The sequence below is a fragment of the Streptomyces sp. NPDC031418 genome (assembly GCF_055581605.1).
This window is the reverse complement of the sequence record NZ_JBVIJC010000026.1, coordinates 1-56,931: the sequence shown is the minus strand read 5'-3', so window position 1 is coordinate 56,931 and position 56,931 is coordinate 1. Positions and strand designations below refer to the sequence as shown.

Here is a 56,931-nt window from a genome sequence, read left to right as displayed (position 1 = left end):
TGGCCGCGACCGGCCGCGGCGCACAACTGGGCGTCCTGGTCGGCGGAGCCCAGGCGCTGGAGGGGCTCCAGCACATCGACACGGTCGTCCTGGACAAGACCGGCACACTCACCTCCGGCCACATGACCGTCGCCCATGTCACCGTCGTACCCGGCGGACTGGGCAAGGAGGCGGTGCTGCGGCTGGCCGGTGCCGTCGAGCGCGGCTCGGAGCATCCCCTGGGCCGGGCGATCGTCTCCCACGCCCGGCGGCACCTCCCCGAGGGGCCGCTGCCGGACGTGAGCGAGTTCGCCGCCGCGCCGGGGCGGGGCGTGCGCGGCCTGGTCGAGGGCCGGCGGGTGGAAGTCCTCCCCCCGGACGGTGAGTTGCCCACCGCCCTGGCAGACGCGCTGGCGGTGGCCGAGGACGCCGCCCACACCCCCGTCCTGGTCCGGGTGGACGGTACCGCCGAAGCCCTGATCGAGGTCGGAGACGTCGTACGGCCCGGAAGCTACCGGGCCGTGGACCGGCTGCGGCGCCTCGGCGTGCGCCCGGTGCTCGCCACCGGTGACCGCGAGGCACCCGCTCGGGCGGTGGCCGCGGCCCTGGGCGTCGACGAGGTGCACGCCGGCTGCACCCCCGAGGCCAAGGCCGAACTCGTCCGCGACCTGCGGGAGCAGGGCCGCCGCGTCGCGGTCGTCGGCGACGGGGTGAACGACGCCGCGGCCCTGGCCGGCGCCGACCTGGGCATCGCCATGGGCAGTGGCGCGGACGTGGCCATCGGGGCCGCCGACGTGACGTTGGTACGCGGGGACATCGAGGCGCTGGCGGACGCGGTCCGGCTCGCCCGGCGCACGCTGGGCACGATCCGGGCCAACCTCGTCTGGGCCTTCGGCTACAACGTCGTGACCGTGCCGCTCGCCATGGTCGGCCTGCTCAACCCGATGCTCGCCGCGGCGGCGATGTCGGTGAGTTCGCTGCTGGTCGTGGGCAACAGCCTGCGGCTGCGCGCCTGGCAGCCCAAGCCCGCACCCGCCCGGAGGCGTACCCGATGACGGAGAATCCCTGGCGACCCACGCGCCGTCGGCTGACCGACGCCCTTCTCGCCGCTCTCGCGCCCGTGGCCGCGTGCAGCCTCGCCCTGGGCGGGCTGGCGACCTGGGCCGGGGCCGGGAAGGCGGGCAGCCCGGCTCGGATCACCGTCTCGAACGGGCGGGTCCTGCTGCCGTACGGGGACAGCACGGACACCGCGGCGTTCTTCGACATCGCCAACGTCGGTGGCGCGGACGACCGGTTGGTGAGCGTGACGTCCTCCGCCGTGCACGGCCGGATCGCCCTCAGCGGGCATCGCATGCTGGGCGGCCGGGCCGCCTCCGCGGCGGACGTGACCTCGGCCGGCGTGCCCGCGGGCGGCGTGCTGTCGATGTCGCCGCGCGGTGTGGACGTGACGCTGCGGGCCGGGGCGGGCCGGCGGGTGGGTGACCTCGTGCCGTTCACGCTGCACTTCGAGCGCAGCGCGCCGGTCGAGACGGTCGCGGTGGTGGTCCGCCCGGGCGGCAGCAGTCTGTGATCGCCTTGAGTACGGTCCCCCTGGATGTCCGTACCCAGGCATGACGACCGAAGCCCGGATGCGAGGATGAGGCGCCATGACAGCAGGGTGGTGTGCTCGCGCGACACGGGCCGCGGTGTTCGCGGCCGTGTGCGTGCTGCTCGCTGCCCTGGGCCACGTCCTGATGTCCGGCAGCGACGTGCCCGCGTGGGCGCTGGCCGCCGGCGGGGCCGTGACCGGTTCCGTGGGCTGGTGTCTGGCAGGGCGTGAGCGCGGGCTGCCGTTGATCGTGACGGTCGTGGTCGCCGCTCAGACGGCGCTCCACGAGGCGTTCTCCTGCGCCCAGTCGACGTACGGCCCGTCCGGTGCCACCGCCGCCATGGACATGGGCGCGATGCGTATGGGCTCCATGGACATGGGCGCCATGCACATGGACCACACGGGCATGAGCCCCATGGGTCACATGGGGCACGCCATGGACAGCGGTTCGTCGTCGTCCGGCATGCTCGCCGCCCACCTGCTCGCCGCGGTGCTCAGTGGCCTGTGGCTGGCCTACGGCGAGAAGGCCGCATTCCGGATCCTGCGGGCGGCGGCCGGATGGCTGGCGGCGCCGCTGCGGTTGCTGCTGGCCCTGCCCCCTACCCCCGACCGTCCGGGCGTCCGTCTGCGGCGCCGCCGCTCGGCCCGGGCACCGCGTCTTCTGCTCCTCGTCCACGCGATCACTTCTCGAGGTCCGCCCGTGGGAACGGCTGTCGTCTGAAGACAGCTGCTTTCCCGAGGCCGCCCGGCTCCCCGTGTGCGCCTCGGGCCACGGCCGTACGACCGCACAGGCGCTGTACGCCTGCACAGGCGCGGTAGCGCCACTGCGACGCCGTAGGGCCGTCTCTTCCCCTTTTGCCGGACCGCGCGCTGCGGCGTGCCCTGGTCCGGATCACGGTTGACCCGAGAAGGACACCAGGTGATGACCTCTGCCCTGCCCACCTCGCGCGCCAGTAGCGACCGGAGCGACGAATCGATCACCGCGTGGGCACTGGCCGCACGCGGCGGTGACGCGGACGCGGTCGAGCAGTTCGTGGGCGCCCTGCACCGGGACGTCCAGCGCTACGTCGCCCATCTCTGCGGGGATCCCCAGGCCGTCGACGACCTGGCACAGGACACGTTCCTGCGCGCGCTCGGCAGCCTGCACCGGTTCGAGGGTCGTTCCTCGGCCCGGGCGTGGCTGCTGTCCATCGCCCGCCGAGCGGTGATCGACAGCTACCGGTACGCCGCCGCCCGCCCGCGCCTCGCGGACGTACCGGACTGGCAGTTGGTCGCCGAACTGGCCCAGCCGCGCGACCTGCCCGGTTTCGACGACGGCATCGCCCTGCTGGATCTGCTGGCCTCGCTGCCCGACGACCGTCGCGACGCGTTCACCCTCACGCAGTTGCTCGGCCTGCCCTATGCGGAGGCCGCCGCGATCAGCGACTGCCCGGTCGGCACCGTCCGTTCCCGCGTGGCCCGGGCCCGCGCAACGCTGATCGACCTGCTGGACGAGGCCGACCAGCCCGCCGCGCTGGCGGCCTGACGCTCCAGGAGGGTGCCGGTGCCGGCTGGAAGAACGGCACCGGCACCCTCGCCACCGGAGCAGCCGGACCACGTCCACCCGAACCGGATCGCCAACTCCCGGGAACTCGCAGCGCCTTCGGCCCGACTACTGGAGCGGGTGGCGAAGGCTCGCCCGTGTACCGAGTGGATCCGGGAGTTGTTCGATGCGTTCTCGTGTGTGGGGCGGTACCGCCGCCGTCGTCCTCGGCGGCCTGCTGCTGGCGGGCTGCGGCGGCGGGGGGAATGACCCGGCGGACGGGAATGCGGGGCAGGCCGGGAAGGCGGATTCCGGGGGCTACCCGGTGTCCGTCACCGACTGCACGGGCGCCAGGACCACCTTCTCCGGCGCCCCGAAGAGGATCGTCACCAGCAACGCCTCCAGCCTGGAACTGCTGCTCCGCCTCGGCGCCGGCGACCGGGTGATCGGCACCGGCTTCCCGCCCGGCAAGGGCACGCTGCCCGGCGCCCTCGACGCACAGGCGCAGAAGGTGAAGGTGCTCGGCCGGACCGTGATCCCCAAGGAGAAGCTGCTCGGCTCCGGCGCCGACCTGTACATCGACACCTTCGCCGCCATGGGGAGCATGGGCGGCGGAGGGATGGGGGACGCCCCGAGGGAGGAGGAGTTCCAGGCCGCCGGGATCAAGCACATCTACCTGAAGTCCACCGCCTGCGCCGCCCGGAGCAAGACCCCGGTGACCGACCTGTCCGCCGTCGAGGCCGACATCACCTCCCTCGGCGCGGTCACCGGCACGAGTGCCCAGGCGCAGAAACTCGTCGCCGGGATGAAGGGGAAGGTGGCCGCCGTCCAGAAGGCGGTCGGTGGAAGGGCGGAGAGCGACCGGCCGACGTACTTCTTCTTCGACTACGACGCCGGTACGAAACAGCCCTCCGTCACCTGCAACCGCCAGATCGCCAACGCCGTGATCACCCTGGCCGGAGCCCGCAACGTCTTCGCCGACTGCGACGGCGACTTCCAGCAGGTCGGCTGGGAGGACGTCATCGCCAAGAACCCCGACTGGATCCAGCTCGGCGTCCGCAACCGCGGCAGCGAGGCAGCGAACAGGAAGGCGTTCGGCGAGGCCGAGCAGTGGCTCAGGTCGAACCCCGCCACCAAGGGGCTGAAGGCGGTCAAGGAGGGTCACTTCCTGCGCATCGGCTCCGAGCAGACCACCATCGCGGGAGTCGAGAACGCCGACACGGTCGAGGCCATCGCCAAGACCCTCTACCCGGGCAAGGTCGGCTGATCGTGGCCTTCACCCTGGTGCGCCGGAAAGCCGCGGCCACGGAGGAGCGCGGCAGCCTGCCCGCCGGACCGACGGCGGCGGTTCTGGCCGTGGCACTGCTGGCCGCGCTGACGGCCGCCGTGGCCTGGGGCTCGACGTCGATCCCGCCCGGCGAGGTGGGGAGCGTGATCTGGCGGCGGCTGTCCGGCGAGGCTGCGCGCCCCGGCACAAACGACCTCATCGTCTGGCAGCTGCGGTTGCCGCGTGCCCTGCTCGCCGCCCTCGTCGGCGCCGGCCTCGGTCTCGTCGGTACGGCCGTCCAGGCACTGGTGTGCAACCCGCTGGCCGACCCCTACCTGCTGGGCGTCTCCAACGGCGCCTCCCTCGGCGCGGTCGCCGCGATCGTCCTCGGCCTCGGCGCCGGCGGGGCACTGGGACTGGGCTTGTCCGGGGCGGCCTTCGCCGGTGCGCTGGCGACGTTCGCGCTGGTGTGGGCGGTGGCCCGGCGCGGGGGCGGGTTCGCGCCGCTGCGGCTGGTGCTGGCCGGGGTCGCGATCGGCCAGTTCCTGTCCGGCTTCACCAGCTACCTGGTGTTGCAGGCCGGGGACGAGCAGCAGACCCACAGCGTCCTGTTCTGGCTCATGGGCAGCCTCGGCGGAGCGACATGGGAACTGCTCGCGGTGCCCGCCGTCGCCGTACCCGCCGCGCTGCTGTGGCTCCAGGCCCGCGCCCGGGGCCTGAACGCCCTGCTGATGGGCGACGAGACGGCCGCCGGACTCGGCATCGACGTCACCCGGCTGCGCCGCGAGCTGTTCACCGTCACCAGTGTGCTGACCGGTGTCCTGGTGGCGGTCTCCGGCGCGATCGCGTTCGTCGCGTTGATGGTGCCGCATGTCTGCCGCCTGGTCGTGGGGGGTGACCACCGACGTCTCCTGCCGCTCTCCGCGTTGTTCGGAGCCCTGCTGCTGGTCGTGGTCGACATCGTGTGCCGTACGGCGATGGACACGCAGGAGCTGCCGGTCGGCGTGGTCACCTCGCTGCTCGGGGCTCCGGCCCTGCTGTATCTGCTGGACCGGCGCCTGGGGAGCGGCAGTTGAGGATCGACATCGAGGACCTGCACCTCGCCTACGCCGGCCGGACGGTGGTCGCGGGCGCCCGTCTCGTCGCCGCCGAGGGCGAGATCACCGGGTTGGTCGGCCCGAACGGCAGCGGCAAGTCCACGCTGCTGCGCACCGTCTACCGGCACCTGAAGCCCACCGCCGGGCGGGTCCTGCTGGCCGGCACCGACCTGCGGGAGATGACCCCGCTCCGGTCGGCGCGGCACGTGGCGGCCCTGCCGCAGGAGCGGGGGAGCGACTTCGAGCTGACCGTGCGCGAGGTCGTCGCGATGGGCCGTACGCCCTACAAACGGGCCTTCGCCGGGGAGGACGCCGCCGACCGGGACATCGTCGCCCAGGCGCTCCTCGACGTCGGCATGGCGGAACAGGCCGGACGCCGCTTCACGGCCCTGTCCGGTGGTGAGCGCCAACGTGTCCTGCTGGCAAGGGCGTTCGCACAGAACCCCGACGTCCTGGTGCTGGACGAGCCGACCAACCACCTCGACATCCGCCACCAGGTCGAGCTGCTCACCCTCCTGCGCGCCCAGCGCCGTACGACCCTGGTGTCGCTGCACGACCTGAATGCCGCGGCCTCCGTCTGTGACCGCCTCCATGTCCTGCACGAGGGAGCGGTCGTCGCCTCCGGCCCGCCGCGGGACGTGCTCACCCCCGCGCTGATGGCGGAGGTGTTCGGGGTGCGGGCGGCGGTTGTCGACCATCCCCTGACCGGTGACCCGCTCATCGCCTTCGACCACCGGACGCCGGCGGACGGGGCAGCGACGGCTGTGCCGCCGGAGACGTCGGTTTCAGCCCGCCAGTCATGATTTCTGGACGCGCCCGGGAACTCGCGTGCGGTCCCTCCCGACTTGTGGGACGAGGCTGCCGTCCGGCAGCCCACCCACGACCGTGAGGGGCGGCAACGGTGACAGGCCACAGTCCCGGTTCGGAACAACCCGGCCGGATACCCGCCGGCGGCCACGACCGCTGGCTGCTGGTCGCGGTGGCCGGCCTGCTGGCGTTCATGGCGATGCTCGACATGAACATCGTCAACGTGGCCCTGGCGGACATCGCCGACGGTCTGCACGTCTCCGCCGCGACCGCCCAGTGGGCAGTCCTGGCCTATCAACTACCCGTGGTGGCCTTGCTGTTGCCGGCCGGTCGGTGGCTGGACGGGGTCGGGATGCGCTCCGCGCTGCTGGTCGCGACCGCGGGCTTCGGTCTGTGCAGCACGCTGGCGGCCGCCGCGCCCTGGGCGTCCTGGCTGATCGCCGCCCGCCTCGCGCAGGGCGCCTTCGGGGCCGTGCTCTTCGTCCTGATGCCGGTTCTCGCCCTGCGTTCGGTACGGCCAAAACGGCGTGGGCGGGCCATGAGCGTGCCCGCGACGCTGGGCCCGCTGGGGGCGGTGACCGGCCCGGCTGTGGGCGGACTGCTGCTGGACCACCTGGGCTGGCGCGCCGTCTTCCTGGTCAAGCTCCCTTTCTGCCTGCTCGCCCTGATCGTGGCGATGGGGGTCCCCCCGCTCGAGCGAAGCCGAGAGTGGGGGAGGGCGATGCCGAAGGACGGCGGCCTGCGCCTGCCCGACCGGCGGTCGGCGGTGGATGCCCTGCTGGTGGGGTCCGGCGTGGCCGCCGTGCTGCTGGCACTGACCCTGGCGCCGCGCAGCCCGGGGTGGCTGGTGCTCGCGCTCACCGCCGTACCGCCGTTGTGGTGGTGGCTGCGGGGACCGGGCGGCAGGCCGGTGCTCGGCGTACTGCGGGCGACGGGGCTGTTCCGGGCGCACACGGCGGTGCTGGCGCTCGCGGCCGGGTTCGCGGCGATGCACTACGTCGTCGCCCTGCACCTCCAACGCGACGACGGGGTCAGCGCCACCACGACCGGTCTGACCGTGCTCGCCTTCCCGCTCGGCATGGGGCTGGCCGGACCGGTCGGCGGACGCCTCGCCGACAGGTGCGGGGCTCGCCCAGCGGCGGTCACCGGCGCCGCCCTCACCGCCGCCGGTCTGCTCCTCCTCGTGCCGCTGGGAAGTGACTGGTCGCCGGCGGACGTGGCCTGGCGACTGACGCTGGCCGGTCTCGGCATGGGCCTGAACGGCGGCCCCACCCAAGCCCTCGTCATGGGCGCCGCCCCGCCGGAGCGCACGGCGACCGTGGGCTCGTCCATCCAGCTGGCCCGCAGCCTCGGCTTCACCCTCGGCCCGGCCCTGGCCACCGCCGCCTGGGGCCTGGCCGGAGGTGACGACGGCGTGACCGCCGGTCTGGCCCTGGCGGCAGCCGCCGCCTGTATCGCCGTACCCCTGCTCGCGCTGCGCGGACGCAGGCCGGCGCTCGCGCACGAGACGTCCACCGACGCGGCTCCCGCCGCCCACCACCCCTGACCGAGGAACCGTCCCCATGTGCGGAATCACCGGCTGGGCGTCCTTCCACAGCGACGCCCGCACCCAGGCCCCCGTCATCGAGGCCATGACCGCCACCCTCACCCCGCGCGGCCCCGACGCCGGGGGTGTCTGGACCGGCGAGCGGGCCGCGATCGGGCACCGCCGTCTCGCCGTCATCGACCTCCAGGGCGGCGTCCAGCCGATGACCGACCGCCCCGACCAGCCGACCGCCGTGCTCACCTACAGCGGCGAGGTCTACAACCACCACGCACTGCGCGCGGAACTGCGGAGCCGGGGCCATGTGTTCCGTACCCGCAGCGACACCGAGGTGGTGCTGCGGGCGTACGCCGAGTGGGGCGAGGCGGCGGCCGAGCATCTGGAGGGCATGTTCGCCTTCGCCGTCTGGGACGAGCGCGCCCAGCGACTGCTCCTGGTCCGCGACCGGCTCGGGGTGAAGCCCCTGTTCTGGGCCGCTGTCGACGGCGGCCTCGCCTTCGCCTCCGAACCCAAGGCCCTCTTCGCCCACCCCGAGATCCGGCCCCGGGTGGACGCGGACGGTCTGCGGGAGGCGTACAGCCTGCTGTTCAACACCGGCCCGACCGTGTGGTCCGGAGTCAGGGAGGTCGAGCCGGGCGGCGTGCTCGTCCTGGACCGGGGCGGCATCCGGGAACGCCGCTACTGGCAGCTGGAGGCCGCCGACCACACCGACGACCAGGACACGTCCGTCGAGCGGATCAACGCCCTGGTCGGTGCCGCGGCCCGCAGCCAGCTCGAAGCGGACGTCCCGCTGTGCAGCCTGCTGTCCGGCGGCATCGACTCCACCGTCCTGACCGCCCTGCTCGCCGACGAACTCCGGCTGCGCGAAGGCCCGGACGCCCGCATCCGGTCCTACGCCGTCGACTACAGCGACCAGGCGGAGCAGTTCACCGGCGACGTCCTGCGCACCGGCCACGACACCCCGTACGCCACCGAGGCCGGCGCCTTCATCGGCACCGACCACAGCACGGTCGTCCTCGACCCGCGCGCCCTGCTCGACCCGGAGCACCGCAAAGCCGTCGTCGTGGCCCGCGACTCACCCATCGGCGTCGGCGACATGGACACGTCGCTGTACCTGCTGTTCGGCAGGATCCGCGAGCACTCGACCGTCGCCCTCTCCGGCGAGGCGGCCGACGAGGTCTTCGGCGGATACCCCTGGTTCCACAACCCCAAGGCGCTGGCAGCGGAAACCTTTCCGTGGCTGCTGGTCACGGGCGACGAGGCGGCCATGCCCCTGAACCCGGAACTCGGCCTGCGCATCGCCGAGTTCCGCGACGACACCTACCGCGCCGCCCTGGCCGCCGTACCGCACACGGACGGCGAGAGCCCCACCGAACACCGCCAACGCGAGATGCAGCACCTGTCCCTGACCCGCTGGCTGCGCCAGCTCCTGCACCGCAAGGACCGGCTCAGCATGGCCCAGGGACTGGAGGTACGCGTCCCGTACTGCGACCACCGGCTCGTCGAGTACGCCTTCACCACCCCCTGGGCGCTGAAGAGCTTCGACGGACGGGAGAAGAGCCTCCTGCGCGCCATCGGCGCCGGCCTCGCTCCGGACTCGGTGCTGCACCGCCCCAAGAACCACTACCCGGCCACCCACCACCCCGACTACAACCGCGGACTACAGGACCTGGCCCGCGACGCGCTCGCCACCGAACAGGTCCGCGCCCTCGCCGACGAGGCCCGCGTCAAGCCCTGCCTCGACACCCCGCCCGACCGGCTGGAGTGGGGCCACCGCCTGCGCCTCGAACGCGTCGTCGACCTCGCCCTCTGGCTGGACCACCACCAGCCCGAACTCGCCCTCTGAGGAGCCCGAACATGACCCTCCAGGACCAGCGGCCGGCTGCGGATCCGGACACCCTGCCCGACCCCGTACCGCTGATGGGCTGCCCCTACAAGAGCAACCCCTACCCCCTGTACGAGCAGATGCGCGAGGCGGGCCCCGTCCACCGCGTCCTCTTCCCCAGCGGTGTCCACGCCTGGCTCGTCACCGGCTACGACGCCGCCCACGCCGCCCTGAACGACGACCGCCTCGGCAAGAACCACGACCGCGGCAACGACCGCTGGCGCGCCCGCGCCTCGATCATGCCCGAGCCGCAGCACTCCCAGCTCCAGGTGCACCTCCTCCACCAGGACCCGCCCCAGCACACCCGGATGCGCCGCTTCGTGACGGACGCCTTCACCCCGCGCCGCATCGAGCAGCTCCGCCCGCGCTTCGAGGAACTGGCCGACGCCCTCGTCGACGCACTGCCGGAGCACGGCCCCGCGGACCTCGTCACCGGCTTCGCCGCCCCCTTCCCCTTCCAGGTCCTCGCCGACGTCATCGGCCTCCCGCGGGACCTCGCGGCCCGCTTCGACCGCGACTGGGGCAAGGTCGTCCAGCCGGTCGGCCCCACCGACCCCGGCCGCCCCCGCTACGAAGCCCGCCTGCACGGCCTCCAGAGCTATATCGCCGACGTCGTCGCCCACAAGCGCGACCACGGGGACGACGACCTGCTCAGCCGCCTGGTCCTGGCCCGCGACCGCGGCGAACTGTCCCCGCAGGAACTGGACTCGATGATCTTCCAGCTCCTCGTCGCGGGCCAGGAGCCGGTCACCAACCAGATCACCACCGCCCTGATCGCCCTGTTCCGCCACCCGGACCAGCTCGCCCGCCTGCGCGACAACCCGGACCTGCTGCCCCGCGCCGTCGAGGAACTCCTCCGCTACGACAGCGCCTTCGAGCTCACCACCTGGCGCTTCTTCGCCAAGGACAGCGACCTGCACGGCACGCGGATCCCGGCCGGCGACTCGGTGATCGTCTCCCTCTGCGCGGCCAACCGCGACCCGCGCCGCTTCCCCGACCCGGACACCCTGGACTTCGACCGCTCGCCCAACCCGCACCTCGCCTTCGGCCACGGCATCCACTTCTGCCCCGGCGCCGCCCTGGCCCGCGCCGAACTCCGGATCGCCCTCGGCGCCCTCCTCGCCCGCCTGCCCGGCCTCCGCCCGGCCATCGCGGACGAGGACATCGAGTGGACCCCGGCCGTCCTCGGCCGCGGCACCCCCCACCTGCCCGTCGGCTACGACCGCCGCCTCTGACACCGACGCACCGCTGACCGGGCCCGGCCACACCAGTCGACCGGGCCCCGGCACGCCCGCTGCCTCCAGGCGCCTGGCTTCCCCTCCCGCCACGGCGCCATGTCGACATGCCCTTGTCCGCCCCCGTACCCCAGGAGGAACGACATGCCCCTGACGACCGCCCGGGACACCCACCCCGCGCGCACCGCCACCGAGATCCTGAAGCTGCTCCTGCCCCACCACCGCACGACCGCTCCCGCCCCCGCTCCGGCCGAAGCGTTCCCGCATCAGCTGCGCCGCATCGCCGCCTTCGTACGTGAAGCCGCCCCCATCGTCTTCACCCTGCCCGGCTTCCCCTGCAAGTCCCCCAACCCCGCCAAAGTCCTCAGCCACCTCCCCGACCAGGGCGAACGCCTCTCCCTGACCTTCTTGAACACCCTGTGCACCGCGATCGAGCGGATCCACCCACCCGGCGCCCGCGTGATCATCTGCTCCGACGGCCACATCTTCGGCGACCTCATCGGCGTCCCCGACGACCACATCGACGCCTACGCCGACGACCTGCGCACACAGATAGGTCGGATGGGCCTGCACAGACTGTCCGTCTTCGACCTCCGCGACATCCTCGGCGACCTCCCGTACGACACGAAGCGCACGCACATCCACGAGCGCTACGCCCCCACCCTGGAGGCCCTCCGCGCCGAGATCCGCACCGACCACCATGCCCTCGCCCTCTACCGGGGCATCACCCGCTTCCTCGTCGAGGACACCGCCGACCGGACCGGCACGCGCTCCGCCCGCCAACGCGCATGCCGGCAACGGGCCTACGGGGTCATCCAGCGCAGCCGCGCCTGGGGCACCCTGATCGCGGAACACCACCCCCACGCCGTACGCCTCTCCATCCACCCCCAGCCCATCGGCGCCCCGAAATTCGGCATCCGCCTCCTCGATGCCCCGGACGCCTGGACCACTCCCTGGCACTCCGCCGCCCTGCGCCGCACCGACGGCAGCTGGACCCTCATGCCACGGGCCCGAGCCGCCGAGATGGGGCGACTGGTACAGCGAGACGGCAGGAACAGCCACTTCGACCAGAGAGCCGGAATCGGGGAGTGCCCGGCTGAAGGCTGATCCATTGGCCTCCCAGTGGCCGACAGCGAGACGGTTCAGCTGCGCCATTGGCTCAGTCGACCGGGCGACAGTTGAGCCAATGGGTAGGGCGGTGGGTATCCTTGTCCCATCCATGTACTTGTTGCGCCGCGTAGCGCCGGACGGCGACGAAGCCGGTTCCGGACCGCGGTGCCTTCGTCGTGTCTGCTCGTCGTCCGCCACCCTGGACGACCGCCGGCAGGACGCGTACCACCAGGAGGGGGGCGGCGTACCGCCGTGAAAAGGATGTTCGTGGCTCCGGACCCGGGGCGCTCGAGGTTGCGGAACGCGACCCGCGCCGTCGTCGGTGTCGCCGCCGCCGTCGCCGTTTCCGAACTGTGCGGGCTGTCGCTCCCGGCATCGATCACCGGAGGGCTCGCGGCACTGCTCGCCCTCTTCACCGTCACCGACGCGACCGTCCGTGACCAGCGGATCACCACCGCCCTGCTGCCCGTGGCCGGATTCCCCGTGCTGGCGCTCGCCACCAGCCTGCACGGCATCGCCCCGGCCCGTGACGCCGCGTTCCTGGCCGTCGTCTTCTGCGGGGTCTACGCCCGCCGCTGGGGACCACGGGGCCACGCGCTCGGGATCTTCGCGTTCATGAACTTCTTCATCACGCAGTTCCTGCACGCGGTTCCCGCTCAGCTGCCCGAGCTGTACACCACCGTGGGCCTTGCCCTGCTCGCGGCCGGCGCCACGCGTTTCGTGCTCTGGCCCATCGAGCGTCACATCCCTCCCGCTCCGGCCCCACCGGCCCTGTCCGGCAGCGGACTGGCGCGGGTCACCACCCGGCAGGCCTTCCAGGCCACGGCTGCCTCGGCTCTCGCCCTGCTGGTCGGGCAGCTGCTCTCGGAACAGCGCTGGTACTGGGCCGTCGGTACCGTCTGGTGGATCTTCGTCAACACGGCTTCCCGCGGTGAAACCCTGGTCCGTGGTTTCCGCCGGGTCCTCGGAACGGTGATCGGTATCGTCGTCGGCCTGCTGGTCGCCCTCCCGCTGCATGGCGCGCCCGTGCCGACGGCCGCCCTGGTCGCCGTCTGTGTCTTCGGCATCTTCTACACGGCCGCCGTCTCGTATTCCTGGATGATGCTGTCGGTGACGGTCATGGCCAGCTCGCTGTACGGCCTGCTGGGCGTGCTGGACCCGAGCCTCCTCGGGCTCCGACTCGCGGAGACCGGTGTGGGCGCGCTGTGCGCCGCGCTGGCCGTGGTTCTCGTGCTGCCGGTCACCACGCACGTCACCACCGACGCCTGGATCCAGCGCGCGCTGCGCTGTGTGCACGCCTGCACCGCCGAGGCCGCCGCGCGCCTCGCGGGCTCCGCCGCGGCCGACCCGGCGCCGCGCGTGGCGGAGCTGGAGCAGCTGCTCGGCCGGGTCCGGCTCTCGGTCGCCCCGCTGGTGCACCCGCTGAACCCGATGCCGGCCCGCAAGCGCCGTGCCCGCCGGGTCCTCGCGCTGCTGGACGACTGTGCCCGCGAGATCCGGGGCCTGGTCGCGGTCGCCGCCGACCCGGAGGCTTCCCACGACGCCCGTCTGGCCGCGGCCTGCTGGCGTGTCGAGGCTGCCGTCGAGGCCCTCACCACCGGCGGCTCGGAACCCCCGCACCACCCCGCCGACCCGCCCACCGAGCCCGCCCTGGCCCACCTCCACGGTCTGGAACGCGCTCTGGCCGACCTGGCCGAACCCCTCCGCACGCCGTCGGGCTCACGCCTGGTGGGTGCCATGCCGTCCCGAGCCTGAGAAACCGTCCCCGGGAGCAGCCTTGGTCTAGACCGCCCTGCCCTGCTGCTACCGTCGGCCCCGGACCAGCTCGAGCGAGAGGGGACAGCGGTGGCACAGGGCGGCAGGCCGGGCGGGGCGCGGCGGGCCTTCATCGGGTCGTTCACGGCGGCGGGCGGGCCGGGACTGGTGACCGCGGAGCGTGCGCCGCACAGCGGCGCCCTCACCCTCCGCGCCGCCGTCGACGACCTCCCCGACCCCTCCTACCTGGCCCTTTCCCCGGACGGCCGGACCCTCTACACGGTCAGTGAGACCGCCGAGGGCGCCGTGGCCGCCTACCGGGTCGACGGCGACCGGCCCGAACTCTGCGGGCCACCCGTCCCCGTACACGGCAGCGGTCCCACCCACCTGGGCCTGTACGCCGGCCATGTGCTGACCGCCAACTACGGCTCCGGCAGCATCACCGCCGTGCCCGTACGCCCGGACGGCACGCTCGCGGCCGCGCCCTCCGGGATCCTCCAGCACACCGGCTCCGGCCCGCACGACCGGCTCCAGCGCGGCCCGCACGCCCATCAGGTGCAGGCCGACCCCAGCGGCCGGTGGGCCGTCAGCGTCGACCTCGGCACGGACTCGGTCCGGGTGTGCGCCCTCGAGCGCGGTACGCCTGTGCTGCACCGCGAGTTCGCGCTGCGCCCGGGCTCGGGCCCACGCCACCTCGCCTTCCACCCCGACGGCGAGCACGCCTACGTGGTCAACGAACTCACCCCGACCGTCACCGTGTGCCGCTGGGACCCGGCCGGCGGGGCCCTGAAGCCCCTGACCGAGGTCCCGGTCCTCCCGGGCGCCCCGGCGGGCGACGCCTACCCGTCGGGCGTCGCCGTCTCCCCGGACGGCCGCTTCGTGTGGACCGCGACCCGCGGCGAGGACGTCCTGTCGGTCCTCGCCGTCACCCCGGACGGCCTCCGGCTCGTCGGCACCGTGCCCTGCGGCGGCCACTGGCCGCGCGCGCTCGTCGAGCACGACGGCTTCCTGTACGCCGCCAACGAGCGCTCCGGCGACGTGACCTGGTTCGCCGTCGACGGGCCGACGGGCCTGCCGCGCTACGACGGCTCGGTACGGGTCGCCGCGGCCTCCTGCGTCGTCTTCGGCTGAGGCGCGCGCCGGCAGCCCGGCGGCACGAGCGAAGGGCCCGCTCCGGGTGCGGAGCGGGCCCCTGGCGTACGGGTGCCGTCGGCGGTCAGCGGACCGGGGCGCCCTGCGGCTGCTGCGGGGCGATGCCCAGGGCGGTCGTGTACTTGGCCACCGCCAGCTTGCCGATCGCCGGGTACGCGCCCAGCGCCTCGGACGTGGCGCAGCCCGCCTCCTCGGCGGCCGCCGCGAGCAGCGCCGCGTCGATCTCCGGGCCGATCAGGTACGGCGCCAGCGCCAGCTGCTGCGAGCCGGCGGAGCGCAGCTGCTCGGCGACGGAGGCGATGGAACCCTCCTGGTCCAGGGCCGCCGCCATCACCGGCACCGCCAGGCGCGCGGCGAGCAGCATGCCGGTGATCCCGGCCGCCTGCACGGCCTCGTCACCGCCCACCGAGGCCAGGATGATGCCGTCCGCGGCGGTGGCCACGGTGAACAGCCGGGCACGGTCGGCGCGCGCCAGACCCGCCTCGGACAGCCGCACATGCAGCGCCTCGGCGAGCAGCGGGTGCGGGCCGAGCACATCGGTCAGGTCGGCGGCGACCCGGCTGTCCATCACGGACTGCCGGATGTGCCGCAGCTGGGCGCTGTCCGGACCGGCCAGCAGCGGTACGACGACGGCGACCGGGCCGTCGGGCTCCTTGATCCCCTCGACGCCGGCGGCGACGGCCTGCTCGTAACGGGCGGTGCGCTGCTCGGCGGCGTGCGCGAGAACGGCACGCAGCGAGGGGAACTCGGCGTCGTCCCCGTCCAGGTACCCGATCCGCGCGTCCAGGCCGGGCAGCTCGGAGCGGGCGATGCTCACGACCTCCTCGGCGAGGCTGCGCGTGCCGGCGCTGGGCGCGCCGGGCACCGCGAGGACGAGCGCGGGCGCGCCCTCGGGAGCGACCAGCGGTTCCGGTCGGCGGTGCCGTCCGGGCTGGCGGGGTCGCGGCATTCGTACTGGCAGGCCGGACTCGGGCCCAGTGGGGGAGCTCATGGCGCCGCATGTTACTGGCTTTGTCGACTCCGCCGTTCGGGGAGGGTGCAGGTGAGCGGTATCCGTCCGGTTTTGTCTGATGAGTTACGCCCGGTCTGGGCGTGTTCCGGGCATGTACCGGGCGCATGGGGCGCCAAGGGGATCAATCCGCCTTTGCGGTGACTCTTCCCTCGGCCCTCACCGTCCCGGCTCGGCGACCAGGCACAGCAGCGACGGTTCACCCGGCAGGGTGAGCCGGTCCGACGCCAGATCGGTCGCGATCCGTACCGCTCCGTGCAGCGGGTCGCCCTCGGCCGGCACCTGCCGGGCGTGCGGAAGCCGGCTCGCCAACTCCTCGCGCAGGGGTACGAGCAGCGGATCGCCCAGTTTGAACAGCCCGCCGGTGAGTGCCAGTTCGGGAGCGCCGTCCGCCGGGCAGACGGCCGCCGCCGCCTCGGCCAGGTGCCGGGCGGCCGCCCGCAGGATGCCCGCCGCCACCGGGTCGTGTCCGGCGCAGTGGGCCACCCGGGGCGCGAAGGAGGCGAGGACGGCGGGCCGGTCGGTGCGCGGGTAGAGTTGCCCGGGCAGTCCGCGCACCGGCCCGAACTGCTCCTTTGCGCACGCCAGCAGCGGTGCGGAGCCGCCGTCCCGGCCGTCGTGGGCGCGCAGCGCCGCCTCCAGTCCGGCGCGCCCGATCCAGGCCCCGCTGCCGCAGTCGCCCAGCAGATGCCCCCAGCCGTCGGCCCGCCGCCAGCCCCGCAGATCGGTGCCGACCGCGATCAGACCGGTGCCCGCGGCGAGCACCGCACCCGGACGCGGCCCCAGGGCACCGACGTACGCGGTCACGGCGTCGGCCGCCAGCGCGACCCGCCGCACCCCCAGTTCCCGGGCGAGCGCGCCCGGCAGTTCGGCCCGCAGCGCGTCACCCAGCGCGGCGAACCCGGCGGCGCCGACCACCGCGGTGGCCAGGTCGTCCAGCCCGGCCTCCGCAGCCGACGCACGGGCCAGCGGCAGGAGTTGCTCCAGCAGATGGGCGGGATCGATGCCGCGGTCTGCCGTGCGCACCGGCTCCCGGGTCTCCCGCCGGGCCGCCGGCGGCCGCCCGGGCACGCCGACCGCGATCCGGAGGCCGGAGCCCCCGGAGTCCACGGCGAGATACCCGGCCACGGTCACGGCAGACGCCACTCCACCGGCTGCCCGCCCTGCTGGATCAGCAGGTCGTTCGCCCGGCTGAACGGACGCGAGCCGAAGAACCCGCGGTCGGCCGACATCGGCGAGGGGTGCGCGGACTCCACCGCGGGCAGGTTGCCCAGCAGCGGACGCAGATTGCGGGCGTCACGGCCCCACAGGATGGACACCAGCGGCTTGCCGCGCGCCGCCAGCGCCCGTATCGCCTGCTCGGTGACCTCCTCCCAGCCCTTGCCCCGGTGGGCGCCCGGGCTGCGCGGCGCGGTGGTCAGCGCCCTGTTGAGCAGCAGCACTCCCTGCTGCGTCCACGGCGTCAGATCACCGGTGGACGGCTGGGGCAGCCCCAGGTCGGTGTTCAGCTCCCGGAAGATGTTGATCAGGCTCGGCGGCAGCGGGCGCACCTCGGGCGCGACCGAGAAGGACAGGCCCACCGCGTGGCCCGGGGTCGGATACGGGTCCTGACCGACGATCAGGACCCGTACCTCGTCGAAGGGCTGCTGGAAGGCGCGCAGGACATGCGGTCCGGCCGGCAGGTAGGTGCGTCCCGCGGCGATCTCCGCGCGCAGGAAGTCGCCCATCGCGGCGACGCGTCCGGCCACGGGTTCGAGGGCTTTCGCCCAGCCCGGTTCGACGATCTCATGCAAGGGTCGTGGTGCCACGGGCGTCACCCTACTGCCGTACACCCGTCGCCGATCAAACGATGGCCCGAGCACGACCGCCCCCCCGCCCGCGCGCCCGCGGCGGCGCCGTCAGCCGACCACCGCCGCCCGTACGCAGAGCACGTCCGGCAGGTGCGAGGCCAGTTGCTGCCAGCTGTCGCCGTCGTCGGCGGAGGCGAACACCTCGCCGTTGCGGTTGCCGAAGTACACGCCCGCCGGGTCGGCGTCGTCGGTGCACAGCGCGTCCCGCAGCACCGTGCCGTAGTGGTCCTCGGCCGGCAGCCCATGCGTCAGCGGCTCCCAGTTCAGGCCCGCGTCCGCGGTGCGGAAGACCCGGCAGCGGTGGTCGGCCGGCACCCGGTCGGCGTCGGCGTTGATCGGGAAGACGTACGCCGTGCCGCCCCGGCGCGGGTGGGCGGCCATCGCGAAGCCGAACGTGGACGGCAGCCCCGCGCCGATGTCGGTCCACTGCGCGCCCGCGTCGTCGCTGCGGTACACCCCCCAGTGGTTCTGGAGGTACAGCCGGTCCGGGTCGCCCGCGTCCCGGGCGACCTTGTGCACGCACTGGCCGAACTCCGGGTTCGGATCCGGCAGGAACACCGCCGACACACCGGAGTTGGACGGCGCCCAGCTCTGCCCGCCGTCGGTGCTGCGGAACACCCCGGCCGCCGAGACGGCCACGGTCACCGCGGCGGGATCCCGGGCATCGGTGAGCACCGTGTGCAGGCCCTCACCGCCGCCGCCCGGCACCCACTGCTTGCGGGTGGGGTGCTCCCACAACGGCCGCACCAGGTCGAAGGTCTCGCCGCGGTCCGCCGAGCGGTACAGCGCGGCCGGTTCCGTGCCCGCGTACACCACGTCCGGCTCGGCGGCCGACGGGTGCAGCTGCCAGACGCGCTCCAGGGAGGCGCCGGTGTCCTGCGGGAACCGCACGGCCGGCTGCGCCGGTTCGGTCCAGGTGCGGCCCAGGTCGTCGGAGTGGAACACCGACGGCCCCCAGTGCGCGCTGTCGCCGCCGGCCAGCAGCCGCGGCCGGGCGCCGCGGGTGTCGATCGCGACCGAGTAGATCGCCTGGGCGTTGAAATACGGACTGTCGTCGAACTCCCACTGGCTTCCGCCCCGCCGCCGCCCGATGAACAGGCCTTTTCGGGTGCCCACCGCGAGCAGTACCTCGGTCATGCCGATCACCTCCGGGACGCCGTTGTCCAGGTATGCGTCAGATATCGGCCAGTCTGCACCCCGCCACTGACACTCTCCCGTGCAGCGCGCTCCGTCGCAGGTCAGCGCGGTGCGCCCGGGGTGTCGCCGGGGTGGGGAGGGGGGTGGCCGGGAACAGCCGGTTCCGTTCCCGCATGCGCCTGCGCGAACGGGGTGTCTCGTGCGACCGTCGGGATGGACGGCTCGTCGTGAGCAACGGAGGGATCTCTCCCGTATGGAGGGGTGGTCCGCCGGCAGGTGTGCTCTGGGGAGGATGCCCTTGATGGCGTTGCGTGGTCCGAAGGTGTGGCTGTGGCGCTGGCGGCGTAACCCGCTCAAACGCCGGGCCGATGTGGTGGAGGCGTGGGTACTGCTCGGTGCCTGGCTGCTGACCGTCCTGGCCGGGCTGCTCGGCGGGCTCATGGCGGCCCGCTCGGTGGAGCAGGGGCTGGCCGGGGAACGCGCGAGCCGGCATGCCGTCGTCGCCCGCGTCGTCGGCAGGGTTCCGAAGCCGGCGGCCGAGGGCGGCCGCGCCGGCGCCGGTGACCAGGTCTGGGCGACGATGCGCTGGACCGCGCCGGACGGCTCCGGGCACACCGGCCGGATCCAGGTGGAGGCGGGCACCCGGGACGGCACCACCCTCACCGTCTGGACGGACCCGCGCGGCCGCCTCACCGACCGCCCCACGACCGCCACGGAGGCCGCCCTGCGGGCCGCCCTGGCAGGCGCGTTGGTCGGGGCGAGTGCCGCCGCGGTCCCCTTCGCCGGCGGGCTCCTCCTGCGCGGCCGCCTGGAACGCCGCCGCATGGCGGCCTGGGACACGGAATGGGCCCGCCTCGGCCCCCAGTGGGGCCGCACGGTCTGACCCCGGCCCCCGGCCCCCAGGTGTTCCGCCCGGGCCCGTTCCGGCCCTTCTCCGCGTCCGCCTCCCGGCCTGGCCGGTCCGGGACGCGGTGGCCCCTGTGGCCGATGGGACCGGTGCGATTTCCAGCTTGTCTGGTTGCTGACGCTATGGCCTGGCGTTTGGGTGGGGCTGTCGGCGGGTGCGTGTGGGCGGTGTTGGAGCGTAGGTGGCGTACGGGCGGGAGCGGTCGTACCGGCTGGCCGGGCCGGGCCGATGTGGTGGCTCACGTGGGTTGTGTTCCCGGCCGCCGGCCCCCGGCCGGCCCCCGCCCTCCCGGTTGCCGGGTTTCCGGGCTTCCCAGCCTTTGGGCCTACGGGCTTCCGGGCCCCCGGGGGCTCCCCGGTCTGCGGGCTTCCTCGCTTTCCGGCCTCTCAGCCCGCCCGGGCCGTCAGTGGGCGGAGTCGTCGTCCGGCGGGGGGCTGGAGCGGTGCCACCGTGGGCTCGTGCGGGTGGGCGGGTCGGTGCAGGGGACTGAGACCGGGCGGCGGGGTCCCCCGGCGAGCCCCCTCGCTCGGGAGCTTTACAGCGCGGCCAGTACCTCCCGGCACGCCCGTAGCAGCGCCTCGTCCTCGGGGATGGCCCGGGCGTCGTAGGCGCCGGTCCCCAGGGCCGTGTGGCGGCGGGGGCGGGACAGTTCCGCCGCCACCAGGTCGCGCAGCGGTGCGGCGGCCGGGCCCAGTGCGGTGAGGCAGCGGGCGACCGGGCCGCGGCTGCCCGGGTCCTCCGTCCAGGCGGCCCGCAGCACCGGCAGGACGGGGTCCGGATCCCCGCCGATGCGCCACAGAGCGCACGCGGCCGACACCCGCTCCCGCGGCGGCCCGGACCGGGCTGCCCGGCGCAGCTCCGGCAGGGCGGCGCGAGCGGCCGGCCCGAGTCTGCCCAGCTGCCGGACGGCGAGCCGGCGGCGCGCCGGGTCGCCCTGTGTCAACTCCCGCAGCAGCACGGGGAGTACGGCCTCGGAGTCCCCGTGCGCCGACCACAGCGCGCCCGCCGCCACGGCCGCGTGCCGCGTGGGCAGCAGCGCGCGCAGCGAGGGCACCGCCCACGCGGTCGCGCCCAGCGCCTCCAGCGTCTCGACCACCTGGCCCACGAGCGCGTCGCGCGCCCCCAGCCCGTCGGGGGCGCCCGACAGCAGCCGCAGCACCTGGGCGACCGCCGCCTCGTCGCCGATGGCCGCCACCGCCGAGAGCAGCGGAGCGGCGAGCCGGGCAGCGGTGGGGGAGGACAGGGGGATCCGGCCGAGCCGGTGCCGTACGGCCGGGGCGAGCGGGGCCGCCGCCCGGCCCAGGTGCGCGATCTCGAACCCCAGACCGACCGGCGCCGCCGGCCCGGCCAGGAGCCGGGCCAGAGGCGGAACGGCACGGGGATCGCCGCTGCGGGCCAGCGCCTTCAGCGGGCCGCCCAGCGTCGGCGCGCCGCGCTCCCAGCGGTGCGTCCACAGCTCCGGCCGGGCGGTCACCAGCGCGTGCAGATCGTCCGCGGCGGGCGCGGCCAGCGTGAACAGCTCGGCGAGGACCGAGACCGCCGCGTCCCGTAACCAGTCGTGCTCGCAGCCCAGTTGGGCACCCAGCAGCCGTACCGCCTCCGTGTGGTCACCGCGCCAGCCGCGGACGAGCTGGGCCGACATCCACACGCCGTTGCACCGGTCCACCGGAGCCGGACTCGTCAACTGCCCGGCGAGCAGCGCGATCCGGTCGTCCACCCGGTCACCGAGCGCGGTGTGCAGGGTGCGCAGCAGCTGGTAGCCCTCCTCGTCGGACGGGCGCAGCCGCCGGATGCGCCCCACGAGCGTGTCCGCGTCGCAGCCCTCCGGGGTCCGGGCGCGGTGCGCGGACCGCTCCCGCAGCAGCCCGACCGCCGTCGGCACCCAGCCGGCCGGAAGCCGGGCGGGCGCGCCGAGCGCGAGCTGCCCGAGCGCGGCGAGCCGGAGCCCCGGCGGATACGGCGGCGCGCTCAGCTCGGCCAGCAGGTCCACCGCCGGCCCGGCCTGCCCGGGGAACCGGCGGACGCACAGGCCGAGCGCCTCCGCCAGGGCCGGCAGGACCCGGTCGTCGCGCTCGGCCCGGACCCGCCCCCGTAACAGGCCGACCACGCGCGTGGGTTCGTCCAGGAACCGCACCACGCCCCCGGCGGCCGCCCGGCGCACCACCGGGTCGGGATCACCGGCGAGCAGGGCGAAGACCTCGCCTCCCGCGCACACCGCCTCCCACGCCCGGGTGTCCCCGCCCGCACTCTCCGCCCCGATGCTCACCAGCAGTTCCACGATGCCGCCCCGGTCCGGCACCTCCTCGCGGGCCGCGAGCGAGAGCAGGAAGGGGACGCAGGCGAGCGTCGAGTCGTACACCCTGCCGCGCGGATGCACCGCGCCGTACATCCCGTCGAGCGCGGTCGCCCGCTCGGCGGTGTCCGCGGACTGAAGTGACCGCAGCCATCCGGGCACGTCCTCCGCGCTGCCGTGCGCGTGCCGCAGTGCGGCCCAGTCGACCTCGTCGATCCCCGTGAACACGTTGTCCTCCCCAGGCGAGTGCCACCTGATCGCGAGTGTGCACCACGGCACTGACAACGGTACGGAAGCGGATGCTGACTGTGTGCGATCCGTCGGCGCTCACCGGCCACCGGGCCGGGCCGGGTGCGGCCGCCCCGGCAGGGGGTCAGTTCCGGCCGGGCAGCGCCCGCTCCAGGATCGCCCCGAGATCCGTCCCGGCGGGCAGCGTGCCGAACGAGTGCCCCCAGTCACCGCCCAGCCGGCTCGCGCAGAAGGCGTCCGCGACCGGGTGCGGGGCGTGCCGTACGAGCAGGGACGCCTGGAGGGCGAGCGCCATCCGCTCCACCAGGCGCCGCGCGCCGACCTGGTCGATCTCGGCCAACTGGTCCTTGAGCGCGGTCACGGTCGCGTCGAGCCGGGCGTCCGCCCCGCGCGCGAGGGCGAGTTCGGCGAACAGGGCGTCGGCGGTGTCCTGTTCGCGGCCGAGCGCACGCAGCACGTCCAGCGCGTTGACGTTCCCCGAGCCCTCCCAGATCGACAGCAGCGGGGCCTCCCGATAGTGGCGGGGCATCCCGGAGTCCTCCACGTACCCGTTGCCGCCCAGGCATTCCAGCGCCTCGGCGGTGAACGCCGGGCCCCGCTTGGTGACCCAGTACTTGCCCACGGCCGTCGCGATCCGCCGGAAGGCCCGCTCCCCGGCCTCGCCGCGCACCGCGCGGTCCGCCGCGCCCGCCAGCCGCAGGGTCAGGGTGGTCGCCGCCTCCGACTCCAGCGCGAGATCGGCCAGGACGTTGCGCATCAGCGGCTGGTCGACGAGCCGGGCGCCGAAGGCGCTGCGGTGCCGGGTGTGGTGGCCCGCCTCGACCAGTGCCTTGCGCATCAGGGTCGCCGAGGCCATCACACAGTCGAGCCGGGTGCAGTTGACCATCTCGATGATGGTCTTCACCCCCCGCCCCTCAGGGCCCACCAGCCAGGCCACGGTCCGGTCGAACTCCGGCTCGGAGGAGGCGTTGGAGCGGTTGCCGAGCTTGTCCTTCAGCCGCTGGATGCGGAAGGTGTTGCGGCTGCCGTCCGGCAGCACCCGCGGCACCAGGAAGCACGACAGCCCGCCCGGGGCCTGCGCCAGCACCAGGAACACGTCGCACATCGGCGCCGACGTGAACCACTTGTGCCCGCGCAGCGTGTACACGCCGGGCTCGGCGGTCGGGGTGGCCACGGTGGTGTTGGTGCGGACGTCCGAACCGCCCTGCTTCTCGGTCATGCCCATTCCGGCCAGCAGGCCGGGCTTCTCGGCGGGTACCCGCAGCTCCGGGTCGTACTCCCGGCTGGTGAGCAGCGGCTCGTACACCTTGGCGAGATCCGGCTGGGCGCGCAGCGCGGGCACGGCGGCGTAGGTCATCGACGTCGGGCAGCCGTGCCCCGCCTCGGTGTGCCCCCACACCAGTCCGCCCGCCGTACGCGCCACATGGGCGCCGGGCCGGCTGTCGGCCCAGGGAGCGCCGGCGAGGCCCTCCGCGACCGCCGTGCGCATCAGGTGGTGCCAGCTGGGGTGGAAGTCCACCTCGTCCACCCGGTGGCCGTACCGGTCGTGGGTGCGCAGCACCGGCTCGTACCGGTTCGCCAGCTCACCCCACTCCTGTGCCTGTGCGCTGCCGGCGCGGACGCCGAGCCGTCGGAGGTCCTCCTCGGCCCACCCGGCGCCCTCGCGGCGCAGGCCCTCCAGCAGGGCCGGGTCGGCGGAGGCGTCGTAAGGGGCCAGCGGGGGCGCCTGGTTGGTGACGTCGTGCGTGCTGCCGTACGGCGACGGTGACGGTGCGCTTGTCGAGACCATGCCGCCATGTTGCACTCTTCATACGGCCGTAGCAATGATGCAACAAGGGAAGCTTCGTACAGTTCAGTACGTGTCCATGCGCATGAACGTGTCAGCCGAAGCGGCCCCGGCCGGCCTGCGGCCACTGTCCGCCCGGTCGGTCGTGCTGAGTCTGCTGCTCGGCGCGCACCCGCCCGAGCTGCCGGTGAAGGACCTGGTCAGGCTGGTCGAGCCGTTCGGAGTCGGCGGTTCCACCCTTCGTGCCGCGCTGAGCCGGATGGTGGCCGCCGGGGATCTGCGGCGCACGGACGCCGTCTACGCGCTCAGCGACCGCCTGCTGGCCCGCCAGCGGCGCCAGGACGACGCCGTACATCCCCGCACGCGCGCGTGGGACGGCGACTGGGAGATGGTCGTCGTCACGGCGACCGGCCGAGGCCCCGCCGAACGCGCCGACCTGCGCACCCGGCTGACCGCTCTGCGCCTGGCCGAACTCCGGGAGGGGGTCTGGCTGCGCCCCGCGAACCTCGACCGCGTCCTGCCGGACGCACTGCGCGGCGTGGCCGTGACCGGCACCGCCCGCCCCGACGAACCGCCGCACGCGCTCGCCGCCCGGCTGTGGCCGCTGGACGCGTGGGCGGACACCGCGCGGTCCCTGCTCGCCCACGCCACCCGGGCCGCCCACCCCGCCGACCGCCTCACCGCCTACGCCGCGGCCGTACGCCACCTGCTCACCGACCCGGTCCTGCCCACCCGGCTGCTGCCCGCCGACTGGCCGGGGGACGCACTGCGCACGGCGTACGCCGCCTTCCAGCGGGAGCTGGCGGAACGCGCGACCGATCCGTCCTCCTGACACCGCCGGTGCGAAGGTGGTCGGGCGGAGCGGGCAGACGTCCGCATTCCCCTGGCGGCGAGCCGCCCGGCCTCACCCGAGCGGGGCAGGCCCGGCGGCCGGCGGGGCGGCCTCCAGATGAGCTGCGATGCGCCTGATCGTGCGGGCGTTGTCCTCGAACAGATGCGCCTGCATGCCGAGAGCCCGGGCGGCCTCGATGTTCGGGGCGTAATCGTCGATGAACAGGCAGCTCTCCGGCCGCACGCCCAGAGCGGCGCATATGGCCTCGAACGCGCGCGGGTCCGGCTTCTCGACACCGATCTCGTGTGAGTACACGATCTGTTCGACCAACTCGTCGAAGCGGTACAGAGCCGTCTCGCGCTCCCGGGCTCCGACGAAGCTGTTGCTGAGGATGCCGAGTCCGCAGGTTCCCCGAAGCCCTCGCACATGGGCTATGAGTTCCTCGTTGGGCGTTCCCAGGTATTCCGCCCAGAGGTCGGCCATGAAGGCTTCGACCTGGAGCGTGTCGAGCCCCAGGCGCGCTGCCACCTGTTCGTGGACCTCGCGCTCACTGACGCGCCCGACACTCCCGGCCTGCCACACGTCGCGCATCCGTTCATGCACCGTGCCCGGCGGCAGCTCCAGCCGCTCTTCCCATCGCGGCACGCACCCCGTTTCCGGAGTGATCTCCAGTACGCCTCCGATATCGAGAATGACGCAAGGTGTCGTCACTCGAACTCCCCCTCTTCTTCCGATATGTACCGACCCTTGTCGGCCCGTCAACTTGGCGCTGCCTGCGTGAATTTGACCAGTACCTGCCGCTCCGAGGATCATCGTCTCGCAACGGTGGGCCGAGGGGGAGGAGCGGTATGGACGGAACGAATATCGGGGGAACCGGGGGGCCCGCGGGCTGGGCCGCCACGGGAGCGGTGGGTCCCAACGCGGCCTACCGCAACCAGACCATGACGTACGGCGACGTCGAGATGGGCTTCGACGAGTCCGTGACGTTCAAGACCGTCTTCCAGCTCTGGTTGCAGGCGTTCCTCGTCTCGGGTGTCGTGTGGTTCTTCTTCGGCCTGCTGCCGGCGCTCAACTGGGCCTCCGACCCGTTCGAGACACCGCCGAGCCTGGAGACCGGAACCATCCTGGCGATCATCGCCTTCTGGGTCGTCCTGCTGGCCGCACGGATCACCGAGCCGATCTCGGAGTGGAAGACGCTCCTGGAGGACAAGCACGAGGCGTCGCCCTCCGCGTACGCGGCGATCTACGGCGCGCTGGCCCGGCGGCGGATCCCCGTCTCGGCGGTGCCCGCCCGCATCCGCAGCGACATCATGCCGGAGGTCGTCAACAACCGGCTGGTCGTCACCAGCGGCCGGTACGTGGCGTACGTGACCGTCTTCGGGTACGGCACGAGCCTGTACGTCGGCTGGACGATGTGGCGCAGCCGCTCCGGCGTGGTGATCATCGGACACTTCCTCAAGGACCTGATCGGCGGCATGCTCGGCCGCACCGGAAACGTCAACCAGATGCTGCGCACCGAGAAGCCGAGGGCGATGCGGGAAGCGGTGCACTCCGCGGCCCGGGAGGGCGTGGAAGCGGCCATCCAGGGCATCGAGGTGCCGATCGCCTCGACGTTCGGGCAGGAACTGCCGATCCAGGCGGCCATGGCCCCGCCGGCCGCGCCGCCCGCCCCGCCGCAGGGTCCCGCGGCCGCGCCCTCGCAGCCCGGCCCGCAGATGCCTCCGGCCGGACCTCACGGCTACACCCCGCCGCCGGCCCCGCCGCAGCCGCGTCCGGGGGACGGTCACTGAAACCACTGTGAGTCACCAGGGGCGTCCCTCACCAGGGACGCCCCTTCTGCATCTTGTCAGAGGCGCTCACTTGTAGGTGATGTCCGACGACGCGTACGTGCAGTACGCCCCGTCCGGGCCCGACCCGTTGGTGGTCGGTTCCGCGCCGGTGTTGTTGCCGATGTACTTCTGGCACGGGACGATCTTCCGGCTCGCGTCCCCGACGATGGTGATGTTCCTCAGGGTGGCGCGGTCGCCGTAGTTGGTGTTGATGCCGACCAGCGCGCCGCCCTTGTAGGTCGCCTCGATGGTGTTGAGGTTGATCGTGCGCTTGTACTGCGTCGTGCAGTTGCCGCACGACCGGACCAGCTTGCCGAAGTTCTTGACGGCGAAGTTCGACACGTTGAGCGTGCCGGCGCCGTTGAACTGGAAGACCTTGTCGCCGGCCTCCTTCGCGCCGCCGCCGGTGACGGTGTACACGTTGGACGACGAGGAGCCCCGGAAGGTCGCGGCGTCCTCGCCGACGTCCTCCCACCAGACGTTCTGGAGCGTGCAGCTGCCCTCGCAGTGGATGCCGTCCGCGGCGGGCGCGCCGATGATGACGTTCTTCAGCACGGCACCGGGAGCCAGGTCCAGGATCGGGTCCTGGTCCTCGCTCTGGCCGCTGGTTCCGAGGTCTCCGCTGCCGTAGAGGCGCTTCATCCCGTAGTCCTTGGTGCCGGAGACCGGGATGGTCTTGGTGACCGCCTGGCTGCCGTTGGCGGTGGGCCAGGTGGCCGCGCCCGCCGGTGAGCCGCTGGTCATGATCATGCCAACTGTGAGGCCGAGGGCGGCTACGCCTCCCAGCAGGGCGCGTCCCGTACGCACGGGTGGAAGTGCTCGTGAGGTCATGTCCCGAATGCCTTCCTGTCGAGTGGGGGATCGGTCGTGTGCGTCAATCACTCATGTGAATCATGCACGTGATATGGAACGCAGTTCAGGGCGGCTCGGCGGCGCGGGGGCCCAGGAGGGCGGCTGTTGGTCACGCTTATGAACGGACGGTAGGGGGCAAGCGCTTTCTGGTCAACGTTTCGGGCAGAACTGCTTCCAGCCACGGAGAAGTGCGTGGGAGCGCTTCCATGACGTTCATGTCCATGCCACCATGCCTGTTGCTCCCGGCCGGGCCGCTGCTCGCCGCGCCCGCCTGCACCACACGTTGACGCCCTGTCCGACTCCAGGAAGGTTCCCGTGAAGCCGACCGGCAGAGCCTCGCTCGCCTCCGTCCTCAGCACCTGTGTCCTCGCCCTGGCCCTCGTCGTGACCTCCTCGGCGCTCACCGCGCTGTTCGGCGGTCGGCACCACCCGGCGACGGCGCCGGGCGCGCCGGAGGCGGGCAGGCACTGGGTGAACACCTGGACCGCCATGCCCCAGCTCACCGAACCCGGCAACCTGCCGCCCGCGCCGTTCACCGGCGAGAAGTCGGTCCTCGTGGACACCACCCTGCGGGAGACCGTGCGGGTCACCACCGGCGGCCCGCGCATCCGGCTGCGGTTCTCCAACGCCTACGGCGACACCCCGCTGCCGCTCACCGCCGTGACCGTGGCCCTCCCGCAGGGCGGCAAGGCCGGCAGCAGCGCGGTCGAGCCCGGCAGTGTGCGGGCCGTCACCTTCGCCGGGCGGGCCGCCACGACCGTCCCGGTCGGCGCCCAGGTGGTCTCCGACGACCTCGACTTCGCCCTGCGCCCCGGTTCAGAGCTGACCGTGACGGCGTACACCGCGCGCGGTCAGGCGTCGCTCGCGCTGACCTCGCACCCCGGCTCGCGCACCACCTCGTACCTCGTGCACGGCGACCACACCCAGGACCAGGACCTGCCGGACGCCACCGCCGTCGACCACTGGTATCTGCTGAGCGACGTCGAGGTGCTGTCACCCGCCCGCACCCGGGCGGTCGCCGTCGTGGGCGACTCGCTCAGCGACGGCCGCGGCTCCACGACCAACGGCAACGACCGCTGGCCGGACCAGTTCTTCGACCGGCTCCAGCGCCGCACCGCCACCTCCGGCATCGCCGTCCTCAACCAGGCGGCCGGCGGCAACCGCGTCCTCAACGACGGACTCGGCCCCAACGTCCTGGCCCGCCTCGACCGTGACGTCCTCTCCCGCAGCGGCGTCTCCTGGCTGATCCTCTTCGAGGGCGTCAACGACATCGGCACCGCCGCGGCCACCCCCGAGGCCCAGAAGACCCTCACCGACGATCTCATCGCCGGGTACCGGCAGATCGTCGTCCGCGCCCACGCCCAGGGCATCCGGGTCTACGGCGCCACGCTCACGCCGTTCGGCGGGAACGGCCTGTACGACGACGGGGCGGGCGTGCGGGAGGCCGCGCGGCAGCGCGTGAACGCGTGGATCCGTACGCCCGGCCACTTCGACGCGGTGATCGACTTCGACCGTGCGGTACGGGACCCCTCGGCACCGGACCGGCTGCTGCCCGCCCTCCAGTCCGGCGACGGGCTGCATCTCAACCCCGCGGGGTACCGGGTGCTGGCCGACACCGTCCCCGAGGAGCTGTTCACCAGGGGTTCCTGAGGCCACGCCCCGGGCCGGTGAGGCGTTGCCGGCCCGGGGCCGGCGCGGCCCGGCGTGGCGCGGGCGGGGGTGCTGCGGTTACCTGGGGAAAGGGAGGATGACCAGCGCGGTCGCGGGCACTCGGGGGGGCACGGAAGTGGATCTCACCCGAGGAGAGTCATGGCTGAGCAGAAGTCGTCGTCGGTCCTCACGGCGCCCCTGCGCGGCGCCGCCTCGGTACTGCGCAGGGTGCCCGGCGCAGGGACGGTGAGCAGGGCCGCGGAGGAAACCCTGGACAAGGTCGGCGCGGTCTCGCCCCGCGGCCGGCGCATGGCCGTGTACGCCGGTGCCGGGCTGCTCGGCGCGGCAGGCGTGGTGGAGTGGCCGGTGGCCCTTACCGGCGCGGCGGTCGCCTGGCTCACCCAGCCCCGCCCCGCCCATCCGACGGAGGGCGAAGCGGGCCCCGGACCCGCCCCCGACCGGGCCGCGGGCACCGGATCCGGCTCCTTCGGGATGACCGCCGAGGAGCCCGGCTCGGCGAGCCCTGCGAGCCCGCCGGGCAGAGGGGACTCTGAATCCACGAGCCGCGGTGATCCGTCCATGGCCGGAGGCGATCCGGCGGCGGCCGAGCCGCCGGGGCCCGTGGCGGTCGGCGACCGCCGGGTGGAGGAGGGCCGCGCGGAGCCCGCCGGCGGCGAGGCCGCGGCCGAACCGCCGCACGACCTCGGCACCGCCGCACTCAGGTCGGGTACGGCCGAGGCTCCCCCTGGCGGCGGGTCCGCCCCCTCGGCCGGTTCCGACCGGTCCGCCGACGAAGCACACCCCCGGGGCGTCACCGGTCCGCTCGGGCCGACGGCGCGGCCGGGGCGTACGACTCTCTGAGGAGGCTGCCGTGCTCGGTCTGCTGACGGCCCCCGCCCGCCTGCTGCCCGCGGCGCCGCGACTGCTCGCCCGGGCGGCGGCGCCCGCCATCGGCGCGGCCGCCGGCGTGGCGGCAGGAACGGCCCGCGCCGGAGTGCGCGGCGCGGACACCGCCGTACGCGTGGCGCGGGTCGCCCGCAACGCGCGCCCCGGCGCCGGAGAACACTGGCGCGCCGGCGCCCGCGCCCATCTCGCCCTGCGCCCGGTGGAACACGACCGCGTGCGCGCCGCCGGCGGCACCGCACACCTGGCCCGCCGGGTGGCCGAGACGCTGGCCGAACACCCGGACGTGCTGGTCTCCTACTGGGACGAGGGACTGGCACGTCTCGTGGTGACGGCGACCGGCGAAGAAGCCGCCGACCGGGCCGTGGCGCACGCCGCCGAGCTGGCCGAGCGGCACGGACTCGTGCTGGCCGGCGGGGACGTGGAGGAGACCACGCATCCGGCCGACCCGGCCGGGGTGCGCGCCGCGGTGGCCACCCTCGCCGCCGACGGGGTCGGCATCGCCGTCGCCGTCACGGCGTACACGCTGCGGCTGCCGCCCTCGCCCCGGATGGTGACCGCGGTCGTCACGCTGCTGCGGGAGAACCCGCGCTTTCGCTCCTGGCTCGGCGCCCGGCTCGGGGACTCCGCGATGGACCTCGCCCTGGCCTGCGCGAACGCCGCCGTGCACGGCGCCGGCCAGACCCCGACCTCCCTGGTGCTCGACGGCGCCCTGCGCGCCTGCCAGGTCGCCGAGACGGTCGCCCGCGCCGCCGCCTTCGACACGGTGCACGACCGGCTGTGCGCACCCGACCGGCTCAGCCTTCCCGCCCCGGCCACGCCCCGCCCGCCGTTGCGCGAGTCCCCGGCCCAGGAGTACGCCGCCCACGCGTCCGCCGGGAGCGTGCTGGGCGCGGCGGCCACCCTGCTGGTCAAACACAACGGCGCCGAGGCCGCCGAGGCGGTGCTGGCCGGCTCGCCCAAGGCCGCCCGCTACGGCCCCGCCGCCTTCCACGCCGTACTCAGCGGGGCGCTCGCCCGCACCGGCGTGCTCGTGCGGTCCCCGGAGCGGCTGCGCCAGCTGGAGCTGGCCGGCACGGTCGTCCTGCACGCCGGCGCGCTGCGCACCGACGACGGCGAGGCGGACCCGTGGACCGAACCCGTGCTGGACGCGGCCCGCCGGGCCGGACTGCGCGTCGTGGTCGTGGACGATCCCGCGCTGGAGGACTTCACCGGCCTGGCCGACCAGGTCGTCGACGCCCGTCGCCCGTTGGACGACGTGGTCTACGAGGCGCGCGGCGAGTCGGGTGCCGTGCTGACGGTCGCCCGGGTGCGCGGCGCCGACGAGCACGACGTGCTGGCCGCCCTGAGCGGCAGCGACATCGCCCTCGCCCTCACGGACCGCGACGGCGCGGTCGTCTGGGGCGCCGACCTGCTCGCCCTGCACGGTCTGCCCGACGTGTGGCGGGTGCTGACCGCGATCCCCGCCGCCCGCGCGGTCGGCCGGCGGTCGCAGACCCTGGCCCGCTCCGGCGCCGCCCTGTCGGGCCTGCTCGTGGCGGTCGGCGAGTCCGGGCGCGGGCGGGGCCGCTGGGCCGCGCTGCCGGGGCTGCGGCATGCCCCCGTGGACCTCGGCGCCGCCTCCGCCCTGCTGTCCGGCACCCGGGCCGCGCTCGGCGTGGCGGCGGCCCGCGCCCCGCATCCGCGTCCGCGCGTCCACTGGCACGAACTGGACCCCGAGGAGGCCCAGGACCGGCTCGCGCACGAGCCCGTTGCCGAGGCAACCCCCTGGGAGGAGCTGACCGGCCGGGTCCGTGCGGTGGCCGCCGGAATCTCCCGGCATCCGGCCGCGGCGCCCGCGCGCTGGTCCTACCGGCTGGGCGCGGCCGTACGCGGCGAGCTCCACGACCCGCTCACCCCGGTGCTGGCCGTCGGCTCGGCCGCGTCGGCGATCCTCGGCTCCGTCGTGGACGCCCTGCTCGTCGTCGGCGCCCTCGATCTGAACGCGCTGGTCGGCGGCTTCCAGCGGATGCGCGCCGAGCGGGCGCTGTCCGGGCTGGTCGCGGAGCAGAAGCGCAAGGCCCGGGTCGTACCGCCGTCGGCCGAGGCACCCGCGGGCGGCACCCGCACGGTCGAGGCGGGCCGGCTGGAACCCGGGGACATGATCTACCTCAAGGGCGACGACGTGGTGCCCGCCGACGCCCGCCTGCTGTGGCAGGACGGCCTGGAGGTCGACGAGTCCGCGCTGACCGGCGAGTCGCTGCCGGTGGAGAAGCAGACGGATCCCACCCCGCACGCCCCCGTAGCCGACCGGCGCTGCATGGTCTTCGAGGGCACCACCGTGGTGGCGGGCCAGGCCCGGGCCGTCGTGGTCGACACCGGGGACCGCACCGAGGCCGCGCGCGCCGTCCATCTCGCCTCGCGTACGCCTCCGGCCGGCGGGGTGCAGGCCAGGTTGCAGGAACTCACGCGGCAGGCACTGCCGTTGACGCTGGCGGGCGGGGCCGCGGTGACCGGTCTGGCACTGTTGCGCGGCACCCCGATCCGGGAGGCGGTCAGCGGGGGAGTGGCGGTGGCGGTGGCCGCCGTACCCGAGGGCCTGCCCCTGGTGGCGACGGTCGCCCAGCTCGCGGCGGCCCGCCGGCTGAGCCGCGACGGCGTCCTCGTCCGCACCCCGCGCACGCTGGAGGCGCTGGGCCGCATGGACACCGTCTGCTTCGACAAGACCGGCACACTCACCGAGAACCGGCTGCGCCTGGTCCGCACCGCCGACGCGGAGGGCACCGTCCACCGCGCGGACGACGCCGGGTCGGCGGCCACGATCCGCGCCGCGGCCCGCGCCTGCCCCCAGGTCGACAGCGGCGCCGACCGGCCGGTGCACGCCACCGACGAGGCCGTGCTGGCCGCGGCGGGCCCGGACCCCGACTGGACCCAGCTCGCGGACCTGCCGTTCGAGGCGGCGCGCGGATACGCGGCCGCTGTCGGACGCGCCGGGGACGGGCCGGCGGTGCTCGTCGTCAAGGGTGCCCCGGAGACCGTGCTGCCCGCCTGCGCCGGTCTGCCCGCGCACGCCTCGGAGGCGGCCCATGCCCTGGCGGGCGGCGGCCTGCGGGTGCTGGCGGTGGCCGAACGGCGGCTCGGTGCGGGCGAGCAGGAGGACGACGTACTCGAAGAGCCGCTGCGGGACCTGGAGTTCACCGGGCTGCTGGCGCTGTCCGACGTACCGCGCGAGACGTCCACGGCGCTGGTGGAGGGCCTGACCGAGGCAGGCGTACGACCGGTCATGCTCACCGGTGACCATCCGCAGACCGCGCGGGCCATCGCCGCCGAACTGGGCTGGCCCGAGGACACCGTCGTGGTCACCGGGGACGAGCTGGCGGCGGCGGACCGGGCGGCCAGGGCCCGGATGCTCCGCGACGCGGGCGTGGTGGCGCGGGTGGCGCCCGAGCAGAAGCTCCAGGTCGTGGAGGCGCTGCGGGACGCGGGCCGGGTCGTCGGCATGGTCGGTGACGGCGCCAACGACGCCGCGGCCATCCGTGCCGCGGACATCGGGGTCGGCATCAACGCGCGCGGTTCGGCCGCCGCGCGCAACGCCGCCGACATCGTCCTCACCGACGACGATCTGACCGTCCTGATCGACGCGGTCGGCGAGGGCCGGGCCCTCTGGCACAGCGTCGCCGACGCCATCGCCATCCTGATCGGCGGCAACGGCGGCGAGGTCGGCTTCGGCATCCTCGGCACGCTGCTGTCCGGCCGGTCCCCGCTGTCCACCCGGCAGATGCTCATGGTGAACCTCTTCACCGACCTCTTCCCGTCGATGGCGGTCGCGGTGACCGAGAAGGACGACGAGCCCGGCGCGCTCCGGCGCACCGGATCGCCGGAGGACGCCTCCGCCGTCCTCGGTGACCCCCTGCTGCGGCAGATCCGGCACCGGGCGCTCACCACCTGTCTGGGTGCGGTGACGGCCTGGCTGATCGGCCGGTTCACGCCGGGCACCGCACGCCGCTCCAGCACGATGGCGCTGTGCGGGGTGGTCGGCACCCAGCTGGTGCAGACCTGGCTGGACCGGCCCGACAGCCGGCTGGTGCAGCTCACCTGCCTGGGCTCGGCCGCGGCGCTGGTCGCGGCGGTACAGATCCCGGGCGTGAGCCACGCCGTCGGCTGCACCCCGCTCGGCCCGGTCGCCTGGACCGGGGTGGTCGCGGCCATCGCCCTGGCCCTGGCGAGTCACCGCTCCCTGCCCCGCCTGGAGCAGACGATCACCCGCCTGCTCCCCAGCTGACGCCCATCTGCTGCCCGCCTGCCGACCGGCCCCGGCTTCGGCCGGTCGGCAGGCGGGCAGCTCCAGGCCCGGCGAACCTCAGACCGACCGCAGATACTGGTCCGGCACCCGCACCTGTGCGCCCAGTTCGCGGGCTGCGCGGCGGGCCCAGGAGGGGTCGCGGAGCAGCTCGCGGCCGAGGAGCACCACGTCGGCCTCGCCGTTGGCCAGGATCTTCTCGGCCTGTTCCGCCTCGGTGATCAGACCGACCGCGCCGACCGGCAGCGGGGTCTCGGCCTTCACCCGGGCGGCGAACGGCACCTGGTAGCCCGGGCCGGTGGGGATCTCGACGCGTGCGACATTGCCGCCGCTGGAGACGTCCAGCAGGTCGACGCCGTGGGCGTGCAGGTCACGGGCGAAGCGCACCGTGTCCTCGATGGTCCAGCCGCCGTCCTGGAGCCAGTCGGTGGCCGAGATGCGGAAGAGGACCGGCTTGTCCTCGGGCCACACCTCCCGTACGGCGTCGACGACGCCGAGGGCGAAGCGGGTGCGGTTCTCGTGCGAGCCGCCGTAGGCGTCCGTGCGCCGGTTGGAGTACGGCGAGAGGAACTCGCTGATCAGATAGCCGTGGGCGCCGTGGATCTCGACGACCTCGAAACCGGCGGCGAGTGCCCGGCGGGCCGCGGCCGCGAACTGGCCGGTGATCTCCTGGATCTGATCGACCGTCAGCTCGGCCGGCACCGGGTGGCCCTCGGCGAAGGGCACCGCGCTCGGGGCGACCGGCTGCCAGCCGTGCGCCTCCGGGCCGACCGGAGCGCCGCCCTTCCAGGGCCGCTCCGTGGACGCCTTGCGCCCCGCGTGCGCGAGCTGGATGGCCGGGACGGCGCCCTGGCCGGCGAGGAAGCGGGTGATCCGGCGGAACGCCTCCAGCTGGGTGTCGTTCCACAGGCCCAGGTCGTAGGGGGAGATCCGGCCCTCCGGCGACACGGCGGTGGCCTCGACGATGATCAGGCCGGTGCCGCCGGCGGCCCGCGCCGCGTAGTGCGCGAAGTGCCAGTCCGTCGGCGCGCCGGTGAGCGGGCCCTCGGGAGCGGCCGAGTACTGGCACATCGGGGGCATCCACACCCGGTTGGGGATGGTGGTCTCTCGCAGGGTGATGGGCTCGAAGAGCGCGCTCACGACGACTCCATTCGTCACGGGACCGCTGGGATCACTCATACGATAGTGCTCGTACTACGAGAGATGTCAAACTACGACCGCTCTCGTACAATGGTCGCAACCGAAGAGCCCTCCCGTGACGAAAGGCAGTCGCCGTGCCCGACACCGCCACCATCGGCCGCGAGCTGCCGCACCCGGCGTGCGACGAGATCCGGCTGGACGCGGTGCTGCACGCGCTCGCCGACCCGGTGCGGCTGCGGATCGTACGCGAACTGGCCGTGTGCGAGACCGAGTTGGCCTGCTCGTACTTCGACCTGCCGGTGACCAAGTCCACCTGCACGCACCACTTCCGGGTGCTGCGCGAGAGCGGGGTCATACGGCAGGTCTACCGGGGCACGGCCAAGATGAACGGCCTGCGCCGGGACGATCTAGACGGCCTCTTCCCTGGCCTGCTGGACAGCCTGCTCGCCGCCGCCGGCCGAGAGGCCTCCCGGCTCGGTGAGGATCTCTGAACCACCGCGCGCCGGAAGGTGGTTGAAGAGCAGGTTGAGTACGATCGCCGACAGGCAGCCCGCGCTGATGCCGCTGTTCATCACCGTCTGGAACCAGTCCGGGAACCGCGCGTAGACCGTCGGCACGCCCACCGGCAGCAGCCCGATCGCCACCGACACGGCCACCACCGTCAGATTGTGGTTGCCCGCGAAGTCGACCCGGGCCAGGGTCCGCAGCCCGCTCGCCGCGACCGTCCCGAACATCACCAGACCGGCCCCGCCGAGCACCGGCGCCGGGATCGCCGCGACCACCGCGCCCAGCTTGGGCAGCAGCCCGAGCAGCACCAGGATCCCGCCGGCCGCCGCGACCACCCAGCGGCTGCGCACCCGGGTCATGCCGACGAGGCCCACGTTCTGCGCGTACGCCGTGTACGGAAAGGTGTTGAACACCCCGCCGAGCACCGTCGACAGACCGTCCGCACGCAGCCCGTCGGCGAGTGAGTGCGGCTCGACCGGGCGCTCGGTCAGCTCGCCGACGGCGATCAGGTCACCGGTCGTCTCGGTCATGGACACCAGTGCGACCACCAGCATGGACACGATCGCGGACACCCTGAAGCGCGGCACCCCGAAGTGGAACGGCGTGCTGACCCCGACCCAGTCCGCGTCCCCGACCCCGCTGAAGTCGGTGAACCCGAACGGCACCGCGACCGCGAGACCCACCGCGATGCCGATCAGGACGGCGACCCGGGCGAGCGAGGGGGGCGCGAACCGCTGCACGGCCAGCACCACCAGCAGCACGAAGGCGGCCAGCGCCAGGTTCTTCGGCGCCCCGAAGTCCTGGGAGCCCGCCCCGCCCGCCGCCCAGTTGCCCGCGACGGGCAGCAGCGAGGCCCCGATGACGAGGATCACCGTACCGGTCACCAGCGGTGGGAAGAAGCGCAGCAGCCGGCCGAAGACCGGCGCGAGCAGCATGATCGCGAGCCCGGCCACGATCACCGCGCCGTAGATCGCGGGCAGTCCGCCGCCCGTCGTCCCGATGAGCACCATCGGGGACACCGCGGCGAACGTGCAGCCCTGCATGACCGGCAGCCGTACCCCGAACCGCCAGCACCCCACGCACTGGATCAGCGTGGCGATGCCGCACACCAGAAGATCGGCGGTGATCAGGTACGCCAGGTCGGCGGGCGACAGCTTCATCGCACCGCCCACGATCAGCGGGACGGCGACGGCGCCCGCATACATCGCGAGCACATGCTGGAGCCCGAAGGCGGCGAGCCGGCGTACCGGGGGTATGTGGTCGACGGGGTGCACGTCTGCGGTCGTGGCCATGGGGTCTCCATCAGCGGTGGGCGGGGAGTGGCATCCGGACAGGACGAGACCGTAGAGGCCATGAACAGTTTGTTGATTTCGGCGCTGTTGCCGGTCTGTGTCATGCCCATCGACGGCTGGCGGGCGGTTCCGCTCCCGTCACGCCGGCCGGGCCGCCGCCAGGAGCGTGTCCCAGTCGGCCAGCTTGACCACGCCCCGCCCCAGCCGGGCCCCCAGCTCCGCCTCGGCCCGCTCGATCGCCAGCCAGCCGCTCCACGGCACCGGGTCGAACCCGGCCGCCCGCAGCGCCGCCACGGGATCCGCCGGCACCGCCGCGCGGGCGAGGGCGTCCGCGTCCGCGAGCAGCGAGGCCGCCGTCTCCTTGGCGCAGGGCCGGTTGGTGCCGATGACACCGGTCGGGCCGCGCTTGATCCACCCGGCGACGTACTCGCCGGGCACGGGCACGCCGCCGCGCACGACCCGCCCGCCCACATGCGGCACGGTGCCGCGCTCCGGGTCGAACGGCAGCCCCTCCAGCGGCAGCCCGCGATAGCCCACCGAGCGCAGCACCAGCTGTGCGGGCAGCTCCTCGTACCGGCCGGTGCCGGTGACCCCGCCGTGCCCGTCCGGCGCGGTCCGTTCGAACCGTACGGCCCCCACCCGGCCGTCCTGCGCGAGCAGGGCCACGGGCCGCAGGAAGAACCGCACGCCGATCCGCCGGGCGGCCGGCGCGGGCGGCCGGTCCGCCCAGCCGCGCAGCACCTCCAGATTGCGCCGCTGCACGGCGGGCAGCGCGGCCGGATCGACCGGCTCCCGCATCAACTCGTCCCGGTCCACGTGCATCTGGCAGTCCGCCAGCCCGCCCAGCTCGCGCAGCTCCTTGGTGGTGAAGCGGGCCTGGGCCGGACCGCGCCGGCCCACCATGTGCACCTCCGTGACGGCGCTCGCCGCCAGCGCGTCCAGGGCCGCCTGCGGCATGTCCGTCGGCCGCAGCTCCGCCGCGGCACGCACCAGCATCCGGGCGACGTCCACCGCCACGTTGCCGACGCCGATCACCACCGCGGAACGCACCCCGCGCAGGAAATCGGTGGCCCCGGCGTCCGGATGCGCGCTGTACCAGGACACGAACTCGGTCGCCGACCAGCTGCCCGGCAGCTCCTCGCCGGGAATGCCGAGCCGTCGGTCGCCGGCGGCGCCCACGCAGTACACCACCGCGTGGTACAGCCGCCGTAGCAACGCCACCGGGACCCCGCCGGGCCCGCCCACCCGGAGTCCGCCGAGGAAGCGCACCCGGTCATGCTCCAGCACCGTGCGCAGACTGCCCTGGAGGGACTTGATCTTCTCGTGGTCCGGGGCGACGCCGTAGCGGACCAGGCCGTACGGGCACGGCAGCCGGTCCAGCACGTCCACGTGGACCCCTGGATCTTCCTGCACCAGGCTCTGGGCGGTGTAACACCCGCTCGGCCCGGAACCGACGACGGCGACACGCAGCACAGCGGTACTCCCTGCCCGAGGGGATGGTGTCCGGACGGTTCCAGCATGGCACCGGCGGGCCCGCGGGGGGCAGAGGCCGGCGGGGTGATCCGAAAGCGTGTCTTCGTATGGAATGCCAGGGAATCTGATCATGCGGTTACGTTGCCCGTGTGCTGGAAGCATCCCCTGGCCGTGGTGCACGAGGGCCGGGTCTCCATCGAGGACGTCAGGGCCCGGCCCGCGCTGTGCACGAGGGCGCGCGGGGCGCGCGGCCGTCCTGGCCGCGCGGGATCGAGGGGCGCTGGCCGGTGGCGCAGGAGTACCGCGCCGCGCAGGACGAGGGCGTCGCCCCTGTGCTCGCCGTGATGCACGCGACGGGGCACAGCCGCCGGCGTTCCCTCCGGCTGATCCCCCAGGCGCGGGACGCGGGTTACCTGACTCCACGTCACGCGCGCTGCTGGAGAGGGGATTTCAGGGCCGGGATTCCGGCTGCTCCTCCGTGGCGAAGAACCGGGACAGATCCCGCTCCCGGCCGTCCGCGCCCCGCTCGCTCTCCGGCGGCGCCCCCGACTCCCAGTCCAGACCGTACCGTTGGAACAGCTCGGCGCGCAGGGCCGGGACGGGCATCGGCACGCCCGGCACCAGCGCCGAGTACACCGCACCCATCAACAGGGCCCGCAGCAGCGGGTAGTCCACCACCACCTCCGCAGAGCCGTACCGGGCGACGGTGTCACTGAGCAGTTCGGCCAGCCGCTGCTGCTCCGGACACTGCACGAACCCCTCCGCCTGGAGCAGCCCCGCCATGTGCTGGCGCATCAGCACCGGGCGGTCGCGGGCCAGGCCCAGGATCGCGTCGATGGCCCGGGCCAGCCGCTCCCGCCCGTCCTCCGTGCGCGGCTCCCGCTCCAGAGCCTCCTCCAGCGTGCGATGCATCAGCCGGTGCACCGCGGACTGCACCAACTGGCGCTTGCCGGGGAAGTAGTACGACACCAGACCACGCGCAGAACCGGCCCGGTCCGCGATGTCGCCGAGCGTCGTGGCCTCGAACCCGCGCTCGTCGACCAGCTCCACGGCGGCCTGCAACAGCCGCTCCCGGGAACGCCGCCGCAACTCTTCATTGACCGAGGCGCTGCGCGGGGACATCCTGTAACTCCTGCGTTGACTGGCTGCCAGCCAACTATACTCAACGCACCAGGCACCGCCATGGGCGAGGCCTGTCGAAAGCTGCCGTCCGTCTGGGACGACACGGGGGATCGTCTCAGACGGACGGCGCACACCCTGGCAGGACCGGAAAATACGCGAACACGCCGCCATGCTCCGCCAATTGCCGACTCGTCAGCCGACCAGGTCCAGCACCGGGAGCAGGGCGTCGGGCCGGTGGGAGACCGGCAGATGGTCCACGAAGTGCACACGGCAGCCGAGCGCGGTCGCACCGCCGTCCGCCGGCCTGTTGTCGCCGACCATCAGCACCTGCCGCGGATCGGCGTCAAGCGCCGCACAGGCGGCGGAGAACAGCCGCGGATCCGGCTTCTGCACCCCGTACTCGTACGACAGCACATAGGCGTTCACATACGGGTCGAGCCCGTGCTCGCGGAAGACCGGCCGCAGATCCCAGGCGATGTTGCTGACGACCCCGACGCCGATGCCCCGCTCGCGCAGCGTCCGCAGCACCTTCCCGGCGTCCGGGTACGGCGTCCACGCCGAGGGCGACATATGCCGCTCGTACAGCGCGTCGTGCAGGGCGGGATCGGGCAGCGGAACCAGGCGGGACAGGCCCGTGTAGGCGGCCCGGTGCGCCTCCGCGCTCTCGTCCCGCACCGCCCAGACACCGGCCAGCTCGGCCGGCAGCCGCACCGGCTCGGCACCGCCCGGCAGCGCACCGGCCGCTTCCAACGCCTCTGCGGCCGCCGCCAGTTCGGGCTCGCTCAGGGTGACACCCGTGTCGTCGAGCGCGGCACGCAGCCAGGATTCGGTGGACTCGACGCGGAACAGCGTCCCGGAGAAGTCGAAGAGTACGGCGGTCATGGTCCGGACTCTATCCGGATGGCCCGGCGGCAGTTCCGTCCGGTCCGCCCACGGCCACTCCCACATCATCACGGCCGACGTCACCGGCAGCGCGCCGAACATGCCCGTGTGGCGGGTGGCCTTCCGCGGTCAGCCCAGTGCACGCAGCCCCGGGACCAGCGCCACCACGACCGGGACCGCCGGTACCAGCGCGGCGACCGCCGTCAGCCGTAGCCGGTGCAGTACCGGGAGCCGCTCCGGGGGAGCCAGCAGCCGGTGGACGCGGTGGGGGACGTGGGCCTGCGGGGTCGGCACCGGGCCGAACACGCCCCGCTCCTCGTTGAGTTCGACCAGGGCGAGGGCGGTGGTCAGCCGGCCGAAGCGGCGTGAGGCCGTGTCGTCGGCGGCCAGCTCGACCAGCCGGTGCATCTCGTCGCGGAACGCCGCGAACACCGGCACCTGCGGAAAGCCGCCCGCCAGCGCGGCCGAGCAGTGCAGCAGCCAGTCGTGCCGGGCCTGTGCGTGCCCCTGCTCATGGGCGAGCAGAGCGTCCAGTTGACGCCCCTTCAGGCGACGCAGCGCGGCCGTGGTGACGACCAGCCGGGGCGCTGCGCCGGGCAGCCACCAGGCGTCCGGGCGCTCACCCTCCAGCACCAGCAGCCGGCCGCCCGCCGCTTCCTCGCCCGGCAACAGCGGTGCCATGAAACGCAGTTCGGCCCGCCTGGCCTGCGACCGCGCCCGGGCCCGTACGACCTCGCGGACCAGCATCGCAAGGCTCCACAACCCGCCGCAGGCGAGCAGCAGGGCGGTGGCCGCGGCCCAGGTGCCGGCCGTACCGAGGGCGTACGCGTCCACCACCGCGGGCGGAGCCGTGGCGAACAGATGCCCGCGCACCGCCTGCCAGGCCGCCGCCGCGCTCAGCGTCATCGACAGCGCGCAGCACAACAGCACGGCCGCCACGACGCACTGCCACACCCAGAGGGCGACGACGGGCTCACGGTCCGGCCAGTCGGCCCGGGCGAGCAGCCGCGGGGCGACGACGGCGGTGAGGGCGCCGAGCAGCAGCAGGGTCACGGGGACCATCATGGGCAGCACCCTACGAGCGGGCGGCCGCCCGGCGGTACGGTCCCCGGCCGCGAAGTGACGCAGGCAACGACGGCACGTCCGGCCGGGAACTCACAGCGCGAGCAGCATCGCGACCATGCCGATCCCCATCGACAGCCGGCACGCCCGCGCCAGCTCCGGGCGGTCGCCCCAGCGCCGGTCCGCCGTCCCGCCGGCGGAGGCCGCGGCCGGTACCAGGCGGGCGCCGGAGCACAGGACGTACGCCGTGAAGTAGACCAGGAGCGCACCGGTGACCAGCGGCACCCCGGCCCCGCCGTGCACATGGTGGGCGGCGGGCGGCTGCGCGGCCATCGCCGCCGCCATGTAGACCATCGCCGCCGCCCCGACCAGATGGTGCAGATGGTGCGGGCTGCTGCGCGCGGTCCACAGCGCGTGCAGTGCCGCCGCGCCGAACACGGCCGCGTACGCCGGCCACGCCCAGCCCGGGGGAGTGAACACCGCGGCCGGTATCGCCATCGCGGCCATCCCGAAGCCCATCAGCGCCTCGCCGCCCGCGGCCCGGCGCTGCTCCTCGACGCTGCTGCGCATCCGCAGCAGACAGTACGCCCCGGTCGCCGCGCACAGGGCGACCAGCAGCCAGGCGGCCGGAACCGGTCCGTGCACGCGCACCTCCCCGCTCGACGCTGGACGGTCGGTCGAGGGATGCCATGCCCGGGCGGCGCAGAGCGCACCCGAGCGCACGGGTGTACACGGGGGGCACTCGGCGGAGCGCACCCCGCCGGGAGCGCTCAATGCTTCACGAGTAAAACACCTGCTAAATTAATAGCATGAGCAGTGCTACCCCCCACCGACTTCCGCTCGCCGGAGCCCTCCGGCTCGGCCGGCCCGCCGACATCTGGTTCAAACCCGCCCTGAGCGTGGTCGCCGCCGTCGCCCCGCCGAACCTGGCCCTGCTCGCACTCGGCCGTCTCGACCTGGCCATGTACACGATGGCCGGGTCGCTGTGCGCGCTGTACGCCCACAACCGGCCCTACGCCGCCCGGGCACGCACCCTCGCCTGGGTGGTGCTCGGCATGGTCGGCGGCCTCGCCGTCGCCCTGCTCGCCGCCTCGCTCACCAGCGACGCCGTCGTCCTCGTCGCCGTCGGCGCCCTGCTGGCCGCCGTACAGAAGACCGTGTGCGACGCCACCCGGATCGGCCCGCCCGGCCATGTGGTGCTCACCTTCATCAGCTCCGCCGCGCTCTTCGCACCCCAGACCCTCGGCGGGATTCCCGGGCACCTCGGGCTGGCCCTGGCCGCCGGAGCCTGGGCCTGGCTCATCGGCATGGCACCCGGACTGCTCCGCCCGCACGGCCCGGAGCGCCGCGCCACCGCGCAGGCCCTGAACGCCGTCGCCGCATACGCCGCCACCCACGCCGCCACCCACGGCACCGGCACCGGCACCGGCGACGGCCACGCCCGGGCCCGCGCCGCGAGCGCCGCCGCCGTGCACGCCGCCTGGCAGGCGCTGCTCGCCGCCGGCCCCCGGCCCGACCGCACCCGCCGCGCCCTCGAACGGCTCCTGGTCCGCGCCGAGGTGGCCCTCGCCGCACCCGCCGACACCGACCCCGCACGGCTGCGCGCCTGGGCCCGCGCCCTGCGCGGCACCGGCCCGGTCCCCGGCGTCGGGATCCCGGCCGAGGCGGCGGCCGAACTCCTCGGCGTCGACATCGAACTCGCCACCCCCCGGCCGCCGTTGCGGCGCCGCCTCGCCCCGCTCGCGCCGCTCGCCGTACGCACCGCGACCGGCTGCGCCCTCGCCGGCTACGCCTCCCTCGCCCTCGGCGTCGGCCGCCCTTACTGGGCGCTGGTGACCGCCGCCTCCCTGTACCAGGCCAACGTCACCCTCACCTGGAGCCGGTGCGTCCAGCGGGTCGTGGGCAACCTCGTCGGAGTGCTCGCCTTCGCCGCCCTCGTCCCGCTCACCCGGGTCCACCCGGCCGCCCTGGTGCTGTGCTGCCTCGCCCTCAACTTCGGCGCCGAGGCGCTCATCGGCCGCAACTACTGGCTCGGCACCGTCTGCGTCACCCCGATGGCCCTGCTCATCACCGAGTTCGCCCGCGCCCAGAACCCGGCCGAGCTGATCACCGAGCGGGTCGGGGACACCCTCGTGGGTGCCGTGGCCGGCTTCCTCGCCGCCGTCGTCGTCACCAACCGGCGCGCCGGAGAACGCCTGGACCACGCGTTGACCGCGGCGGACCGCGCCCGGGAGAGCGCCGCCCGGCTGCTCGCCGAACCAGATCCCTCGCCCGGCGCCCTGGAGACCGCCCGCCGCAGCCTCGCCGCCGCCCTGGTCGAGCTGCGCGCCGTCGCGGACGCCGCCGCCGGCGAGTGGTGGCAGCGCGCCCTGCCCACGGAGCGGGTCGTGCGCACCGAACAGTCCGGACACCGTACGCTCGCGGCGACGGTACGGCGCCAGGGCCTCGTACCGCAGGACCACGCACCGGTCCAGGCGCGGGCGGTCGCAGGCCGCGACCCGGACAGCACGACGGAGGACACCAGGCCATGACGGCGACGAACGGCGCACCGGCAGCCGGCGGCGGGGCATCCGGAACCGACACCGCGCACACCGACACGGCGCGCGGCGACACGGTCGCCGCCGTCGTCCGGCAGTGGCGCGCCGTCCACCCGGAGCTGCCCACCGGGCCCATGGAGATCATCGGCCGGATCAACCGCTGTGCCGCGCTCCTCCAGCAGGCCGAGGACGCGCCGCTGCGCCGGGCCGGGCTCAGCCGAGCCGAGTTCGACCTGCTGGGCGCGTTGCGCCGCACCGGCCACGAGCTGACGCCGGGGGAACTGGCCCGGGAGACCTTCTCCTCGGGGGCCGCCGTCACCAAGCGGCTCAAGCAGCTGACGGAGCGCGGACTGGTCGAACGGCGTGGCGACACCCGGGACCGCCGGGTCGCGCACGTCCGGCTCACCGATGCCGGCCGCGACCTCGTCGACGGCATCCTCCCCGAGCAACTCGCCTACGAGACGGGCGTACTGTCCGTCCTCACCCCCGACGCCCAGCACGAAGTGGCCTCCCTCCTCTCCGAGCTGCTCACCGGCCTCGAGGGCCGCTCTCCCTGGTAGAGCGAAGCGGCCGCGGTCCCGGCGGGGTCGCAGCCGACCTCCAGCACCCGCCGGGACCGGTCGTACGTCGGGCATGAGGGGAAGCCCGGCCACGCCCCGGCGGGGATATCGCCCGGCCCCCCGGGCAGCGACGGCCGCGGGCTAGATCCCCGGGCGGTACCGCAGGGGATGGTCCGCCGGGATCTCCACCAGGACGATCGGGACGCCGTCCGGGTCGGCGATCCACATCTCGATCAGGCCCCAGGGCTCCCGGACCGGCGGCCGTACGATCTCCACGCCCTTGGCCCGCAGTTCCTCGGCCGCGGCCGAGGCGTCCGCCACCTGGAGCCAGAGCCGTACGGCGGGGGAGGGCGGGGTGTCGGAGCGGCCGGAGACCTCCAGGAAGCCGCCACCGAGGAAGTAGACCGTGCCGCGCTCGGAGCCCTCGCCGAACTCCCGGTAGACGGAGAGGCCGAGCTGTCCGCCGTAGAAGGCACGGGAACGTTCGGGGTCGGTGGGCCGCAGAAGCGTCCGGCTGCTGAGAACGTGCACCATGCAGGCGGAGCCTAGTGGCAGGGTTACCCTCGGACCAGCCCGAGCCACGCCCGAGATCGGAGAACGCCCCATGGACACCGCCGCCACCGGACTCATCTTCCGGGACGCCACGGACGCCGACGTCGACGCCCTCGTCGCGCTGGTCGAGTCGGCCTACCGCGGGGACGCCAGCCGGGCCGGGTGGACCACCGAGGCGGACATCCTGGAGGGGCAGCGGACCGACCCCGAAGGCGTGCTGGAGATCATCAAGTCGCCCGACAGCCGGTTGCTGACGGTCGAGCAGGACGGCCGGATCGTCGCCTGCTGCCAGCTCGAACACCGCGGCGCGCACGCCTACTTCGGCATGTTCGCGGTCAGCCCGGAACTCCAGGGCGCGGGACTCGGCAAGACCGTCATAGCGGAGGCCGAGCGCCGGGCCGCCGCGACCTGGGGGGCCACGGAGATGCACATGACGGTCATCTCGGTGCGCGAGGACCTCATCGCCTGGTACGAGCGCCGCGGCTACCGCCGTACGGGACGGATGACGCCGTTCCCGTACGGCGACGAGCGCTTCGGCATCCCGCAGCGCGACGACCTCCGGTTCGAGCTGCTGGTCAAGCAGCTGGGCTGAGCACCGGCGGCGCGCGTCAGGCCGTGAAGCGGCCGGTGCGCTTGATGTCGGGATAGTCGGTGGTCGCGCCGTCCAGCTCCAGCGCGCGGACCAGCCGCAGGTGTTCCTGGGTGTTGACCACCCAGCCGAAGATCCGCAACCCGGACGCGCGGGCGTGCTCGACGATCTCCAGGGTGATCCGGCGGATGTTCAGGCACAGGGTCGCCGCGCCCACCGCCACCGCGCGCTCCACCACGTCCGTGCCGTACCGGCCGGCGACCAGGGCCGTACGCACGCCCGGTACCAGCCGGGCGATCTCGGCGACCGCCGCGTCGTGGAACGAGGACACCTCCACCCGCCCCACCAGGTCCCGCGCGTGCAGCACCTCGGCCAGCGCGCGGGCCGCCGCCACATCCTTGATCTCGGCCTGCACCGGCAGGCTCACCGCGTCGAGCACCTCCTCGAACACCGGCACCTGCTCCCCGCGCCCCGCGTCCAGGGCGCGCAGTTCGGCGAGGGTCTTCTCGGCGATCGGCCCGGTGCCGTCCGTCGTCCGGTCCACCTCGGCGTCGTGCATGACGACGAGCGCGCCGTCCTTGCTCAGATGCAGATCGAGTTCGATCAGGTCCAGGCCGGCCTGCTGCGCGGCGACGAAGGAACGAAGGGTGTTCTCGGGCTCGACGCCCATGACCCCGCGGTGACCGATGGTGAGGAAGTTCAAGGCTCGACTCGCTTCCGTCGACAGCGGCTCGGCGACGCTCGCAGCCTAACCGCCGGGGATGCGAAGACCCCGTATGCGCGCGGGCGGGCGCCCGGCGCGCGTCGACTGGCCGGTTTCCGACTGGGCCGTGACCCTGTGGCGGGCGCGTCGCTCCCGCCGCCACGGGCCGGCTCGGACCCTCTCGCGCCCTCGCCCGCACCGACGGAAGTGACCGTCGTCACGGTTTCAGACCGCAAAAACATCCGTGATCGACGGTCTCCGCAGAAAAATTTCCTGGTCAAGCTCTTGATGAGTGAAACGGGGTATGCATACGGTGTCCATACGCGAGGTTCTCCCGTGGAGGATGGGACATGACGGAAATTCTTGTGCAGGCGAGTGCGGAGGGGCGGCTTTCTCCGCTGACCAGGGTTGTTGAGCACCCGGCCTGGCCCCAGCTCAAGGATGCCGTGGAGCAGATTCGGCCATGGCAGTCGAAGGACGGGTCGATCGACTTCGACGCCGAGGGTGCCCCGGCGAAGGCGGACGCGGAGGCGGCCGTGCACCGGGTCATGGACGCGGTCGAGCAGCTCTCCCCGCTGCTCCCGCACGACGCCGCGTACCACGCGGCGCTGGTGAAGGACCTGCGCCGGTGGGCCGAGGGCGGCTTCGAGGTGCCGGACTTCCTGGACTCCCTGCTGGCCTTCCAGCCCGCCGCCCAGCGCGCGGACGGCCTTCAGCACCTGGTCGTCTTCCCGATGTACACGCAGAACGGCAACCCGGACCGCAACCTCGAGGCGGTCGTGCTGCGCATGGTCTGGCCGGAGTGGCTGGCCGAGCTGGAGCGCACCCGCTACGACAACCCGCTCTTCTGCGGCATCACGTTCGAGGACTTCACCTCCGGCTACGACACCAACTCGGCCGTCCTCTTCCCGGAGACCATCGCCGTCCGCGAGGCGCCGGAACGTTTCTCCTGGGGTGGCATCTTCTGTGACCGCGAGGCCGCGCGCTTCCGCCGGGTCACCGAGGCCGCCGTCGACCTGCTGGGCCTGGAGCTGCCCGAGGACATCGCCGCGATGGTCCACGACCAGAAGCGCTGCGAAGAGGCCTTCGTGCTCTGGGACATGGTCCACGACCGCACCCACAGCCACGGCGACCTGCCGTTCGACCCGTTCATGATCAAGCAGCGCCAGCCGTACTGGATGTACGGCCTGGAGGAGCTGCGCTGCGACCTCACCGCCTTCAAGGAGGCCGTGAAGCTCCAGGCGGACGGTGTCCCGCAGGCCCGTGACGTGCAGTACGCGGTGCTCTTCGACCGGATGTTCCGCTTCCCGGTCACCGGCGACCGCAACCGCAACTACGACGGCCTCGGCGGTCAGCTGCTCTTCGCGTACCTGCACAAGCACGAGGTCCTGCGCTGGACCGACAACAAGCTCTCCATCGACTGGGAGCGCGCCCCGCAGGTCACCAACCAGCTGTGCGCCGAGATCGAGAAGCTCTACAAGGACGGCATCGACCGCCCGAAGCTGGTGCACTGGTTCGCCGGCTACGAGCTGGTCTCCACCTACCTCGCCCCGCACCCCGGCTCCACGTGGGCCAAGGGGCCCGACGCCCTGGACCTGACCCAGCCGCCGCGCAAGCTGGTGGACGACGTGCTGCCGGACGAGTTTCCGCTGAGCATGTTCTATGAGGCCCTGTCCAAGAAGCTGAAGAACGTGATCGCCTCCACCAAGGGCATCACGGCCGACAGTGCCGAGCGGATCGCCGCGTGAGCGACCGCGTCCAGAACACGCTTGCTCTGAAGGGGAAGAAGATGGCGGGGAACGGGGCTCTCAGCGGTGCGGTGATCGCGGTGGCCGGTGCGGGCGGGCCCGCGGGGCGGGCGGCGCTGATCCGGCTCGCCGAGGCCGGTGCGACGGTCGTCGGCTCGGACAACAACCCCGAGCGCCTGGCGGAGGCCGTGGACGCGGCCCGCTATGCGCGCGGTGGTGCCACGGTCACCGGTGAGACGGTCGACCTGCTCGACCTCGGCTCGACCCGGGAGTGGGCCGCGCGCATCGAGAAGGAGCACGGCCATGTGGACGGCCTGGTCCACCTGGTCGGCGGCTGGCGCGGCGGCGCGGCCTTCGCCGACTCCAGCCTGGAGGACTGGGACCTGCTGGAGAAGCTGCTCGTCCGTACCGTGCAGCACACCTCCCTGGCCTTCTACGAGCCCCTCCAGCGCAGCGACCGGGGCCGCTATGTGCTGATCAGCGCCGCCGGCGCGTCGAAGCCCACCGCGGGCAACGCGGCCTACTCCGCGGCCAAGGCCGCCGCCGAGGCCTGGACGCTCGCCATGGCCGACGGCCTCCGCAAGGCCGGGGGCGAGGAGGGCCCGCGGTCGGCGGCTGCCATCCTGGTGGTGAAGGCACTGGTGCACGACGCCATGCGCGCCGAACGCCCCAACGCGAAGTTCGCGGGCTTCACGGACGTCAAGGAGCTGGCCGAGGCCATCGAGGGCGTCTGGAGCAAGCCCGCCGCAGAAGTGAACGGAAACCGTCTGTGGCTGACCGAGAAGCCGTGAACCCTCCCAAGACCGACGCGCGTCGTCATCACGACCCCGAGGTCCGCGGTTTCGCCAGTGACAACTACGCCGGCGCCCACCCGGAGATCCTGGCCGCCATAGCCCTGGCGAACGGCGGTCACCAGGTGGCCTACGGGGACGACGACTACACGGAGCACCTCCAGAAGATCATCCGCAGCCACTTCGGCGCCTCCGCCGAGGCCTTCCCGGTCTTCAACGGCACCGGCGCGAACGTGGTCGCGCTCCAGGCGGTCACCGACCGCTGGGGCGCGGTGATCTGCGCGGAGAGCGCGCACATCAACGTGGACGAGGGCGGCGCCCCCGAGCGGATGGGCGGCCTGAAGCTGCTCACCGTGCCCACGCCCGACGGCAAGCTCACGCCCGAGCTGATCGACCGGCAGGCCTGGGGCTGGGAGGACGAGCACCGCGCCATGCCCCAGGTGGTGTCGATCACCCAGAGCACGGAGCTGGGCACGCTCTACACGCCCGAGGAGATCCGCGCGATCTGCGAGCACGCCCATGCGCACGGCATGAAGGTGCACCTGGACGGCTCCCGTATCGCCAACGCCGCCGCCTCCCTGAACGTGCCCATGCGCACGTTCACCAACGCGGTCGGCGTCGACATCCTGTCGCTCGGCGGTACCAAGAACGGCGCCCTGTTCGGGGAGGCCGTCGTGGTCCTCAACCCGGACGCGGTGCGCCGGATGAAGCATCTGCGCAAGCTGTCCATGCAGCTGGCGTCCAAGATGCGCTTCGTGTCGGTGCAGCTGGAGGCGCTGCTCGCCAAGGACCTGTGGCTGCGCAACGCCCGGCACGCCAACGAGATGGCGCAGCGGCTCGCCGAGGGCGTCCGTGCGGTCCACGGCGTGGAGATCCTCTACCCGGTGCAGGCCAACGGCGTCTTCGCCCGGCTCCCGCACGACGTGAGCGAGCGCCTGCAAAAGCGGTTCCGGTTCTACTTCTGGGACGAGGCCGCCGGCGTGGTGCGCTGGATGTGCTCCTTCGACACCAGGGAAGAGGACGTCGACGCGTTCGTGGCGGCGCTCAAGGAAGAGATGGCGCGCTAGAACAGAGTGCATAGGGCTTCGGCGCATAGGTATGCGGTCACCTGAAAAGTCATTGACTGGCGGGTGATCGCATTTCTATGCTCTGCGGGCATGGAGCTGATCCAGAACACTGCCGACCTGTCCGCATATCTGGCCGCCGACGAGGCCATCGACCACCAGCATCCGGTGGTGCGGGAGACGGCCGCCCGTCTCGCCCAGGGGGCCGCGGATTCGTATGCCTATGCGCAGGCCGCCTTTGAATTCGTCCGGGACACCATCCCGCACTCCGCCGACGCCGGCGATCCGCGCGTCACCTGGCGCGCCTCCGACGTCCTGGAGCAGCGCACCGGCATCTGCTACGCCAAGGCGCACGCGCTGACGGCCCTGCTGCGGGCGGAGGACATCCCCACGGCGCTGTGCTACCAGCGGCTGATGCACGACGACGGCAGCGGCCACGCCCTGCACGGCCTGGTCGCGGTGCGCTTCCACGGCGCCTGGCACCGGCAGGACCCGCGCGGCAACAAGCGGGGTGTGGACGCGCGCTTCTCCCTGGACGGCGAGCGGCTGGCCTGGACCGCCGATCCCGCGCGCGGTGAGCGGGACTGTCCGGGGCTGTTTGCCGCCCCGCATCCGGCGGTCCTCGACGTACTCAAAGCTGCCCCGGACCGGGCTCATTTGTGGGAGACGCTCCCCGCCACCCTCTGATGCCTCACCTGGGGCGGGCCGTCGCCCGGGCGCTCGCGCCGCAGGGGTCGCGGGGGCGGCGTGCGCGTCAGTGCGCCTCGGCCGCGCGCAGCTGGTCCGCCGTCGGCGCCGTGCCGCCGAGGTGCGCGGGGAGCCACCAGGAGTCGCCGGAGTCCTTCGGGCGGCCCGGGTAGGCGCGCTGCGCGGCCTCCAGCAGCTCCTGGACGCGCTCGCGCAGCCGCCGGGTGATGGCGCCGGCGTACTGGTCGCGGGGCGCCTCGACGGGCTCGCCGACGCGGATGGTGACAGGCAGGTGGCTGCGCTTGAAGTTGCGCGGCTGACCCTTGGTCCACAGCCGCTGGGTGCCCCACACCGCCATCGGGACCAGCGGCACACCCGCCTCCTGCGCGAGCCGCGCCGCACCCGACTTGAAGCTCTTCAGGGTGAAGGACTGCGAGATGGTGGCCTCCGGGAACACCCCGATCACCTCGCCGGAGCGCAGCGAGTCCAGGGCGTGCGCGTACGCCTCCTCGCCCTGCTTGCGGTCCACCGGGATGTGCTTCATGCCGCGCATCAGCGGCCCGGAGACCTTGTGCCGGAAGACCGACTCCTTGGCCATGAAACGCACCAGGCGCTTCTGCGGCAGCGCGGCCAGACCGTTGAAGATGAAGTCCAGGTAGCTGATGTGGTTGCTCACCAGGACGGCACCGCCGGACCGTGGGATGTTCTCCGAGCCCTGGCAGTCGATCTTGAGGTCCCAGACCTTGAACATCGTCTTGGCGAAACCGACGACGGGACGGTAGACCAGCTCTGCCATAGGTGGGACAGGCCCTTTCTGCTCTGCTCGGGAAAGGGGCTCCCGGCGGGAAAGTTACGCAGCCGTAGGTTTACGGCGTCTCGCAGATCGTGCCCGAAGAACGGACGGACAGCCAGTCCTGGCGCCCCGGAGTGGCGAGATCCTCGTCACGTCGGCCTACATCCCACCTCGTATCTTTAAGTCCCCTTTACGCTGGTGTCGATGCGCAGAGGCGGCGGAACCGGAGGTCGAAGGTGCGTGGGCGGGACGACGTGAGGCGGCTGGAGGCGGCCGAACTGGGCGGCGAACTCGGTGAGCGGGCCACCCTGGTCCAGTTCTCCAGCGCCTTCTGCGCGCCCTGCCGGGCCACCCGGCGCATCCTCGGCGAGGTGGCCGCGATGGTGCCTGGCGTGACCCACGTGGAGATCGACGCGGAGGCCCGCCTGGACCTCGTACGCGCCCTGCGCATCCTCAAGACGCCCACCGTGCTGGTGCTCGACGCGGCGGGCCGGGAGGTGCGGCGCGCCGCCGGACAGCCCCGCAAGGCCGACGTCATCGCGGCCCTGGGTGAGGCGGTCTGAGGGGGTTTCGGATCACCGTGAGGGATCTCCCAGTTCGCAGGCCGCACTTGACGGCGCACACCGGCTATCGTCAGCCTGACCGTATGCCGATCGATCTCCTTCTCCACGGACGGGCCCACGTCGACCTCGCCCGCACCGCGAGCGCCTGCTGTCCGGGGCGTTGAGCAGCCACCGCCCCGCTCGTCCCGCCCGGCAGAAGGACAACTCCATGACGGCCACGCCCGATCTCGGCACCCACCAGCTCGCCTCCCCCGACCTGCTGCGCTCCACCTTCCGCCGGCACGCCGCCGGTGTCGCGGTGATCACGGCGCGCGGCGCCTCCGGCCCGGTCGGCTTCACCGCCACCTCCCTCACCTCGGTCTCCGCCGAACCGCCGATGATCTCCTTCGGTATCGGCACGGGCGCGTCCAGCTGGCCCGCGATAGCCGAGACGGACCACGTCGGCATCCATCTGCTCGGCGAGCACCAGACCGAGCTGGCCACCACCTTCGCCCGCAGCGGCGCCGACCGCTTCGGCGCGCCCACCGCCTGGCGCGAGGGCCCGGAGGGCGTTCCCCTGCTCGACGACGTGCTGGCCTGGCTGGTCTGCCGGATCGTCGGCCGGGTGCCCGCCGGTGATCACCGCATCGTGCTGGCCGAGGTCGTCCTCGGCGACCCCTCCGGCTCCGGCCGCCCGCTCCTCTACCACCAGGGGCGCTTCAACGGTCTGCGGGATTGATCACGCCCTCCCCGCCTGCACGGCCGTCCAGTTCCGGTTACGCTGCGTTGCGAAGGTCACAGTTCAAAGCGCTTGCTTAGCGGGCAGGAACTGGGTGTACTGACGAGTAATATTTCGGTCGGAGCGCGCCGACGCCCCGACCGGGATCGGCCGCTTCAGGCGCCTATGCTGCCTGCAAGAGGCAGCCAGGAAATGACGATGCAGTAGGAGAGCCGGCGTGAGCTTGAGGATCGTTGTCACTGTGAAGTACGTGCCCGACGCCACTGGCGACCGGCACTTCGCCGATGACCTGACCGTCGACCGCGACGACGTGGACGGTCTGCTCTCCGAGCTGGACGAGTACGCGGTCGAGCAGGCGCTGCAGATCAAGGAGAACGCGGACGACGACGCCGAGATCACCGTTCTCACGGTCGGTCCGGAGGACGCCAAGGACGCGCTCCGCAAGGCCCTGTCGATGGGTGCCGACAAGGCCATCCACGTCGAGGACGACGACCTGCACGGCACGGACGCCATCGGCACCTCCCTGGTGCTGGCCAAGGCGATCGAGAAGGCCGGTTTCGACCTGGTCGTCTCCGGTATGGCCTCCACCGACGGCACCATGGGCGTCGTACCGGCGCTGGTCGCCGAGCGTCTGGGCGTCCCGCAGGTCACCCTGCTGTCCGAGGTCTCGGTCGAGGACGGCGTGGTCAAGGGCCGTCGCGACGGCGACGCGGCCTCCGAGCAGCTCGAGGCCTCCCTCCCGGCGATCGTGTCCGTCACGGACCAGTCCGGCGAGGCCCGCTACCCCTCCTTCAAGGGCATCATGGCGGCCAAGAAGAAGCCGGTGGAGTCCTGGGACCTGTCCGACCTGGACATCGAGGCCGAGGAGGTCGGCCTGGAGGGTGCGTTCACCGTGGTCGACGCCGCGAACGAGCGCCCGGCGCGCACGGCAGGCACCATCGTCAAGGACGAGGGCGAGGGCGGCAAGCAGCTCGCTGAGTTCCTCGCGAGCCAGAAGTTCATCTAAGGGCTCGCCCCCGCTGACCGCCCCTCAACTTCGTTACGCAGGAGAGCAATCCCATGGCTGAAGTCCTCGTCTACGTCGACCACGTGGACGGTGCCGTCCGCAAGCCCACCCTGGAGCTGCTGACGCTGGCCCGCCGCATCGGCGAGCCCGTCGCCGTCGCGCTCGGCAACGGCGCCGCCGACACCGCCGCCGCGCTCGCCGAGCACGGCGCGGTGAAGGTCCTCACCCACGACGCGTCCGAGTACGCCGAGTACCTGGTCGTGCCGAAGGTGGACGCCCTCCAGGCCGCCTACGAGGCCGTCTCCCCGGCCGCCGTGCTGGTCCCGTCCTCCGCGGAGGGCAAGGAGATCGCCGCCCGTCTGGCGCTGCGCATCGGCTCCGGCATCATCACCGACGCCATCGACCTCGAGGCCGGCGACGAGGGCCCGGTGGCCACCCAGTCGGTGTTCGCCGCGTCCTTCACCACCAAGTCCCGGGTCGTCAAGGGCACCCCGGTCATCACGGTCAAGCCGAACTCGGCCGCCGTGGAGGCCGCCCCGGCCGCCGGTGCGGTCGAGGCCCTGTCCGTGTCCTTCTCCGAGAAGGCCACCGGCACCAAGATCACCGGCCGTACGCCGCGTGAGTCGACGGGCCGCCCGGAGCTGACCGAGGCCGCGATCGTGGTCTCCGGTGGCCGTGGTGTCAACGGCGCCGAGAACTTCTCGATCATCGAGGCGCTCGCCGACTCCCTCGGTGCGGCCGTCGGTGCCTCGCGTGCCGCCGTCGACGCCGGCTGGTACCCGCACACCAACCAGGTCGGCCAGACCGGTAAGTCGGTCTCGCCGCAGCTGTACATCGCCAACGGCATCTCCGGCGCGATCCAGCACCGCGCCGGCATGCAGACCTCGAAGACCATCGTGGCCGTCAACAAGGACGCCGAGGCCCCGATCTTCGAGCTGGTCGACTACGGCGTCGTCGGCGACCTGTTCGACGTCGTCCCGCAGCTGACCGAGGAGATCAAGGCCCGCAAGGGCTGAGCCTTCCCACGGCTGACCGAAGGCCCCTGTGACCGCGCTGGTCACGGGGGCCTTTCGTGCATCCTGAAGACGCGCCGGTGGGTGTTGACCAGCGGGAACCCGGCCGGATAGCTTCATTGTGCGGATTATCGATTCCGTACAGCGGAAAATTGGAGGGTCTGGGATGGGTCAGCAGGAGAAGGTGGCGACGAGCCTCGCGGGCGCCGTCAGCGAGGAGATCAGCGCCTCCCTGGCACCGGTCGACGCGGAGCTGGAGCGCCGCTACCCCGGGGACCCCGGCACCCGGCAGCCCGTGCACACCGTCTACGTACCCGGTGACGCCTTCGCCGCCGACACCCTCCGCACCTGGGGCGACCAGGCCCTCGCCCTGCTCGACGAACACGCCCCCGACGCCGCCTCCTTCGCCGCGGTCCTCGGCCTCGCCGACGACCTCGCCGAGCCGGTCTACTCCCGCGTCCGCGCCAAGCTGGAGCGCGAGCCGATCGAAGACCTGCGCGTCGACTTCGAGGACGGCTACGGCCCCCGCCCCGACGCCGAGGAGGACGCGGCCGCCGCCCGCGCGGCCCGCCTGATCGCCGAGGCCTTCCGGAACGGCACGGCGGCGCCGTACATGGGCATCCGCATGAAGTGCATGGAGGCCGCGGTACGCGACCGGGGCATCCGCACCCTGGACGTCTTCCTCACCGGGCTGATGGCGGCCGGCGGCCTGCCCGAGGGCCTGGTGCTGACCCTGCCCAAGGTGACCTACCCCGAGCAGGTGAGCGCCTTCGTCCGGCTGCTGGAGGCCTTCGAGAAGGCGCACGGCCTGGACGCCGGCCGGATCGGCTTCGAGATCCAGATCGAGACCAGCCAGTCCATCCTCGCCACCGACGGCACCGCCACCGTCGCCCGGATGATCCAGGCCGCCGAGGGCCGCGCCACCGGACTGCACTACGGCACCTTCGACTACAGCGCCTGCCTCGGCGTCTCCGCCGCCTACCAGGCCAGCGACCACCCGGCCGCCGACCACGCCAAGGCGATCATGCAGGTGGCCGCCGCGGGCACCGGCGTCCGGGTCTCCGACGGCTCCACCAACGTCCTCCCGGTCGGCCCGACGGAGAAGGTCCACGACGCCTGGCGGCTGCACTACGGCCTCACCCGCCGCGCCCTCGGCCGCGCCTACTACCAGGGCTGGGACATGCACCCCGGCCACATCCCCACTCGCTACGCGGCCGTGTTCGCCTTCTACCGGGAGGGCTTCGAGCAGGCCGCCGCCCGGCTCGCCCTTTACGCCAACCACGCGGGCGGCGACGTCATGGACGAGCCCGCCACCGCCAAGGCGCTCAGCGGCTACCTGCTGCGCGGCCTGGACTGCGGCGCCCTGGACATCGCCGAGGTCGCCCGCCTCACCGGCCTGACCCGCGCCGACCTGGAAGGCTTCGCGGCCCCCCGCCGCGGCGACCTGACGGCCTCCGCGAAGTAGGCCTCCAGGGCCTGTCTTTCGGATCAGGTCGGCTGCCGCGCCGGCGCCATTCTGGCCGACCCGAGCGGGGTCATGGGGGTGCCCCCTGCTCATGGGGGTCCCCCCGCTCGAGCGGAGCCGAGAGTGGGGGAGGAGTCGAGAGCTTGGG

At 73.5% G+C, this 56,931-nt stretch carries 50 protein-coding genes and 1 pseudogene (1 of these 51 only partly in view); 33 read left to right on the top strand and 18 right to left on the bottom strand.

All coding sequences use genetic code 11. From position 1 onward, the window contains the following. From ACZ5CZ_RS31790 to ACZ5CZ_RS31730, 13 genes are all read left to right on the top strand, one after another. Positions 1-1,034, top strand: the 3' end of a protein-coding gene (locus ACZ5CZ_RS31790) for a heavy metal translocating P-type ATPase (protein WP_468947799.1). The gene continues 1,240 nt to the left of window position 1, outside the view; 1,034 of the gene's 2,274 nt are visible here — the last part of the coding sequence; the start codon falls outside the window, past its left edge; the stop codon is at positions 1,032-1,034. Next, positions 1,031-1,549, top strand: coding sequence for a copper chaperone PCu(A)C (locus ACZ5CZ_RS31785; RefSeq protein WP_385842339.1), 519 nt, complete (start codon positions 1,031-1,033; stop codon positions 1,547-1,549). Before ACZ5CZ_RS31790 ends, ACZ5CZ_RS31785 begins: the two co-directional genes overlap by 4 nt. A gap of 76 nt (positions 1,550-1,625) precedes the next feature. Next, positions 1,626-2,288: a hypothetical protein gene (locus tag ACZ5CZ_RS31780; RefSeq protein WP_468947798.1), complete on the top strand. Its 663-nt coding sequence runs from the start codon at positions 1,626-1,628 to the stop codon at positions 2,286-2,288. Between the two features lie 198 nt (positions 2,289-2,486). Then, positions 2,487-3,092, top strand: a complete 606-nt coding sequence (locus ACZ5CZ_RS31775; RefSeq protein ID WP_468947797.1) for a sigma-70 family RNA polymerase sigma factor — start codon at positions 2,487-2,489, stop codon at positions 3,090-3,092. A 184-nt stretch (positions 3,093-3,276) separates the two neighbouring features. Beyond that, the gene (locus ACZ5CZ_RS31770; protein WP_468947795.1) at positions 3,277-4,356 is read left to right on the top strand and encodes an ABC transporter substrate-binding protein; all 1,080 of its coding nucleotides are present in this window, start codon (positions 3,277-3,279) and stop codon (positions 4,354-4,356) included. Positions 4,357-4,358: 2 nt separating this feature from the next. Continuing rightward, positions 4,359-5,432: a FecCD family ABC transporter permease gene (locus ACZ5CZ_RS31765; RefSeq protein ID WP_468947794.1), complete on the top strand. Its 1,074-nt coding sequence runs from the start codon at positions 4,359-4,361 to the stop codon at positions 5,430-5,432. Next, complete coding sequence (locus tag ACZ5CZ_RS31760) at positions 5,429-6,256, top strand: ABC transporter ATP-binding protein (RefSeq protein WP_468947792.1); 828 nt, start codon at positions 5,429-5,431, stop codon at positions 6,254-6,256. The genes ACZ5CZ_RS31765 and ACZ5CZ_RS31760 overlap by 4 nt, the downstream gene beginning before the upstream one ends. Positions 6,257-6,354: 98 nt before the next feature. Next, on the top strand, positions 6,355-7,806 hold the full coding sequence (locus tag ACZ5CZ_RS31755; RefSeq protein ID WP_468947791.1) for an MFS transporter: 1,452 nt from the start codon (positions 6,355-6,357) through the stop codon (positions 7,804-7,806). Between the two features lie 16 nt (positions 7,807-7,822). After that, positions 7,823-9,649 (top strand): asparagine synthase (glutamine-hydrolyzing), encoded by a 1,827-nt coding sequence (asnB, locus tag ACZ5CZ_RS31750; RefSeq protein WP_468947789.1) that lies wholly within the window; start codon positions 7,823-7,825, stop codon positions 9,647-9,649. A gap of 11 nt (positions 9,650-9,660) precedes the next feature. Beyond that, positions 9,661-10,923, top strand: a complete 1,263-nt coding sequence (locus ACZ5CZ_RS31745; protein WP_468947788.1) for a cytochrome P450 family protein — start codon at positions 9,661-9,663, stop codon at positions 10,921-10,923. A gap of 144 nt (positions 10,924-11,067) precedes the next feature. Further along, entirely contained in the window at positions 11,068-12,030 is a 963-nt protein-coding gene (locus ACZ5CZ_RS31740; RefSeq protein ID WP_468947786.1) for an L-tyrosine/L-tryptophan isonitrile synthase family protein, read from the top strand. 264 nt (positions 12,031-12,294) lie between these two features. Next, positions 12,295-13,788 (top strand): FUSC family protein, encoded by a 1,494-nt coding sequence (locus tag ACZ5CZ_RS31735; RefSeq protein ID WP_468947785.1) that lies wholly within the window; start codon positions 12,295-12,297, stop codon positions 13,786-13,788. Between the two features lie 90 nt (positions 13,789-13,878). Beyond that, positions 13,879-14,919, top strand: coding sequence for a lactonase family protein (locus tag ACZ5CZ_RS31730; RefSeq protein ID WP_468947783.1), 1,041 nt, complete (start codon positions 13,879-13,881; stop codon positions 14,917-14,919). A gap of 85 nt (positions 14,920-15,004) precedes the next feature. On the opposite strand, the gene ACZ5CZ_RS31725 is transcribed toward ACZ5CZ_RS31730, so the two are convergent. From ACZ5CZ_RS31725 to ACZ5CZ_RS31710, 4 genes are all read right to left on the bottom strand, one after another. After that, positions 15,005-15,931: a sirohydrochlorin chelatase gene (locus ACZ5CZ_RS31725; RefSeq protein ID WP_385842351.1), complete on the bottom strand. Its 927-nt coding sequence runs from the start codon at positions 15,929-15,931 to the stop codon at positions 15,005-15,007. 177 nt (positions 15,932-16,108) lie between these two features. Continuing rightward, the gene (locus ACZ5CZ_RS31720) at positions 16,109-17,083 is read right to left on the bottom strand and encodes an N-acetylglucosamine kinase (protein WP_468947782.1); all 975 of its coding nucleotides are present in this window, start codon (positions 17,081-17,083) and stop codon (positions 16,109-16,111) included. Beyond that, a complete protein-coding gene (locus ACZ5CZ_RS31715; protein ID WP_385842353.1) occupies positions 17,080-17,757 on the bottom strand; it encodes a uracil-DNA glycosylase in 678 nt (225 codons plus the stop codon). The genes ACZ5CZ_RS31720 and ACZ5CZ_RS31715 overlap by 4 nt, the downstream gene beginning before the upstream one ends. A 90-nt stretch (positions 17,758-17,847) precedes the next feature. Continuing rightward, complete coding sequence (locus tag ACZ5CZ_RS31710) at positions 17,848-18,936, bottom strand: WD40/YVTN/BNR-like repeat-containing protein (protein WP_468947780.1); 1,089 nt, start codon at positions 18,934-18,936, stop codon at positions 17,848-17,850. 301 nt (positions 18,937-19,237) lie between these two features. Between ACZ5CZ_RS31710 and ACZ5CZ_RS31705 the strand changes: the two genes are divergently transcribed. Further along, entirely contained in the window at positions 19,238-19,819 is a 582-nt protein-coding gene (locus ACZ5CZ_RS31705) for an Rv1733c family protein (RefSeq protein ID WP_468947779.1), read from the top strand. A gap of 559 nt (positions 19,820-20,378) precedes the next feature. Here ACZ5CZ_RS31705 and ACZ5CZ_RS31700 read toward each other — a convergent pair. Next, positions 20,379-22,364, bottom strand: coding sequence for a HEAT repeat domain-containing protein (locus ACZ5CZ_RS31700; RefSeq protein ID WP_468947778.1), 1,986 nt, complete (start codon positions 22,362-22,364; stop codon positions 20,379-20,381). Between the two features lie 145 nt (positions 22,365-22,509). Beyond that, positions 22,510-24,174, bottom strand: a complete 1,665-nt coding sequence (locus ACZ5CZ_RS31695; RefSeq protein WP_468947776.1) for a DNA alkylation response protein — start codon at positions 24,172-24,174, stop codon at positions 22,510-22,512. Between the two features lie 76 nt (positions 24,175-24,250). Here ACZ5CZ_RS31695 and ACZ5CZ_RS31690 point away from each other — a divergent pair, with 76 nt between their 5' ends. Next, complete coding sequence (locus ACZ5CZ_RS31690; RefSeq protein WP_468947851.1) at positions 24,251-25,003, top strand: PaaX family transcriptional regulator C-terminal domain-containing protein; 753 nt, start codon at positions 24,251-24,253, stop codon at positions 25,001-25,003. A 72-nt stretch (positions 25,004-25,075) separates the two neighbouring features. On the opposite strand, the gene ACZ5CZ_RS31685 is transcribed toward ACZ5CZ_RS31690, so the two are convergent. Further along, positions 25,076-25,714, bottom strand: coding sequence for an HAD family hydrolase (locus ACZ5CZ_RS31685; protein WP_468947775.1), 639 nt, complete (start codon positions 25,712-25,714; stop codon positions 25,076-25,078). Between the two features lie 137 nt (positions 25,715-25,851). Here ACZ5CZ_RS31685 and ACZ5CZ_RS31680 point away from each other — a divergent pair, with 137 nt between their 5' ends. Continuing rightward, positions 25,852-26,793, top strand: coding sequence for a hypothetical protein (locus tag ACZ5CZ_RS31680; RefSeq protein ID WP_385842359.1), 942 nt, complete (start codon positions 25,852-25,854; stop codon positions 26,791-26,793). A 66-nt stretch (positions 26,794-26,859) separates the two neighbouring features. Here the strand turns inward: ACZ5CZ_RS31680 and ACZ5CZ_RS31675 are convergent, their stop codons facing one another. Continuing rightward, positions 26,860-27,663, bottom strand: coding sequence for a pectate lyase (locus ACZ5CZ_RS31675; protein ID WP_468947773.1), 804 nt, complete (start codon positions 27,661-27,663; stop codon positions 26,860-26,862). 336 nt (positions 27,664-27,999) lie between these two features. Between ACZ5CZ_RS31675 and ACZ5CZ_RS31670 the strand changes: the two genes are divergently transcribed. The 3 genes from ACZ5CZ_RS31670 (at position 28,000) to ACZ5CZ_RS31660 (ending at position 34,498) form a co-directional block, all read left to right on the top strand. Further along, positions 28,000-29,334 (top strand): SGNH/GDSL hydrolase family protein, encoded by a 1,335-nt coding sequence (locus ACZ5CZ_RS31670; protein ID WP_385842361.1) that lies wholly within the window; start codon positions 28,000-28,002, stop codon positions 29,332-29,334. Between the two features lie 159 nt (positions 29,335-29,493). Next, positions 29,494-30,195: a hypothetical protein gene (locus ACZ5CZ_RS31665; RefSeq protein WP_468947772.1), complete on the top strand. Its 702-nt coding sequence runs from the start codon at positions 29,494-29,496 to the stop codon at positions 30,193-30,195. A gap of 10 nt (positions 30,196-30,205) precedes the next feature. Next, positions 30,206-34,498, top strand: a complete 4,293-nt coding sequence (locus ACZ5CZ_RS31660; protein WP_468947771.1) for an HAD-IC family P-type ATPase — start codon at positions 30,206-30,208, stop codon at positions 34,496-34,498. Between the two features lie 78 nt (positions 34,499-34,576). On the opposite strand, the gene ACZ5CZ_RS31655 is transcribed toward ACZ5CZ_RS31660, so the two are convergent. Continuing rightward, positions 34,577-35,656 carry an NADH:flavin oxidoreductase/NADH oxidase gene (locus ACZ5CZ_RS31655; RefSeq protein ID WP_468947769.1) on the bottom strand — a complete coding sequence of 360 codons (1,080 nt, stop codon included), beginning with the start codon at positions 35,654-35,656 and terminating at the stop codon, positions 34,577-34,579. A 134-nt stretch (positions 35,657-35,790) separates the two neighbouring features. Here ACZ5CZ_RS31655 and ACZ5CZ_RS31650 point away from each other — a divergent pair, with 134 nt between their 5' ends. Beyond that, on the top strand, positions 35,791-36,147 hold the full coding sequence (locus ACZ5CZ_RS31650; RefSeq protein WP_385842365.1) for an ArsR/SmtB family transcription factor: 357 nt from the start codon (positions 35,791-35,793) through the stop codon (positions 36,145-36,147). On the opposite strand, the gene ACZ5CZ_RS31645 is transcribed toward ACZ5CZ_RS31650, so the two are convergent. Next, complete coding sequence (locus ACZ5CZ_RS31645) at positions 36,064-37,455, bottom strand: nucleobase:cation symporter-2 family protein (protein ID WP_468947767.1); 1,392 nt, start codon at positions 37,453-37,455, stop codon at positions 36,064-36,066. The two genes, ACZ5CZ_RS31650 and ACZ5CZ_RS31645, sit on opposite strands and share 84 nt — an antisense overlap. Positions 37,456-37,593: 138 nt before the next feature. After that, positions 37,594-38,928 (bottom strand): FAD-dependent oxidoreductase, encoded by a 1,335-nt coding sequence (locus ACZ5CZ_RS31640; protein ID WP_468947765.1) that lies wholly within the window; start codon positions 38,926-38,928, stop codon positions 37,594-37,596. A gap of 233 nt (positions 38,929-39,161) precedes the next feature. Between ACZ5CZ_RS31640 and ACZ5CZ_RS31635 the strand changes: the two are divergent. After that, positions 39,162-39,362: pseudogene (locus tag ACZ5CZ_RS31635) on the top strand (DUF6214 family protein); the annotation flags it as partial. A gap of 16 nt (positions 39,363-39,378) precedes the next feature. On the opposite strand, the gene ACZ5CZ_RS31630 reads toward ACZ5CZ_RS31635, so the two are convergent. The 4 genes from ACZ5CZ_RS31630 to ACZ5CZ_RS31615 form a co-directional block, all read right to left on the bottom strand. Further along, on the bottom strand, positions 39,379-40,050 hold the full coding sequence (locus ACZ5CZ_RS31630; RefSeq protein ID WP_385842368.1) for a TetR/AcrR family transcriptional regulator: 672 nt from the start codon (positions 40,048-40,050) through the stop codon (positions 39,379-39,381). A gap of 192 nt (positions 40,051-40,242) precedes the next feature. Next, entirely contained in the window at positions 40,243-40,932 is a 690-nt protein-coding gene (locus ACZ5CZ_RS31625) for an HAD family hydrolase (RefSeq protein ID WP_468947763.1), read from the bottom strand. 129 nt (positions 40,933-41,061) lie between these two features. Further along, positions 41,062-41,997 carry a M56 family metallopeptidase gene (locus ACZ5CZ_RS31620; protein WP_468947761.1) on the bottom strand — a complete coding sequence of 312 codons (936 nt, stop codon included), beginning with the start codon at positions 41,995-41,997 and terminating at the stop codon, positions 41,062-41,064. A gap of 90 nt (positions 41,998-42,087) precedes the next feature. Further along, complete coding sequence (locus tag ACZ5CZ_RS31615) at positions 42,088-42,639, bottom strand: DUF5134 domain-containing protein (RefSeq protein WP_468947760.1); 552 nt, start codon at positions 42,637-42,639, stop codon at positions 42,088-42,090. A gap of 164 nt (positions 42,640-42,803) precedes the next feature. On the opposite strand from ACZ5CZ_RS31615, the gene ACZ5CZ_RS31610 reads away from it, so the two are divergent. Next, positions 42,804-44,525 carry an FUSC family protein gene (locus tag ACZ5CZ_RS31610; RefSeq protein ID WP_468947759.1) on the top strand — a complete coding sequence of 574 codons (1,722 nt, stop codon included), beginning with the start codon at positions 42,804-42,806 and terminating at the stop codon, positions 44,523-44,525. Further along, positions 44,522-45,091 (top strand): MarR family winged helix-turn-helix transcriptional regulator, encoded by a 570-nt coding sequence (locus tag ACZ5CZ_RS31605; RefSeq protein WP_468947757.1) that lies wholly within the window; start codon positions 44,522-44,524, stop codon positions 45,089-45,091. Before ACZ5CZ_RS31610 ends, ACZ5CZ_RS31605 begins: the two co-directional genes overlap by 4 nt. A 141-nt stretch (positions 45,092-45,232) precedes the next feature. Here the strand turns inward: ACZ5CZ_RS31605 and ACZ5CZ_RS31600 are convergent, their stop codons facing one another. After that, positions 45,233-45,625 (bottom strand): VOC family protein, encoded by a 393-nt coding sequence (locus ACZ5CZ_RS31600; RefSeq protein ID WP_450786674.1) that lies wholly within the window; start codon positions 45,623-45,625, stop codon positions 45,233-45,235. Positions 45,626-45,695: 70 nt separating this feature from the next. On the opposite strand from ACZ5CZ_RS31600, the gene ACZ5CZ_RS31595 reads away from it, so the two are divergent. Next, positions 45,696-46,235 carry a GNAT family N-acetyltransferase gene (locus ACZ5CZ_RS31595; protein ID WP_468947755.1) on the top strand — a complete coding sequence of 180 codons (540 nt, stop codon included), beginning with the start codon at positions 45,696-45,698 and terminating at the stop codon, positions 46,233-46,235. 16 nt (positions 46,236-46,251) lie between these two features. Here ACZ5CZ_RS31595 and ACZ5CZ_RS31590 read toward each other — a convergent pair whose 3' ends face one another. Continuing rightward, a complete protein-coding gene (locus tag ACZ5CZ_RS31590; protein WP_385842376.1) occupies positions 46,252-46,935 on the bottom strand; it encodes a glycerophosphodiester phosphodiesterase in 684 nt (227 codons plus the stop codon). A gap of 350 nt (positions 46,936-47,285) precedes the next feature. Between ACZ5CZ_RS31590 and ACZ5CZ_RS31585 the strand changes: the two genes are divergently transcribed. From ACZ5CZ_RS31585 to ACZ5CZ_RS31570, 4 genes are all read left to right on the top strand, one after another. Next, complete coding sequence (locus ACZ5CZ_RS31585) at positions 47,286-48,683, top strand: DUF6421 family protein (protein ID WP_385842377.1); 1,398 nt, start codon at positions 47,286-47,288, stop codon at positions 48,681-48,683. A gap of 41 nt (positions 48,684-48,724) precedes the next feature. Further along, on the top strand, positions 48,725-49,474 hold the full coding sequence (locus tag ACZ5CZ_RS31580; RefSeq protein WP_385842478.1) for an SDR family NAD(P)-dependent oxidoreductase: 750 nt from the start codon (positions 48,725-48,727) through the stop codon (positions 49,472-49,474). After that, entirely contained in the window at positions 49,471-50,541 is a 1,071-nt protein-coding gene (locus tag ACZ5CZ_RS31575; protein WP_385842378.1) for a threonine aldolase family protein, read from the top strand. The genes ACZ5CZ_RS31580 and ACZ5CZ_RS31575 overlap by 4 nt, the downstream gene beginning before the upstream one ends. A 90-nt stretch (positions 50,542-50,631) precedes the next feature. Next, the gene (locus tag ACZ5CZ_RS31570) at positions 50,632-51,225 is read left to right on the top strand and encodes a transglutaminase-like domain-containing protein (protein WP_468947753.1); all 594 of its coding nucleotides are present in this window, start codon (positions 50,632-50,634) and stop codon (positions 51,223-51,225) included. A 67-nt stretch (positions 51,226-51,292) separates the two neighbouring features. On the opposite strand, the gene ACZ5CZ_RS31565 is transcribed toward ACZ5CZ_RS31570, so the two are convergent. Continuing rightward, complete coding sequence (locus ACZ5CZ_RS31565) at positions 51,293-52,021, bottom strand: lysophospholipid acyltransferase family protein (protein ID WP_385842380.1); 729 nt, start codon at positions 52,019-52,021, stop codon at positions 51,293-51,295. A gap of 233 nt (positions 52,022-52,254) precedes the next feature. Between ACZ5CZ_RS31565 and ACZ5CZ_RS31560 the strand changes: the two genes are divergently transcribed. From ACZ5CZ_RS31560 to ACZ5CZ_RS31540, 5 genes are all read left to right on the top strand, one after another. Beyond that, positions 52,255-52,581, top strand: coding sequence for a TlpA family protein disulfide reductase (locus ACZ5CZ_RS31560; protein ID WP_468947751.1), 327 nt, complete (start codon positions 52,255-52,257; stop codon positions 52,579-52,581). Positions 52,582-52,789: 208 nt separating this feature from the next. Further along, the gene (locus ACZ5CZ_RS31555) at positions 52,790-53,299 is read left to right on the top strand and encodes a flavin reductase family protein (protein ID WP_450786662.1); all 510 of its coding nucleotides are present in this window, start codon (positions 52,790-52,792) and stop codon (positions 53,297-53,299) included. A 217-nt stretch (positions 53,300-53,516) separates the two neighbouring features. Further along, positions 53,517-54,305 carry an electron transfer flavoprotein subunit beta/FixA family protein gene (locus ACZ5CZ_RS31550; RefSeq protein ID WP_385842383.1) on the top strand — a complete coding sequence of 263 codons (789 nt, stop codon included), beginning with the start codon at positions 53,517-53,519 and terminating at the stop codon, positions 54,303-54,305. 53 nt (positions 54,306-54,358) lie between these two features. After that, entirely contained in the window at positions 54,359-55,321 is a 963-nt protein-coding gene (locus ACZ5CZ_RS31545) for an electron transfer flavoprotein subunit alpha/FixB family protein (RefSeq protein ID WP_450786659.1), read from the top strand. Positions 55,322-55,484: 163 nt separating this feature from the next. Beyond that, on the top strand, positions 55,485-56,783 hold the full coding sequence (locus ACZ5CZ_RS31540) for a DUF6986 family protein (protein ID WP_468947748.1): 1,299 nt from the start codon (positions 55,485-55,487) through the stop codon (positions 56,781-56,783). Positions 56,784-56,931 lie beyond the last annotated feature (148 nt).

Bases quoted from the DNA above. Each gene is read 5' to 3' on its own strand.
- ACZ5CZ_RS31785 (WP_385842339.1), top strand. From the start codon at position 1,031: ATGACGGAGAATCCCTGGCGACCCACGCGCCGTCGGCTGACCGACGCC.
- ACZ5CZ_RS31780 (WP_468947798.1), top strand. From the start codon at position 1,626: ATGACAGCAGGGTGGTGTGCTCGCGCGACACGGGCCGCGGTGTTCGCG.
- ACZ5CZ_RS31770 (WP_468947795.1), top strand. From the start codon at position 3,277: ATGCGTTCTCGTGTGTGGGGCGGTACCGCCGCCGTCGTCCTCGGCGGC.
- asnB (WP_468947789.1), top strand. From the start codon at position 7,823: ATGTGCGGAATCACCGGCTGGGCGTCCTTCCACAGCGACGCCCGCACC.
- ACZ5CZ_RS31745 (WP_468947788.1), top strand. From the start codon at position 9,661: ATGACCCTCCAGGACCAGCGGCCGGCTGCGGATCCGGACACCCTGCCC.
- ACZ5CZ_RS31740 (WP_468947786.1), top strand. From the start codon at position 11,068: ATGCCCCTGACGACCGCCCGGGACACCCACCCCGCGCGCACCGCCACC.
- ACZ5CZ_RS31735 (WP_468947785.1), top strand. From the start codon at position 12,295: ATGTTCGTGGCTCCGGACCCGGGGCGCTCGAGGTTGCGGAACGCGACC.
- ACZ5CZ_RS31725 (WP_385842351.1), bottom strand. From the start codon at position 15,931: ATGAGCTCCCCCACTGGGCCCGAGTCCGGCCTGCCAGTACGAATGCCG.
- ACZ5CZ_RS31710 (WP_468947780.1), bottom strand. From the start codon at position 18,936: ATGACCGAGGTACTGCTCGCGGTGGGCACCCGAAAAGGCCTGTTCATC.
- ACZ5CZ_RS31705 (WP_468947779.1), top strand. From the start codon at position 19,238: ATGGCGTTGCGTGGTCCGAAGGTGTGGCTGTGGCGCTGGCGGCGTAAC.
- ACZ5CZ_RS31695 (WP_468947776.1), bottom strand. From the start codon at position 24,174: ATGGTCTCGACAAGCGCACCGTCACCGTCGCCGTACGGCAGCACGCAC.
- ACZ5CZ_RS31690 (WP_468947851.1), top strand. From the start codon at position 24,251: ATGCGCATGAACGTGTCAGCCGAAGCGGCCCCGGCCGGCCTGCGGCCA.
- ACZ5CZ_RS31680 (WP_385842359.1), top strand. From the start codon at position 25,852: ATGGACGGAACGAATATCGGGGGAACCGGGGGGCCCGCGGGCTGGGCC.
- ACZ5CZ_RS31675 (WP_468947773.1), bottom strand. From the start codon at position 27,663: ATGACCTCACGAGCACTTCCACCCGTGCGTACGGGACGCGCCCTGCTG.
- ACZ5CZ_RS31665 (WP_468947772.1), top strand. From the start codon at position 29,494: ATGGCTGAGCAGAAGTCGTCGTCGGTCCTCACGGCGCCCCTGCGCGGC.
- ACZ5CZ_RS31645 (WP_468947767.1), bottom strand. From the start codon at position 37,455: ATGGCCACGACCGCAGACGTGCACCCCGTCGACCACATACCCCCGGTA.
- ACZ5CZ_RS31630 (WP_385842368.1), bottom strand. From the start codon at position 40,050: ATGTCCCCGCGCAGCGCCTCGGTCAATGAAGAGTTGCGGCGGCGTTCC.
- ACZ5CZ_RS31625 (WP_468947763.1), bottom strand. From the start codon at position 40,932: ATGACCGCCGTACTCTTCGACTTCTCCGGGACGCTGTTCCGCGTCGAG.
- ACZ5CZ_RS31620 (WP_468947761.1), bottom strand. From the start codon at position 41,997: ATGATGGTCCCCGTGACCCTGCTGCTGCTCGGCGCCCTCACCGCCGTC.
- ACZ5CZ_RS31610 (WP_468947759.1), top strand. From the start codon at position 42,804: ATGAGCAGTGCTACCCCCCACCGACTTCCGCTCGCCGGAGCCCTCCGG.
- ACZ5CZ_RS31605 (WP_468947757.1), top strand. From the start codon at position 44,522: ATGACGGCGACGAACGGCGCACCGGCAGCCGGCGGCGGGGCATCCGGA.
- ACZ5CZ_RS31600 (WP_450786674.1), bottom strand. From the start codon at position 45,625: ATGGTGCACGTTCTCAGCAGCCGGACGCTTCTGCGGCCCACCGACCCC.
- ACZ5CZ_RS31595 (WP_468947755.1), top strand. From the start codon at position 45,696: ATGGACACCGCCGCCACCGGACTCATCTTCCGGGACGCCACGGACGCC.
- ACZ5CZ_RS31585 (WP_385842377.1), top strand. From the start codon at position 47,286: ATGACGGAAATTCTTGTGCAGGCGAGTGCGGAGGGGCGGCTTTCTCCG.
- ACZ5CZ_RS31580 (WP_385842478.1), top strand. From the start codon at position 48,725: ATGGCGGGGAACGGGGCTCTCAGCGGTGCGGTGATCGCGGTGGCCGGT.
- ACZ5CZ_RS31570 (WP_468947753.1), top strand. From the start codon at position 50,632: ATGGAGCTGATCCAGAACACTGCCGACCTGTCCGCATATCTGGCCGCC.
- ACZ5CZ_RS31565 (WP_385842380.1), bottom strand. From the start codon at position 52,021: ATGGCAGAGCTGGTCTACCGTCCCGTCGTCGGTTTCGCCAAGACGATG.
- ACZ5CZ_RS31555 (WP_450786662.1), top strand. From the start codon at position 52,790: ATGACGGCCACGCCCGATCTCGGCACCCACCAGCTCGCCTCCCCCGAC.
- ACZ5CZ_RS31545 (WP_450786659.1), top strand. From the start codon at position 54,359: ATGGCTGAAGTCCTCGTCTACGTCGACCACGTGGACGGTGCCGTCCGC.
- ACZ5CZ_RS31540 (WP_468947748.1), top strand. From the start codon at position 55,485: ATGGGTCAGCAGGAGAAGGTGGCGACGAGCCTCGCGGGCGCCGTCAGC.